We start from the raw sequence: 57,671 nt of genomic DNA, 5'->3' as shown, positions 1-57,671 counted from the left end.
CCATAAACCTATTCTGATTTTACGAATTCACTTGAGTAGGTTACATGCTGCGTTCATGATTATGTAATTTATATTACTTGTAATATATCTCCATCTGTTACTTGGTGATCTACCAATCTATCATCATCTGTTAATAATAACGATTTATTCACAACTTTAATTACGTAGTTTGATGTATCGTATTTTTCAATTTTTAATGTTTCAATTAAATTTTTAAGCAAATATTTAACAGACTGATGATTGGGGATTCGTAAATCGTATGTATTTCCATTCCATTTATGAAAATCAACAGTGACGTTAATATGTGTCTGTATAGCCATTTGTGATTCTCCTTACATCCAAATTTTCCGAATGATGATTCCAAATCCAATAAAAATGAATATAACGCCAATAATAATTAATCCAATCAATGTCGGACTAATTGACTCTTCTGTTTTGGCTTGGCTATGATCCATTTCACTAGAACTTGCTCTCACGTTATAGTTTTTTGAAAACAAACTCTTCTGTGTGTCTTTCATTTTATCTATTTTTTTCGTATTCAAAAATAAAGAGTCATTCAACTCTTTCATTTCTTTCTTTTCTTTCTTTTGTTTTTCATTAATTTGTTTTTCAACTTCTTCATTAAATAATTGAATTGCTGCTTTATCGAGCTCTGTCTCTTGCTGTCCTTTTTCATTTCTTTCTTGGTTATCTTCATGTAGCCGATCTACTTTGAAATCAAGTTTACCATTATCATTCAGGTAACTGTCTGCTGCGCTACCCATGAGGGGCGCAGCAAACAAGAAAAGAAAAAAGACAAATGATAATCTAGCCAGCTGTATGCATTGTTTCATCATCGTCAATTTTTTCCTCCCACCTTTTATGCCATACAAATAGATTGATAATAAATCCAACAATTGCTATTACAAGAAGGACTGCGAAAGTGACATGACCATCATTTTTACCACTTATAAAATTATTTAAGAAATCTTCTATATATTGAAGTGGTGAAAATTCACGTAACTTACCAAGATATGATGTCTTAGTTACCTTAACTCCAACAGCTTCTGTTAAAAATAGATACAGACTTAATGATGTTAATAAGATAAACATGCCTATCATTTTTGCTTGGCGTAATAGATATGTTGAAACGAAGACAAAAGCCATCATTGTAATTGTTATAAAAGCAATCCAAATTAACCTTTGATTTCCGCTGAATTCTAATAATTTCCCAGCGATGATACCAATTATAACTCCTTCAACAATAGCTATTCCGAATGTAATTGCCGTGATTGGTAAGTTCATATCTAAAATTGATGATTTTTCTTCAAAATCATCTTGTTGATGACGCTTTCTTTCCTGATTCGCAATAGCGTATGACGTAAATAAAGAAACAATAAAACATACTAATACAATTAAATATGGTGTAAAGGCATTGCCTGCTGTAATAACACCGTCATTTTGTTTTAAAACTGGATTCGCTAAAAACTTGTATAACTGTTCATTCTGACGTTCGCCAACACGGCTATTCGCTAATACTTTACTGAAGTTTTTCGCGAATGACTTATCATCCGATACTTTATCAGTTAAATCGTTTAATAATGTATCAGCTTTTGACACCATCGTTACACCGCTGTCTTGAATTTCTTTTGCTTGATTATTAATTTGATCAAACGTTTTATATACCTCGTCAGAAGCTAGCAAAGTACCTTTCGAACTTTCAGCTAACGATTGACTCTGTGTCACTAATGATTTCAATCCAGTGTCTAATGCTAATATAGCTGTCTGTTCTCCTTCACGACTACTTGCTATTGTTCTTTGTTCCTCCATCAGTTTTAGACTACCTTCACGCCACTTCATTGCACCGTTTAAATACTCAGCCAGATTCGTATTCATTACATTAGCTTGTTCTGATGTTTGTTTTAATGTTTCTGCCAAACGGTCTGAATTTTGGTTAACATTTTTAGCTAAGAGCTGCAAATCATTAATTTTTTGTTTTACTTGATTCATCTCAGATGTTACTTCCGCCTGAATTTCAGATGAAACAAGACCTGTAATGATATCTAACACATTTTGTTTATTTAACATGTAATAAAGAGATTTTGATGTGGCAAGATCTTTTAAAGCTTGTTTTTCTAACTTTCCTGATAAATCTTCTGTTTTCATATCAAGCCCATAATACAGTTCATATAAGCCTGATAATTCTTCATAATTTTTCACTGTGTTCACAGCGTCTTTTATTAACCCCTCAGATGATGCTGGAGATAAAACTTCCATTTTTTGATGAACAATATGATCATTAGTACGTTCTATTGTTTCAACTTTTTTATCTCCCTCACCCGGATTAGTTGTACCACCGCCTGGGTCTGTTGTGCCACCGCCTGGGTTTGTCGTACCACCGCCTGGGTTTGTTGTGCCACCGCCTGGGTTTGTTGTGCCACCACCTGGCTCTGTTGTGCCACCACCTGGGTTTTTATTTCCATCTTTATTTGGTTCTTTTGTTCCACTACCAGTCTTACTATCTGTCAATTGTTTAATTGAATGTACTGGCGTTTTTGTGCGATTTGTCAGTTGGACAACTTGATTACTTTGTTTATTATTTTCACTAGTTGTTTCTTGTCCCTCGGTCGGAGGATCAACTGGCTTCGTTTCCGTTGGTGTTTTTTCATGCGTATGAGCTAAATTCCATTTCCATGTTACTGGTGTAAAAACATCAATCTTTGCGTTTTCATCCGACAATTTGACACGCACACCAACAGATAATTCTCCTTCTTCTCGAGAAGGCAGCTTGACACTCCCATTACTTAAATAGTCTGCAGTATAGTCTTGTCCGTTAATCATTAATGCTTCCGTACTTGAATACAGTTCAAATCCCTCTGGAAGTTGTAAATTAAATGTTTGCTCTGCATCCATTTTTGCAACTTTTTCTTTATCTTCAAAAATAATTCCATCAGTAGCTAGGCCTTTCTTAATATTCTTGATTGTATTTTCTAATGGAATATCGTTAGGGCCTTCATAACGGATGTTATTCTCTTCACCATACTTTTCAGAAACTTTAACTACATTTTTTAGCTGCGTCTTTGTCTCATCAGGTAATGTAAGTCTATCAATTTCTTCAATATCCATACTTGCTAACTTATTGATTAAACTTTTAATCTGTTCGTTAATTTGATTGTCTGGCTGTTGCATTAAGGTATTTAAATATATCTCTTTTGTGTTATTACCCGAAAGTTTTGCTTTTAATTTCTCATTAATTGTTTCTTGAATATTCTTCTTGAGCTTATCTGCTAGTTCTTCATCATAGCTTTTCATTTTATTTGTGACATCTGCTAAATACTGTTGAATTGCTGTTGAGTCAGTTAAAGCATTAGATTGTTTATCTGAGTCATTGAAATGGCTTGCGATAACTTTATTCGCCGATTCCAATGCACTTAATTGCTTTAGCACATCATTTGTACTAAGGTCACTGTTAAATTGATTAAGCTGATTTGAAAAATTATTTGCTAACAAATTATTGCCTGTTTGCAAATTTTGAAGATTATCGAAACCACCTAAATAGGTAGCATTCGATTTCGCACCCTCATCGATTGTTTGACCAAATCTTTGTAATACCCCTTCAAACCCTTTAAAGCTATTAACAGAGACACCTGTATAATCTTGTACTGTTTTAAATTGCTGTGTATAGTTTGCCAAAGGACTATGTACATCTGTTTTATATACTTTCATGTGGGCTTGTTCTTTATCTACGATTGTCCCAACATTATCCTGTGCAGCTTGTAATTTCCCAATTATGCTAGCAAAATATACATCTATAATACGTCGATTAAAATCTTCTAAAATCGATGCGGCTGTCTTTTCCGCTTCTGTTTTTAATTCTTTATTTCCAGTTGCATTTACTTTATAACTTAATGTTAGTTTCTCTGGTGCTTCAGCATGAATTGAAACAGCCTTTCTAGAAAAGTCATTCGGAATTACAATCATCATATTATAGTTATTGTTTTTCAAACCATTTTCTGCAACTCCACGACTGACCACATACCATTGTTGATTATTGTCTTTATTAATATTTTTTATAAACTGATCTCCAAATGCTATTTTATTTCCTTCAAATACCGTCCCTTGATCCTCGTTTACTAAAGCAACCGTCATTTTTGGAGTGCTTTTTTCATCTTCTTTTTTTAACTTTTTATTTAAAGCTAAATAGGAAGTCCCTGTTGCAAATACAAGTGCTAAAATGATAAACAACAAGATACTCCACTTAATTTTTTTCAATACTTATCACTCCTGCGAATAAAAAAATCTAAAAATAGCCTATTATACATAAAAATTAAAATTCATCCTTTTCTTAAAAGTAAGTTAGCCATACAACAGAAGTCGCATGGCTAACTTTGAAACCTTCTTTTTATGTAGAGAATATCAACGTTTCTTATTTCAAGCCGAAATTACGTGATAACTCTTCATCATGAGAAGCAACAGCCTCTGCAGTTTTGGTAAGTTGAACATCAATCTCATGTAATAATTGTGAGAAGCTTTCTACTTTTGGTCTTAAATCGTTGAATTGTCGATCAAAACCATCAAAAGCACGGCCTTCCCATTCTCCACGTAATTCATTTTGTAATCCTTGTAATTTTCCAAGAATATCTTTAATTTCATCAGAGCTTCGTCCGTATAGTTTAGCTTTTGATTTTAGCTCCTCAGGACTCATACGAATTTGTCCAGCCATTAAATTTTCCCCCTTAATAATGAATGAATTGGTTAAATTGATAGAATTTACTAAAATTCAATTCTACTTGGATAATTATAGAATAATAATAAAAATTTGAAAAGGGATTTTTTTCACTTTCATGGAAAAATTTTATAAATTTTATTTATTCTATTTATTTATATATACAGATATAATTCAACATTTAAGCTTCAATGTCATAACTACTTGCCTCTCAACAAATCCAAATTCTTTATACATCTCTTTGGCGAAATTCCCAGCGAATACATTTAAACGTATTTCTTTATACTTTTCTTGCAATCTATCGATTCCTGCTTTCATTAGTTTTCGGGATAACCCTTTTCCTCTATACGCTGGAAAAATATATAATTCATAAATGAATCCCAGTCTTTCTCCTGAAAAATAATCTGTATTCTCTCCAATTAAAATCCATCCTGCTAGCACATTCTCTTGTTTTACAACTAAATAATACGCTCCTTTATCTAATAGAGGCTGTGTAATCTCAATCGCTTTTTCTTGGCTTAACTGACACGTTTCTTTTGTTCCTTCAAAGAGTGATTGTGCTGCAAAATTTAATATTTGCTGAACTTCCTCTTCGTTCGCCTTTTGAATCATCCTTTCATCCTCCTATTCCTTCGCCTTCTCTTTCTACAATCGGCATTCGGATATTATTTTCTAGATTCTCTGACTCAATTACAATTGTCATAAGCCCAGTTTCAGTAGTTGTTTTATGGAATTCCCCTTTATTCCAGAAAACAGCTTGACCCGGGTGCACTTTCTTTTTCTTTTTATCTGCGCCACAAACAAGTCCTTACCCTTGCACAATTAGAAGAAGCTGAGAAACAACTGCTTCATGATACCCGATTATTCCTTTTGGTTGTAAATGCATACAACCAATATGTACCTCTCCTTGATGTTTTACTATTTTTGACATAATAAAGTTAGAATGAAACACTGATATGTGATTCCCTGCCATTTCACCGAAATCGAATATCTTCATCTCTTCTCCTCCTAAACCATTTACTATACATGTAACACCATTCTTACCGTTTGCATCATGTGTCCCTCAAAGTCTTCTTCAAACTGTTCTAAATCGGCGAAACCTTTCGCTTTATAAAACGTTTTTCCTTTTTCATTTTCCGCTTCTACACAAATATAAATCTTCTTAACACCGTCTAAAACCGCGATACCTCTTTGCAATAAAGCCGTCCCAATTCCTTTTCCTTGATGCTCCGGTAATAAATAAATAGCCCCTAATTCTGCTTCATTTTGATGTTTTACAGGTGAAAAATTAGCAAATCCAACAATTTGGTCTTCTACTTCTGCTACGAGTAAGTATGAATGTTCTAAACGTCGTTTCATTATTTCATTTGAATATGCTTGCTTTAAAAATTTATCTTGAATTCCCTGTGGAATGATTCCTTTATATGTATCATGCCAAGCTATTTTTGCCACTTCTTGTACAGCTGTAATGTCCTCTACATTCATTTCTCTAACTACATACGTCATATCGATGTCTCCACTCCTTTTAAATTGTATTCTGCTACTATGCTACAAGAAGCTGAATTCCGATTTTCATAGTTCACTTTAATTAACTTTAAACTTTCTACAACTGCCGTTTGTGCACGAAAACCTTTATATACAAACTCCATTACACGAACAAATTGCTCCCACTCTAAACGATTGGCAATTGTACAATGTGGTACCCACTTCTCAGATACATAATACGACTGTGCCTGATCATGAAAATCCGTAAAATGATTATGAAACGATTGATGCAACTCTAGTAATCCCTTTGTTACTGTTGGCGCCAGAAAGATTGTTCCATTTGTAGGGAAGGTGCCAACAGAAGAAAATCCAACTCAAAAATGCTCTACACTCTCTGTAAACTTTTCAAGTTCATGTCTATATGCTTCTAAATCCAAAGCATGGTAATCAGCTAATGTAATATGAGGCTCTAAGCCCTCATTATGTACAATGTCCGTTAGTCCTTCCCGAATCTCTTTCACGTGCTTTGAAAACTTCTTATCAAATGTAGCAATAACGGCGTACATCTTTCTTTACTCCTTCGCTTCTCTTAATGCTTCCCACTCTTCACGAATCATTCCCATTCGAATAGAATCATAATATGTCCCATTATAGTAACGACATTTTCGCATTCTACCTTCTAACTTCATCCCAATTTTTTCTGCAACTTTCATCATTCGTTCATTTCCAGACCAAGTCGTTAATCCAACCCTACCAATCTCCATATTTTCGAATAATAAATCACTATATAGTTGCAAAGCTTCTGTACCATAACCTCCATTCCAATATGCTGGGTCATAAATGGCGATCCCTATTTCTAACCAGCGTGACGCCTTATATTCCCAATAGAAACCAACTGTCCCAATTATTTCGTTATCGGTTTCAATAATAAGTTGCGACAAAGGTTCCTCTTTTAGCTTAACTTGCAAACTTCCCTTATACACCGGATATTCTTGAATAGAAAATGGAAAGTATGGTGCATCCCACTTTTTCCACTCAGGGTTTTCTTCTTTGTATATTTGTGAATATAAAGAATTTATATCTTTCTCTTCTATTTTTCTTACTATCACTTTTTTACCTTGTAAATATATCTGTTCCATATTGCCTCCTATGCTATCAAGTAGAATATTAGAATTTAATGTATCACTAATAACAATAATATATATTCTTCTGAAAAATCAAACAATAAATCTCGCTTTGTTGTATAATATTGTAAAAAGATGGCGGAGGGATTTGATGTTACATAAAATATCTCAATTCACAATAAAACTTTCATCGATTGTTTTATCACTCTTACTATTATTAAATTTACCTTATTTATTTATCACTCAAGGGGGATTCACCTTTCAGCCGATTCAATTTTTCAAACAGATTTTTACTATGTTAAAAGAGGTTTTCTCTCCCGATTCTCTTATAGTTCTATCATCAGAAGCGAAGTTCGGTAATTTCAAAAAAACACCATTATTTCCAACCGTATTAGAACCTTACATATATTCATTTACTGTTTTGTTTGTAGCTTTCGTTCTTGCACTCTTTATTTCATCTAGCATGGCGTTTTTCTATTTTTTAGCAAAGGATTCTATCAAAAAGTGGATTAACAGATTTATTTTTGTATTAGAAGCTATCCCTGATATGATGATGATGATTTGCTTACAAATGTTTTTCATTTGGCTACTTCAGAAATTCGGGGAATCTCCTGTCACAATTATTTCTTTTAATGAAAATCGCGCTTATTTACTTCCTATTTTATCTTTAGCGGTTTTACCTACATTACAAATGTTTCGGATGATGATTTTATATATAAAAGAAGAACATGGAAAACAATATGTAGAAGTTGCTTACGGAAAGGGCCTTTCATCAAGATATATACTGTGCATTCATTTATTCAAAAATATATCTATTCATTTCTTCCACCATCTAAAAACAATTTTCGTTTTCTTACTTTCTAATTTGTTCATTTTAGAATTTATTTTTAATATGCAAGGTATCGTTCAATTTTTATTTAGGAAGGCGTTTATTTCACCTCCCGCTACATTTATCATACTTATCATGATTATCTTACCGTTTTATATTATTTTTCAAATCACTTCTTTTATGATGAATAGGTGGCAAAAACAAATGAGAGGAGAAGTTATATGAGGTCTATTTGGAAATCAAAACGCTTTTTAATCGGATTCATTTATCTTTTTGTACTACTTACAGCTAGCTTTATTTATAGTTGGTTCTTTAAAGATAGCATACCAGAAGCACCTCTATTGCTTTACAATGACAATAATGAATTACTTGGCAAGGCACCCTTTTCGCCATCTTTAATGCCACCTTTTGGCTCTGACCGTTTTGGAGAATCTATTTTCTTACAAATTTTAGAAGGAGCGAAATTTACAATTTTATTTGCTATCGCAATTAGTTTATTACGTATTTTATTTGGAACATGTATAGGTATTCTATTAAGTTTATACGCTACAAAATTCAAAAGATTTTTCCAGGCATGCTCAGAAGTTTTTTATTATATCCCAACTTTATTTAGCGCATTCATACTCATCACGCCAATTAATCTTGTAATCACATCAAATGCGGATCGACTAAGTCCAAATATCTCATTTGCACTTTATCAAGCTATTATACTCATTTTTATCGCTCTCCCTACAATTTCGTTATATATTTCATCAGAAATTGATGAATTTATGAAAAAAGATTATATATCGAGCTCACAATTAATGGGGGCAAGTCGTTTTCATATTATAAAAAAACATTTACGAGTCGTATTGCTCGACCGCGTATTTTTGTTATTTATGGAACATATTGTCCAAACACTCATACTCATGATCCACTTAGCATTACTTAACATTGTAATCGGCGGGATACAAATGAAAGAAATGGACGAAGGTCAGTTCAAACCTGTTTCACTCTCGAATGATTGGGCGGGCCTTATTGGACTAAATCGTAATGAAATGAATCTTTCATTGTGGATTATTTTTTATACTCTCGCTACATTCTTTATTACTATTCTTTTTATTAAGCTCATGACACTTGGGATTCAAGATGCACTTAAAGTAAGAAATTCACAAATTGTAGCAGTTCAATCTGTTCAAGATCAAAAAACATTTGTTAAAAATAAAGATTCTTTTTCATTTGCTTCTCTAGAAGAGAAAAGTAGTTCTTCGCTGCATTTATAAAAAAATTAAATTCCTTATCATGATCATCTAAACTTTACGCTCTCAAAGTCTACAAAATAAAAAAACAGGAGGGAAATTCCCTCCTGTTTTTTAGCTATATACTTTTAATTCCTTCCCATTCACTTTAAGAAGAAGACCCTTCTCTATCCAACCTTCCACACCATCTTTTTTGATTAAATCATATCCCGTACAGCTATCATCAATAAGCGAAACAATATCACCTTTCCTTACACTTATTTGTGCACAAGAAATATCGGTTTTAACAGTATAATCACCTGCCTCATTTTGCTTTATATATTCATTTTTAACATATAATCGTTTATTTGTTTCTACTTGTTTGCATATTGTAAAATCATCATTTTTTTCAACTGGTACAATATGATAATACGGATACGTGACTCCACCTTGTATCATTGGTTCTGCGTTAAAATCTGTTAAAATTTCATATTGTGGAAAATGATCTACATATGTATATGAAAACACATCTTTAGAACTTGATCTATGAATGATAAATGCATTTAATTGTCCCGCTTCTTTAATAGTATTTCCACCATCAATCGCAATTATTTTTTTGTTTTCATCGATAACTGGATTATTAGAAGGTGCCTCTTCAGAATAATTAGCAACAGGCCAATGCCCAACTACTACATACTTATTTGCGCGATGTGATTTAGTAAAAAACTCCGGCATGGCAATCGCATTTTCCCGTTCAGTCTTCTTCCAATCTTCTATATCTTCAAGTCCTGCGTGCAGAAAAAGATAGTCATCTGTTTCAATAGCAGTTGGTAATTCCATGAGCCAATTCATCTCTTTTGAAAAACAGCTCATTAATATATCTTTTACCTCACCGATATCCGTCTCTTCATTAATATGAAAATCTAATTGGTCAAGCCATTCATTAAAGATAGAATGCTTTCTCGTACATAAATAGTTTATTAACCCAGGATTTTCATTTAAAAGAGCCTCAACCAAAGCTTCACAATTCCCTTCAATAACATGTACCTGTTGATTCTGTGCTGACAGTTCCATGACATAGTTTACAACACCTATACTATTCCTTCCTTTTTCACAAAGATCACCATTAATAATTAAATAATCCTCTGCACTAAAATTAACTTCGCTTAATAGTTTCTTAAGAAGCTCTAGCTCTCCATGAATATCAGAAATAACAATAACTCTTCCTTCGTTTAGAATTGATATTTTCTGTATTTTATCCAATATAAACGCCCCTTTTTTCATTTACAGCTTGCTACATATTTAAATGTTCCTTTATCATTTCATAAACATAATTCGACAAAATACCTTATTATACCTTATTTCTATTATAACAAAAAATAGCAGATTCTATATCTTATCACATTTAGAATCTACTATTTCTCTTCTCTATTGTAACTCTTTACAAAAAGAATAACATACCTTATTATATCCTTCTCTTTCATAAAATCTATGTGCTTCAATTCTTGGAAACGCTGATGTCAAAACAACAGAACTACATCCCTTTTCTGCTCCCCACTCCTCTATATATGATAATAATGCTTTACCATATCCTTTGGAGCGATGAGCTTCTGCCGTTACAAGGTCATATACAAAAACATGTTTCTTATTATAAAAATTCGTACATACCGTTACCCCAGCAAGGCTTACCACCTCATCTGCGTCATTACACAAAGAAAATAATTGATAGCGTTCCTCTTTCATCTGACGAAATAAAAATTGTGCTTCCTCTTTTGTAAGCGCAGTTCGTAATTGTTGTAAAACGGGTAATACCGCATCTAATTGATCTTCTGATTTTATTTCCTTAACATTCATCGCGAATCTCCCCTAACTATTTATAAAATTTTCTAAATGTTATATTATTATTATAAATAGAGACTGCCCTTTCCTTAAGTGGCAGTTCATCCCTTTTTTATAAGGCCAGTTTTAAAGGAGAGCGCATGCAATGGATTTAACCATTCCTCTACAATTAGAAAGTAAAACACCCATCTATATACAAATTTATGACTACATGAAACAAGAAATCTTAAAGGGAACGCTCCCTGCCGGAACACATCTCCCTTCTCACCGAAATTTAGCATTACAACTTGGTGTTAGCCGCATTACAGTCGAATCAGCTTATCAGCAGTTATCCGCGGAAGGCTATGTGGACAGTAAACCGAAGCGTGGTATATTTGTTACGGAAGTAGATGTAGATGTTATACCAAATAAACAACACGCTCCATTTTACCAATTTGAAAAAAAACAAACAGAACCGCTCTTTTTTGATTGTAGTCAAGGAAACATCGATCAAACAGCCTTTCCACTCTCAAATTGGAAAAGAGCACTACAAGAATGTTTACTCCAATATGAAAACGAATTATTTACAAAAGAAGATCCACAAGGAGAATATATACTTCGTACTCACATTGCAAAATATTTGTATCATGCTCGCGGGGTTCATTGCACACCTAACCAAATTATTATTGGTGCTGGTACACAACCCCTTCTTTGGTTACTTATTCAATTACTTGGGCAGCAAAAATCATACGCAATCGAAAATCCTGGGTTTCACCGCGTAAAAGCTATTATCCAAAGCTGCAGTCTTCCTTTTCATCCTGTTCCATTAGATGAGCAAGGAATGAACATTTCATCTCTCAATAATTGCGATGCGAATGTTGCTTATGTTACGCCTTCTCATCAATTTCCATATGGCATGATTATGCCTTTATCAAGGCGGCTTGAGTTATTAAAATGGGCTAATGATCGCTCTGGTTATATTATTGAAGACGATTATGACGGGGAATTTCGCTACGTTGGAAAACCTATTCCCTCACTGCAAGGGCTTGATACAAATGAACGTGTTATTTACATGGGAACTTTTTCAAAATCGTTTTTACCTTCCTTAAGAATGGGCTATATCGTTCTTCCTAATCATCTTTTGGAAGTCTATAAAAACTTAGGCGGCATTTTTAAACAAACTGTTTCTAAAATACAACAGCTTGCTCTTGCTAACTTCATCCAAAAAGGAGATTGGGATCGGCACTTAAACCGCGTTCGTACATTATATAAGAAAAAACATCATAAACTAGTCAAATCACTTGTGAATCAAATGGGCACTGGTGTTAATATACTTGGGGATCAATCTGGACTTCACATTGTACTACATGTTCATAACGGCATGAATGAACAAGAACTCATTCAATCAGCTGCTGAAAAACATGTAAAGCTTTACCCTCTATCCATATACGATCCAGTAAATAATTTGCAAGAAGAAGCTCATGTATTATTAGGTTTCGGAGGGATACCGATTGATGCAATCGAAACTGTTGTAACATTATTAAAAGAAGCTTGGTTTGCAAAAAAAAGCTGTTCCCTGCAGAAATAATTGCAAGGAACAGCTTTTTCACATGCCTAATCATTTGATGTTTGCCCTGAACGTGATGAGATACCTGGGCGTTTCACACCGGTTGTTTCCGTTGAATAAGAAGCTTCAATTATGGCACTTGAATCTACAGAGAGAACGAGATCTTTCATCTTTGGATAAATAAAACGGTTTGTAATACAATAGATAATTCTTTGGTGCTCTCCTAAAAAACCACCTTCTCCATGTAGATACGTAACAGAAAGTTGTAACTCCTTCATAAGAAGTTCACCAATTTCTTTATTTTTACTCGAAATAATCATGACACTCTTGCCTTGATTAATGCCATCTAATATAAAATCAATCATCTTCGTAACAATATAGAAAATTGCGAGTGAGAACATCGCTTGCTCAATTGAAAACAAAATAGCGACAAATACAAAAACAACAGCATTTACAGCAAGTAAAAATGTACTAATCGGCACTTTAAAATGTTTGTTCATCCAGACCGCTAACATTTCTGACCCGTCAATTGCACCGCCCATTTTTACAACAATTCCAACACCGATCCCAAATAATACTCCGCCGTACAATACGATTAGTAATTCAGAGGTTGTGATCGCTGGAAATGGCTTCAAATAAATTAATCCGAGGGTTGTTACAACATTTGCATAAGACGTACGAATAAAGAATTTTTTCCCCATTACTTTTGCAGTAAATAATAGAATAGGAATATTAAGTCCTAAAAACACACCATAAAGTGGTAGCCCAGCAACTTTATTTGCCATAATAGAAATGGCCGTTACCCCACCATCTACTAGTCCATTCGGTGCCAAAATCAACTCCAATGAGCCCGCTACAATAATCGATCCAATTGTTAATAATACATATTCAAATAATCTTTTCATTAATTACCCCCAAAACAGATATATTTCCTTAGTATTATCATACCTATAATTCTCTATTCTTGCAAAGAAATGGATTTATTTACACAAACCCGACACTAATTTGGAAATTTTTATATATTCTATTTCTAGGTGATATATAATGATTTTATCGAATTTTTAGAGAAAAGGAGTTTTCTTATGTTACAAAAGCTATTTACCTCTCCTATCCTATCTATAGACACGTTACACCCAGGTTATGAAGATCATGCAAGTGACGTCTGGCTCGTAAAAATAGAAACTGCAGAAGTCATCGTTCGATCTTCTAAAATGAAAACAGAACCGAACAATGATTTTTGGTGGGGATGTAAGCATCTATTCGGAATTGACCCAAGAAATGTACATACGCTAGAAACGATACACAAACAGTTGCAACAGTATACAACGCTCCCTATTCCGAAAATATTACAGAAGCATACATTAGAGCGAGAATATGTTGTGGTTGAGAAGTTAAATGGTCAAGTACTCAAATCCTTTATAGGACAATCTGATTCTGTTTTACACAATCTCGGAAAAGGTTTAGCCCAAATCCATAAATTCAAAGCAAATTTTGTAGGAAATCCGTCTGGAACTTTTCAAATTCCACTTCATAAGTTTCATCAACATATCATCGATGTAAGCAAACAACTTGTGGAGATGTTTCACTCTAATAATTCTAAAATTAATGACTCATTCGAAGTTTTCCAGTCACAACTTCATACACTACCGGTACCTCAGGAAACGACGCTCATTTTAATCGATATGGATCCAACTCAATTTTTAACAGATGGTGTAGTAATTACTGGATTAGTAGATACAGAAGCTTATGCAGTTGCGCCAAGAGAACTTGATTTTATCGGATTAGAATATGTATTTACAGAGAAAGAGGCCAACGCTTTCAGGAAAGGTTACGAGACAATTATGCCTATCCCTAATTTAGAACAATGCAGAGCACCGTACCGATATTTATATCGATTATTATCCGTTCAAGGAAATGTGGATTTAGAGGAATGGCTACAACACCCCGCCTTTTTCTAAAATACTCTTAAGGAGATTACAATATGCAGATTCAAAAAAAGAAACGATTATCAATGACTGAAATTCAGCACATTATAGATTTAGCTCATATTTGTAAACGAAACGATGGCGTCGATTATCCATCAGATTTACATGTTAATATTCTTAAAAGCCGAAAAAAAGATCAGGTAAACGATTTTCTTTTTTATAACAATGAACAATTAATCGGTGTGTTAAACATGTATGAATTTGAAAGACCGACGAAACTTGAATTCACAGGATTTGTCCACCCTCATTTCAGAAAACAAAAAGTAGGAACTACTCTTTTACAAACGGCCATGGAAGAAATACAACAACGAGATGTTGATGAAGTCTTGCTCATCATAAACGGGGCATCAACCTCTGGAAAAGAATTTGCCGAACAAGCTAACTTACCATACTTATACAGCGAGTACGGTATGGAGTTTCAGTTAGATACACAACAAACGACTATACAAAAACATACGATTGAGCTTATCCCTGTATCGACTGCGACATTTCTTACTCTTTTGGAAATATCTAGTAAATCTTTTGGCGATTCATTGACAAACACATCCTCCTGGTTACAAAAAATAATGTCTTCTCCTACTCACAAAGTATATATTTCTCTCATCCATAAACAGCCAATTGGGACCATTACAGTAAATAAACAAAACGGATTTACTTCCTTATCCGGATTTGCTGTTCATCCTTCTTATCAAGGAAAAGGATATGGAAAAAGCATTTTGCAGTACATCGTACATCAGCTATTAACTGAGGGAAGAACGAAGATTGAATTAGAGGTTGAAACTAAAAACGATAATGCTCTAAAACTTTATAAACAGTGTGGTTTTGAGATTACAACAAGGTATGATTATTATGATTTACTAAATTGAACTACCCCCACCTTCACTTCGTTTAGAGGAGGGGGTCTTCTCGGTTAAAATGAATTAGTAAAGGACTGAATCTTAGCGATTCAGTCCTTTACTAATTCATTTGTTTCTTAATATATTCACAACAGTAGTCGTTTCATCATTTTCTTTATATACGCGTGGAATTCTTCGATCAAGCATACAAGTCACTTCATAGTTAATTGTACCTAATGTATCCGCGATTTCTTCTACAGAAATTTCTTCCTCACCTTGTCTACCGTAGAAAACAACTTCATCTCCTACTTGTACAGGCATTGCTTTTGTAACATCTAACATTAACTGGTCCATACAAACGCGCCCAAGAACTGGTACACGAATTCCATTAATTAACGCATGCCCCTTATTCGACAGCTGACGGTTATACCCATCTGCATAACCAATTGGAACAGTCGCAATCCATTCTTCTCCTGTTGTTACATACGTATTCCCATAACTTACACCACGATTTTTTTTCGCGTGCTTAATATGAGCCACTTTCGACTTCAATGATAGTGTTGGCTGTAAAGAAACAACTGTATGATCTACTTCTTTCGAAGGATACATACCATAAATCCCGATTCCAACACGAACCATATTTTGAAATGTATTGCTTAGCTCCATTGATCCAGCACTGTTTGAACTATGGATATACGGAAGATGAATATCCATTCCCTTCGCTGTATTTACAGCTTTCTCAAATAAACTCGTTTGCATATTTGTATATATTTTATTAATTTCATCAGCTGTAGAGTAATGTGTAAACATACCTTCTATTTCTATATATTTCATATTTTTTAGTTCTTCTAAAAATGGCGCAACCTCTTCTTCTTGTAAACCAATGCGACTCATTCCTGTATCTATTTTCACTTGAATATGCGCTTTCTTTTCAAGTTGCTTAGCAATTTCATTGATACCTTTTAGATCCTCTATTCTATATACCGTCATCATAATATCATACCCAATAGCATCTTTAGCAACTTCCACTGGTGTATAACCTAAAACTAAAATCGGCACAGTAACTCCTGCTTCGCGTAGTTCGATTCCTTCATCTACAAAAGCAACAGCAAGTTGATTCACTCCTGCCTCAATTGCCGCTTTTGCGACTTCAACCGCCCCGTGTCCATACCCATTTGCTTTTACCGCTGCCATCATTGCAATATTTTTATCATTCACACGTTTTTTAAATTCTCTTACATTATGTTTTACAGCATCTAAGTTAACTTCAACAATTGTATCTCTTCCATATCTCGAACTCATGGGTCTAAACTCCTAACTCAATAATTGCTTTCCATTCTATTTCTCGTTTAATTATGACCTTTTACAATATAATACTTTTCATTTTCCTAGTCAAACTACTAGAATTTTCGGAATTTTGAATATGGATTAATACTCCTAAGACACTATTATATACGGAGATGAGGAGAATTACAATGTTTGTTCAAGCTGCATGAATCGATTTTAAGCCTCATCAAAAATAGATTGATTGTTAATGAAAAGAGAAGAAATCAATCCTACGAAGAGTATTAAGCCTAGTAAAACAAAAGTCTGAGAATATCCACCAATATCCATAAGATAAATAGAGATAACAGGTCCTATACTTGTTCCTAAAAATAAAATGAAAGTATAAATTGAAACTGCTATTCCCCTTGATTTCCCACCTAACTCTCCGACAAGAGTGACCAATGCCGGGACAGATAAAGCAATTCCGACAACAAAACATACGCTCATGATTATAAGAAAAGGAAGACTAGAAATAACCCCCAATGAGATTAAACTAAGAATGGCTATTAATAATCCTCCCTGAAGAACCTGCTTAACACCAAATCTCATTGTTAGACGCCCTGCAAGTGGTGAAAGCAACATTCCAAATAATCCAGCTAAGCGAACGTAGAGAATTTGATCTGCATGTAACTGAAAGTTAGACGAACTTAAATAGTTTCCTAAAACAGTATACATATTTACAAAAGCCATTAATAAGACAAATGCAATCATATAGCTTAATACTAAGTTTTTTTGCGTGAAGACCTTACCCATTTGTTTCACTGGTCCTAATATATCCGTGTATGATTGAGACGACTCTCCTCTTGGAAGAGAATAATAGATCCATAAAGCAGTAACCATATATACGCTACTAAGAAGAAAAAACACCATATGCCATCCAAAATACTGACTAATTACAGTACTCATAACTTGACCTACAATTCCTGCTACTAAAAAACCAGTGCTAACAAATCCTATGGTTGTAACTTTCTTTTCTACCGGAAACGATTCTACAACGTAAGCTAACGCTACTGGGGAGAAAGTAGCTGCCGCTATACCTTGTAACCCACGTAGCACAACAAGCCAAGATAGACTATTGACTAAGCCTAATAAGAAGGAAATAATCGCTAATCCAATTAACCCCATCAGAATGACGTTCTTTCGACCATATTTATCAGATATCGCACCAAATAGCAAACAACCAATCGCAAAACCGAGTGAAAACATACTACCAGTAATTGCAGATTGCGTTAATGAAACATGAAAAAAATCTGCGAATATCGGAATCAATGGAATTGTAACATAAAGACTTGACATAACTGCCATACCCGACCAGCATAAAACAGCTGTCATTAACGCATAATTCTTTATAGAATTCACTTCTTTTGAAATTTGCAACTTGAATCCTCCTCTTTAGTAAAGTTGTCATTTAAATTCATACTGTTTACATTCCGCGCCTCAAAAGTGCCTAAAATAAAATCATAAAAAATTATTGCTTTTTACGTCCTCTACTTAACTTAACCCTTTTCAACTCCTTTACCGAAAATACAATATTGATTTAATTATTTCATCACCTCCTCTCATTTTGTTAGCCACACATATAGTTAGGTAACCTAACTATATAACCAAATAAATAAGTCGATTTTTATAATCAACTTATTTACCTACCTTCTCCCACTTTCAATCGCATGTTTATTTGCATCTTATTTAATAATTTCTCTAATATTTGACGTTCTTCTTGATTAAAATCTTCCACCAATGATGCACACGAAGACCAAAAAGTTGGTAAGGAAAGAAAAACAAGTTCTTTTCCTTTCGGAGTAATCTTCACCTTTAATCTTCTGCGATCTTCAGCATGGTGGTACCTTACAATTAATGCGCGTTTTTCCATCCAATCTAATAATCCAGTGACTGAAGCGCGCGTAATTCCTAAGCGGTTTGCAATAGCTGAAGGACTCATACTAGCTTCTTCCTCATTCAATTCAATTTCACGTAAAATAAATAACAATAAAAAATCTAATTTACTTTCAGAAATTCCAAGTGGCGCTAAATCCAGATCAACTGCATCCAAAACATCATCAGATGTCCATAGCATCAGTAAACCAAGTTTTGCTGCGATTGGGTCCGTGTCTGCTGATGCTGTCGTTTTTATCAACTTTGCATAAGGTTCTATCCCTAAAGGATGAGAATCGTTTTTTGAAGTCATTGCTCCCAGTTTCTCCTTTTTTCAATATCATTCTCCAAAGTAATTAGTTTGACTAACTACTTTTTCATTATACTCATTTTTTCTATTTTATTGCAAGAACATCCTTATAAAAATTCACTATAATTTAGACACCTTATCCAAGTTAGATGAAGCGTATCACGATCTAACTCTCTTACTTTCGCGCTACAAACAAAAAGTAATTCCTATTAAAAATAAGAATTACTTTTACTCAACAACACTATTTTTCTTCCACACTACCTTTTACCTTTCCTCCAACACCCCAATGCGAACCCGGAATCTCATTTACTAGTACACGCACACGTTCAACATCTACATCCAAACTTTTTGCAACTGCATCTGTAACATTTGAAATGAGATTTTGAATCTGCTCCTGTTTTCTACCCTCAATAACTTGAATTTGTACAATTGGCATATCCATCTCTCGCTTTACTCTTTATTCACAAAACATCGATACACTACCCAACCCTTCAAACTGCGCAATAATAGCGTCACCAGTTTTGAAAGCAACCGCTTCAGATAATGCCCCACTTAGCACAATATCACCTTTTTTTAACCCTTCATTTTGTAATCCAAGTTTATTTACCGCCCAAGCAATTGCCGTTGCCGGATGTCCAAGTACAGCTGCCCCTGTACCAGTTGTCGCCGTTTTACCGTTTTTCGACATAACCATTCCAACATTAGCTAAGTCTATTTCCTGAGCGTTAATCCATTTGCTTCCTAATAGAAATTTTGAGGATGAACAATTATCTGCAATTACATCAGGCAATGTAAATTTAAAATTCAAATAACGACTATCAATAATTTCCAAAGCTGGCGTAACATATTTTGTTGCCTTTAATACATCATCCGCTGTAACGCTAGTACCTTGTAAATCATCTCCCATTAAAAAGGCAATCTCTGGTTCTACTTTTGGATGAATCAACGTTTCATACTGCACAGGTTCCCATTCAAACGCTAACATATCATGTAATAAATAACCGTAAATTGCTTCCTCAATCCCCATCATTTGTTGTTTCGCTTTACTCGTTAACCCAAGCTTTACACCAACTCGTTTGGATCCTTCTTTCATCTTTTGTTCAACTAATTGTTTTTGCAATATGTAAGCATCTTCTACTGTTAAATCCGGATACTGATCTGTTACCTTTACTACTTCTTTTCGTTCCCTCTCCGCCTGAAGTAAATATTCAATAATCTCTGAATCCGCTCCTTTAACTAAAGCCATATTTTACACCCCCGTTTTTATCTTTGCTAATTCAGTTGCTACATCTAAAATCATATCTTCTTGCCCACCAACTACTTTTCTCTTGCCAAGTTCTATTAAAATATCACGAGCATCTACACCAAATCTATGAGCAGCTCTCTCAGCATGTAGTAAAAAGCTAGAATATACACCAGCGTATCCCATGACAAGACTACCTTTTTGAATTTCTTGTGGCCCTGGTAACAGCGGTGCAACAATATCCTCTGCCAAATCCATCATTTTATACAAATCTACATCTAGCGTATATCCCATCCGATCCAATACAGCTAACAATACCTCTGTTTGCGCGTTCCCAGCTCCAGCTCCAAGGCAGCGGACGCTTCCATCAATTCGGGTTGCTCCTTCTTCAATTGCAGTAATCGTATTCGCTACTGCAACAGAAAGGTTATTGTGGCCATGAAAGCCGATTTCGATATTTAGAGATTGACGTAATGCCTGGATACGTTCACGTACTTCACGAGGCAATAAAGCTCCAGCTGAATCTGTTACATAGACAGCTTGTGCCCCATAACTTTCCATAAGTTTTGCTTGTTCTACCAATTTCTGTATCGGTGCCGAATGTGCCATCATTAAAAAACCACACACTTCCATACCCAATTCTCGTGCAAAATGAATATGTTGAGCGGAAACATCCGCTTCCGTTACGTGGGTTGCTACACGAACAAGTCTTGCTCCAATGCTTTCTGCTTGTTTTAATTCATGGACAGTGCCAATACCAGGAATAAGTAACACAGCTACTTTTGACTGTCTACATTCTTCCACTGCCGCTTCAATGAGTTTCATTTCATCTACTAACGATTTTCCATATTGCAAAGTGGAACCACCTAATCCATCCCCATGACTAACTTCAACATAATGCATACCAGCCTCATCTAACGACCTAGTTACAGACCGAACTTGTTCCTCTGTAAATTGATGCCTCATTACATGACTTCCATCACGCAAACAAACCTCAGTTATTTTGATTGGCATATCACTATTTCTTTTCACTCATCACACCTCGCTTCTGCTCTCCAATTATTCGAGATGCAAATCCTTCACCAACTTTTAATGCCGCTGCTGTCATAATATCTAAATTACCAGCATACGGCGGAAAGTAATCTCCGGCTCCTTCTACCTCTAAAAATACAGTCACACGGTTCCCATCAAACATCGGTTCCTGTTTTAAAGAATATCCTGGAACGTATGACCTAACTACTTCAACCATCTTACAAATTGCTTGCCCAATAATGAATTCATCCATATGCTTAACTTCGCAATATACTGTATCTCTCATTAAAATAGGAGGATCCGCAGGATTTAATATAATAAGTGCTTTCCCACAGTCTGCTCCCCCAACCTCTTCAATCCCACGCTTTGTTGTAATCGTAAATTCATCAATATTTGCCCGTGTACCTGGACCTGCACTTAAACTAGAAATCGTAGCAACTATCTCCGCATACGCAACGTCCGCTACTTCATTGATTGCATGAACAATTGGAATTGTTGCCTGCCCACCACATGTAATCATATTGACATTTCGCATTTCTACATGAGTAGCATCTTGTATAGCTGGACAAACAAATGGGCCACATGCTGCAGGGGTCAAGTCAATCACTAGCTTCCCTAACTCTCTTAAGACTTCCGCGTGACGAATATGAGCTTTGGCTGAAGTTGCATCAAATATAATATCCGCTATGCTAGGATTCTCAATAATTGCTTGTATACCATTATCAAAAATCTCATATCCTTCTTCCTTCGCTCGCCTTAATCCATCTGATTCAGAATCTATCCCTATCATGGCAGTCATTTCAATTACTTCACTTCTTCTTAATTTATACATTAAATCCGTACCGATATTTCCGGAGCCTATAATAGCCGCCTTCACTTTCCCCACATATATCCCCTCCTTTTCACACAACTATAAAACTATACAAATTTAATAGAAACCGAACCAAGAGATCCGAAATCGGCTTGAATTACATCATTACATTGAACTGAAACAGCGCCCGATAATGCACCTGGCAAAATTAATTCCCCTGCCTTCAATGAAATATGAAATTCACTAAGTTTATTCGCTAGCCAAGCAACCGCTTGTGCAGGATGTCCTAATGCCGCTGCTCCTGCTCCAGTAGCAATTAAACTATTATTTTTATAGAGCGCCATTCCAGCCGTACGCAAATCTACTTCAGATACATTGGACATCTTTTCACCAACAACTACTTTTGCAGAAGAACCATTATCTGCTACTGTATCGACAAGCTTAATCTTCCAATCTGCAATACGACTATCAATAATTTCAAGTGTAGGTACAATATATTTCGTTGCCATTAGCACATCTACATATGTAATATTAGGTCCACTTAAATCCTCAGCTAAAACAAATCCAATTTCCGCTTCTACTTTTGGAGATACAAACGAATCTACCGAGATTACACTTCCACTTTCTACTTTCATATCATCTAGTAAATGTCCGTAATCTGGTTCATCTACCCCAAGCATTTGCTGCATTGCACTACTCGTAAGTCCAACTTTCTTCCCAATCACTGTGCGGCCTTGTCTTAACTTTCGTCCCACTACTTCGAGCTGAATGTTATACGAATCTAAAACTGATAGATTTGAATACCTTTCCGTGAAAGGCGAAATTGGTCTACACGTTTGTTCTGCCTGTATAAGTTCATCTGCTAATTCCTTTATTAACACTTGCATTTATCTCACCTCATTTTTAAAATCTATATTTAGAACACATCAGTGGAAATACCATTCCACTGATGGAAGTTTCACTTTATAATTTCATCGTAACTGTCTTTGCTTCTGTATAAAATTCAAAACTATGGCGTCCACCTTCTCGGCCAATACCACTTGCCTTAGAACCACCAAATGGAGTACGTAAATCTCGCACATACCAACAGTTAATCCATAATAATCCCGAATCAATTTGCGAAACAACTCGTTGTGCTCTTCTAAGATCATTTGTCCAAACAACTCCCGCTAAACCATAAATAGAATCATTTGCGATACGAATTGCATCTTCTTCTGTTTTAAATGGTATAACAACTAAAACTGGACCAAAAATCTCTTCTTGAGCTACACGCATACGATTATCGACATCATATAATATAGTCGGTTCATAAAAGTTCCCTTGTGCTAAACTCTCGATTCTTTTTCCGCCGTGGGCTAATTTTGCTCCTTCTGAAAGACCTATTTCCACGTACTGATCAACTGTTTCTAGATGTGATTTCGAAACAAGCGCTCCCATATCTGTATCTTCATCAAGAGGGTCTCCCACTTTTATGTTTTTCACCGCTTTTACAAATTTCTCTAGAAACTGTTCATATACGCTTTCCTGTACAAGTAATCTTGAACCAGCTAAACAAATTTCTCCTTGATTCCGATAAATTGCTTCAATCGACCCTTCTACCGCTTCATCTAAGTCAGCATCTTCAAATACAATGTTTGCTGATTTTCCGCCTAATTCTAATGAAACTGGTATTAAGTTTTCTGAAGCATTCCGCATAATTGTTTTCCCTGTATTACTTTCCCCCACAAATGAAATACGTCTTACAGACGAGTGCGTCGTCATTTTCGTTCCTATCGTACTTCCTGGCCCTGTAATAATATTCAGTACACCTGGAGGTAGCCCGGCCTCATTCGCAATTTCACCAAGCATGACTGCACTTAGCGGCGTGTAAGATGCTGGTTTCACAACTACTGTATTACCAGCGGCTAGTGCAGCTGACGCCTTCCACGTCATCTGCATAAATGGCAAATTCCAAGGAATAATTAAGCTCGTTACTCCTGCTGGTGCGTATTTTGCATATGACATAAAGTTATGCTTATCATAATGTTCATGTACTATATACTTTGCCATCTCGGCAAAGAAACGAAAATTATGTGCAGAACGCGGAATATCAAAACCACGACTTTCTTTTATTGGCTTTCCGACATCAAGTGTCTCTATATACGCTAATTCATCTACTTTTTGCATAATCAAATCTGACATTTTGCATAAAATAGCTGAGCGCTCTTCCACAGGCATTTTACTCCAGATACCACTTGTGAATGTACGCCCCGCTACGTCTATTGCTCGCTTAGTATCCTCTTCATTTGCTTGTGCAACAGAGGCAAGTTTTCTATTTGTCGATGGATTGAACGTATCGAACGTTTCGCCGGACATCGCATCGACATATTGACCATCAATAAATAACTTCGCATCTTTTACTTTCATTTTTTCAGCTAATAGTTCTTTATTCACACTCTTTACCTCCTACTCTACAATTTCTAAAACCATCTCGATTTCAATTGTTGTATTATTCGGTAGTTGAGCCATTCCAACAGCGGAACGAGCATGCTTTCCCTTTTCACCAAAAACATCTACTAATAAATCGGATGCACCGTTCATCACTTTTGGCTGATCAATAAAATCTTCTGTACTATTTACAAATCCAAGTAACTTCACAAATCGTTTCACCTTATTTAAATCACCGAGTTCATTCTTTACAACGCTTAATAAGTTCAACATAGACTGCCTAGCTGCCTTATATCCATCTTCTATTGATACATCTTTACCTAATTTCCCATGGTACTGGTCAACACCTTGTCCAGCAGTAAACAATAAGTTTCCGACCCTTACACAACTTACATAATTACCTACCGCTGGACGAATAGCTGGTAGTGTGAGTCCCATTTCATTTAATTTACTCTCTGGTGTTTGTACTCTCTGCATATACTACACCTCTTTTTTTCATATCAATATTTAAGAAACTCGCTGCATTTCCACCAAGCATAGCTTCCTTTTGCTCCTCTGATAAATCAAGTGTCTCGTCAATTACTTTACCTGGCTGAATTTCTCGTAGTAAAAACGGATAATCCGACCCCATAAAAATCTTTTCATGTCCAAATCGCTCTATCATATATTTAAGGTTGATAGGATCATAGTTTAGAGAATCGAAGTAAAATTTCTTTGCGTAATGGCTCGGAGGATATGTAGTTAATCTCAGATGTGGCCATACTTGCCACCCTTGATCTAATCGCGGCAAAATATATGGAAAAGAACCTCCACCATGAGCAAAGCAAATTTTTAACCTAGGAAACTTCTCCATTATCCCGCTCCATATAAGTGTGGCTGCGGCAAGAGCCGTTTCACTTGGCATTCCAACTGTATACATAAAATTATGATGTGGCATTCTATCACGCCCTAATGTTTCCCATGGATGAATAAAAATTGGGACTTGCCATTTTTCAGCCATCTGGAAAAACTCAATAAATGAAGGATCATCTAAATTTTTCCCATTGACATTCGTGCCAATTTCAATTCCATGTAAGTTTAATTCTGTTATGCATCGCTCCATCTCACGAACTGCCGTTTCTCCATCTTGCATCGGTACTGTCCCTAACCCAACAAAACGATCTGGATATGCCAATACTGTTTCTGCAATAAAATCGTTTTGAATACGCGCCATTGCTTCAGCTTCTTCTGGTTTTGCCCAATAGGAAAATGTAACAGGAATTGGTGATAATACTTGTATATCAACACCTTCACGGTTCATATCTTCAATTCTTTTCTCCGGACACCATACTTGATCTGTCACATCGCGAAAGTTTTTCCCACCAACCATAATCGCAGCACCACATGTACAAGTGCGATTTAATATCGGCCAACGTCCACCACCAAATTTCTCCTCAAAATCCGGAAATGTTTCAGGAATAATATGTGTATGAAAATCTATTCGCACTTCCATTCCTCCACTTCTTCTGGCATAATATGTCCGCAGTTTTTACACGCACGAATTTCTTTATTTGAATTAAAACTATGAATCGCTTCTTTCACTTGTTTTTCAATATCGGTTAATTGAACCCGTACGCGATGCATTTCATGATTACACTCATCACAGAACCAAACAAAATCTTCAAGTTCTCCTTGGTTACGTTTCCTTTCAATTACTAATCCATATGTGTCTGCAACGCGGTGCGGTGAATGTGGCACCATAGCTGGTAACATAAACACATCTCCTTCTTTCACTGTAACAACTTCACGTTTCCCTTCTTCCGTAATACATTCCACATAACATTCGCCTTTTATTTGATAAAAGAATTCATCTGAAGGATCAACATGAAAATCACGTCTTCTATTTGGCCCTCCTAAAATCATGGCAATAAACTCTGAGTCTTGCCAAATTACCTTGTTATTTACCGGTGGTTTCAATAACTCTTTATTTTCATCAATCCATTTTAGTAAATTAAAAGATTGTAATGTTTTTGACATGTTTTTTCCTCCTTATAATTCATTCGCTTATATTGTTTTAAGAGGCCATCCTAATAAGGATTGAGACCATTGTAATTCTCCTTGAAATAAGTGATTCCGTATCCTCGTTGATGAAATTCGTTCACCTTCTTCGCAGCAAACCTCTTCGACGATAGAAACATCAAAGTATTTCATCAGTAGCTCTATATCACCCTCGCGATTTTTTCCAAATCGAAAATCTTCTCCGACATAAATTTCAATTGGGCATAATCTTTGTAATTCTTGAATAAAGTAACTAGCCCTTCTCGTTACATACAACTCATCAAAACGAATAACAATTACATGTTCAACACCGAGCTCCTGAAATCGATTTAACTTCTCATTAATTGGCGTTAGCACTTGTGCTCCCTGAAAATAAGAACGTGGTGGCGGATCAAATGTATACACGACATTTGGAATCTGTAGCTCTTTCCCTTTCTCCACCGCGTTTCTAATAACGGTCTGATGTCCTTTATGCACACCATCAAAAGCACCAATAGAAACAATCGATTTTTCCAATTCAGGTACACTATAATCATGTATATAAATGATTCTCACCTCTCTTTTACAGTTATGATTAAATGTCTAAATAACCAAATTCCTTTGAAATTAAATTTGCAGTATTCATCACACTTCGAATCATGACTTGACGATTGCTTCCTTGCATATACGTTTTCGGACCAACAATATTAAGAGCCGCAATGGTTCTCCCGGTGTAAGAACGAATAGGAGCCGCAATGCCATATAATCCATGTTCATTTTCGTTATCACTTATGGAATAACCTTGCTTACGAATTGTCTGTAACTCTTCTTGAAATCTCTTCATACAAGTAATTGTATTTGGTGCTCGAGGCAGCAGCCCATTTTCTGAAGTATACTCTAAAGAAGAAGGGTTAAATGAAAGAAGAACTTTTCCTGTACTTGTGCAGTATGCAGGTTTTCTTGATCCGACATGAGTTGATATTTGAACAGAATCCTTTGATGAAATTTTCAAAATAAATACAACATCTCCACGGTCAAACATACCGATATGCACCGTCCCATTAAATTTCCTTACAAGTTCTTCAACGATTGGAATCGCCCCGCTATAAATCTCTTGTTGAAACATCACTTGATTGCCCCACTCCAACAATTTCCATCCCAGTCGATATTTTCTCTGCTCATCTCGAATTAACATTCCTTCTTCACACAATGTACGGACAAGATGGTGAACTGTACTCGGGTTCATATTTAATTTTGCAGCAATTTCAGAATTTCCTAACACCGGCTCACCACTCGTAAAACAATTTAGAATTTTACAAATTTTACTGATAGATGCTATCACAATAACTTACCTCCTCTATTCCAGTTACATATTTTCCGGTTCATATATAGCTAAAACATGTAAGAAGATTTACATCCTAACAGTAAAATTCTTGTTATCTATTTGCCACTCCTTCCTTTTTTATTTTAAAATGTAAGCGCGATCATTTTATTGTCACCTTAATGAATTTCCAGATAATTCCGTTCGCAAGGCACTGTCCACAAGTGACAGCGATTGTTGTTTTTTGTACGCATTATAAAACATGCCCATTTTTCTCACTGGATCACCCGAATAATAACGCTCATATTGTAATAGGCGTTGTCCAAACGCTTCACCGCATAAGTCCCAAGCTAATTTAAATAATCGAACGCGTTCCTCAGAAGATACTCCTTCACGCCCGATATAATATTTATACATATCCTCTTGAATCTCTGGATTCATAAAGTCGGCACCTGTTGGCGACATTAGTAGGCCACCAGCCCCAATGGTTTGAATAATTTCAATAGCACGTGGATACATTTTAGGTAATAAGCTACGTATTGTATCAAGCGGTAGTCTCGCAGGAACAGCTTCACCATATGCATTCGTTTCATACTCATATTCTGCTACTTGCAAGAGTGCACGGATTGTTTCTACATCTTGTATTAATTCTGCTAACTGATTTTGTACATTTAAAAAGCCGTCTACTCCAATTGAATCTGCTAGTTTTATAGCCACTTCTGCTGCAAAAGAAAGTTTCACTAATCCTCTTACTCCTGATTGATGTGCTGGTTGATGACCAATTCCTGTTTTTGGATACAGCTGATTTCCAGCCTCTACACTTTGATAGATAAACACTTTATCCCACGGAATAAACACATTATGAAATACAAGTAGTGCATCCATTTCTTCAAACCTTGATGCAAGTGGATGATCAAACAAGGATCGTTTTCCATCTTGCATTGGCTCGCGACAAAGGATCCTTAAACCCGGTGCATCAATAGGAACTGCAAAAGAAATTGCATGACGTTCATCACCCGGCTTAAAACTTGGATAAGAATAAATGATTACCTCATCTGTAATTGGTGCAAGTGTCGCTAACATCTTAGCTCCACTTACATACATTCCCTCTTCTGTTTCGTTCACTACACCTAAATGCATCGTTGCATCTTCTTGCTGATGTGAGGCTTTACTTCGATCATTTTGTGGATTGATAATCGCATGTGTTAAAAACAAATCTTGATCACGTATATGTTTATAATAATTTTTTATATTAGTCCCCCATGAGGAATCAAATTTTTCAAAAAACCATGCATTGCTCGCCATTGAAGTAACTGTAACATTTAAAAAATCTGGTGTTCTGCCCATTAAACCAAATGTAGCCTTTGCCCATACTTCAAACAATTCGCGGCGTGCTTTTAAGTCCTCATAATTTTTTGGCACTAAAAATGCATTCGAAACCCGCTCTCCTGTCTCTTCGCATATATGGGTAATCTTGTCCTGATACTCTGGATCGTGCTGCATATCATATAATTTAGCAATTTGTAAAATCGGTTCCCGAAAAACATCTTCATTCACAACATCGGTTATTCTTCTTCCACCAATCCAAATTTCAGGATTTCTTGCCTTTAATCCTTCAATATACTGAGCCCCTGTTCGAATCGCCATTTTTACCCCTCCAATATATACATTTTGAAGTTTACTATACAAATAAGTTTAGAAATTCTGTCACCCTTTAAAATTGACAGAATTTTAAATTATTATAAACCAATCTCAACTCAAAACTACTGCCTTATTTCACATTATGAAATTCTAGTAAAATTTTTAAGGGACATGTAAAAAAGGAACAGTTCCCTGTTCCTTTCACATCATTCATTCACCTTCTCCGCATCCCAATAATATTTACTAAACGCTTCAGTTAACACATCAATTGTGTTATATAGCTCTTCTAAAGTATTATCAATGCCACCAACTTCGATAAGCATGGCATTTTTCGATAAATCTTGATTATAGACTCCATTTCCATCCTTTTTATACTTTGGAAAAATCCCTCTACTTAACCCATAATAGTTTTCATCTAAATACGAATTTATCGCTCTTGCAATCTTTTCATTATCAGAACGCCCTGCATTTTCCATCCCTATTATAAAATATAACCTCGCATAGGATTTGCCATTAATCACTTTTGTCGTAACATTCTTCCGCTGATCGTCCCTGTGAATATCAATTGGAAACATAATCTTATCATTTTGTGCCAAGGCTTCTTTCACATATCCATGAGATGCGGTATATGCTTGATACCATTTCCATTTCTTATTCGCCAATAAATCACCCATGTTTGTTTTGTCATGAAGAACCGGTATTCCCTGCCCTTCCAACTGTTCTTTTAGACGCTCTCCCAAAAGCGAGACATTTACATCCGGACTTGATGGACTCTTCGCCCCAGGTAACAATGGATAAAAGGACTCCCAACTATGCGTGTGATAAATATATACAGCTTTTTCACCTTTTGCATCGTTTTTATTTTTTTGTACAGGATTCTTTTTGTCTGCTTCTGTGACTTTATCTTTCGCTACTTCCCGTTCTTTCGTTACCTCTTCAATCGGTACACTAGATTCATTCGGAATATTCGTATAGTCCGTTCCTTCTCCAGCTACGATAATATTAGAATAGTACTTTGACATCCCCGGTACTTCTTTGCCAACGAACGTTCGTAAATCATGTATTTTCAGATCTGTTGTGATAGAAAACAATAAATTCCCAACAGACTCTCGTTTATTTGTTTTAAAATAATCCGATGCAAAATAACGATTTTCACTCTCAAACATTCGAATAAATCCTTGCATTGATACTTTTCCAAACCACTGACTCGCATAATAAGATTTCATAGTATGTAAAAGCGAGGTCACAATAGACGCCGCCACTATCACTACAAATACATATGATAAGATTAAAAATAGAAATTTCTTTCCATGTATACGAGTTGCATACTTTTTCAATGTATCACCTTCTTTATCATTTTAGGTGAGAAGCCCCCACCTCAAGGAACGTGAAGGGCACAGACCAATGAGTAAGTGGTGGTAGTTCAAACATGGATATGTACAAGCTTTATGTAATATATATTTACTAGACTTTTAAATTAGACCTTACATACTAGAATTCCATTTTCAATTTGTGTTGCACCCAAGTTTAAGTGTAAGTTAAAAATAATGTCTTTTCTTACCTAGCCTCACTTAGAACAAATATAAATGATATACAAATCTTCAAAATATCTACAGCCCGTTTTGTACAATCCTCCCTAATTGAACTATCCCCACCTTCACTTCGTTTAGAGAAGGGGATCTTCTCGGTTAAAATGATAAAAAAAGAGAAATGGCAGCTCATTTCTCTCTCATTAGTTATTGTTCTTTCGATGTATCCGACGAAGGTGATTTCTTCGCTTGTTTTTCTTTAAAAATTTCACCGATTGCACCAAGTGTGCCAAGTGTTTCAATTGCATTAGATGGGATGAAGATCTTATTTGCTGGTCCTTTTGCTACTTCAGCTAACGATTCAAATGATTTATAAGCAAGAACGCGTTCATCTAAGTCCGCTGCACGTATTAATTCGATTCGGTTTTGTTCTGCTTTCGCAATCGTTTCAATTGCTCTTGCTTCCCCTTGTGCTTCTAATTCTTTCGCTTCTCGTATACCTTCTGCTTCGCGAATACGCGCTTCTTTATCCCCTTCAGCCATCAAGATTTTACTTTGTTTTTCCCCTTCAGCACGAAGAACTTTATCTTGTTTAGCCGCTTCTGCTTCTAGAATAATCGCACGCTTATTACGCTCTGCTTTCATTTGTTTTTCCATGGATACCTGCACATCTTTTGGTGGATTAATATCAACAACTTCCACACGTTCAATACGAACGCCCCACTTCTCTGTTGCTTCGTCAAGAGCTAGACGAATTTCTGTTGAAATCTTTTCACGCCCTGATAATGTTTCATCCAGCTCCATCTTACCAATGATTTGACGCATTGTTGCAGATGTAATATTACGAACACCATATTCATAGTTAGAAATACCATATGTCGCAAGTTCCGGTTCAACGATTTGATAGAAAATTATTGTATCAATTTCTACCTGTACGTTATCTTTCGTAATTACCTTTTGTGGTGGCACATTTGTTTGTTGAATACGTAAATCATGGTATACACGTATACGATCTACAATTGGGATTATTAGATTTAACCCTGGCTGCATGATGCGTTGGAATTTACCAAATCTTTCAACCACACCTACCTTTTGTTGGGGCATGATTTTAATTGTTAACGCGATAAATACAATGACAATTAATGCAAAAATAATCGTTAATGTTAATGCTACCATTTTTATTCACTCTCCCTTTTCACATATAAAACAGTGCTGCTCCTCTTTATAACAATGACTCTTTCCCCAGTAGAAATGGGAACATCTGAAATAGCAGTCCAAGTATCGCCATCCACTTTCACGATCCCATTCCCTTCACTTGTAATCGCTTGCAGGATAATTCCTTTTTTACCAGCTAATTTATCGACAGTATCGATAAATCCTTTTGCCTCTCGAAAATTTTTAGAGATTCGTTTCGTAAAGAAAGTCAATGTTAAACTTACAATTGCTCCTACAACAACTTGTAAAAATAGTGCATCTGGAGCAAACAATGCAATAAGACCTCCGACAACCGCTCCAATTCCAAGCCATAACATGTAAAAGGTAATCGATAACATTTCTGCTATAAATAAAATACCGGCTATAATAAACCAAACTACCCATCCAGCCATATGTAACCCTCACTTTCTTTTTTATTTTCTATATGTATATGAAAAAAAGAATTGTTTATCACGTCCTCCTAATTAAGGCGAGACGTTTCATCGGAAGCTACGATACATATTCACTGTTATAATGAGTATTATTAAAATAGTATATTAATATATTCTTTATTATACATGAAAATCCCTGTATAAAAGTTACAAAAAATAAAATTCTTTCAAAAATTTATTCCACGAATTATGATTACTATAAAGAAATATGTATTATTCTTTGAGTGGAGGTACCAATATTGCACCAACAATCGCTATCCTTTTATTGGTTTTCTAAAATGTGCATCACTCTTGCTGAAGTTGTTTACATAATGATTCTTACTACTCATATTTATATAACAACCAAATCAGCTACTATCACAGCTCTTTTTCCATTATTACGAGTTATTACAAGTTTTATTGCGAGTACATCCGCACCACTTTTAATGAACCGTTTTCCATCTTATTCATTGCTCTTTACATTGCAAGGCGTTAAGACTTTCTTTTTTATTCTTTTAACTGCATTATTTCCCTTACTATCATCTAACATCATTGCCCTTCTTGCTTTTATTATTCTCATTTCATTATGCGAAGGTTGGAGTTCTCCTTTATTATACGCTGTTATTCCACGTCTAACATCACAAGAAAAGTTAGTAAAAGTAAATAGTGTCTTTTCCTTTTCAACACAAATTGTTCAAGCAGCTGCTTATTCATTCACAAGTGTAGTGGTCTTATTGATTGGTGCCACTTCTACACTTATGATAAACAACGTATTAATGATTTTGGGGTGTATTGCATTATATGTTTCATTGCGCGCTATACAAACTGAACAAACAATAGAGAAATCCTCTTCCAAATCAGCTGTATTAATAGAAGGATGGAAACTTTTATTTCAGCATCCCTCCCTCCGTATAGTTACATATATGGACTTAATTGAAACTTTTGCTGGAACGATATGGATTGGTGGTATTACTATGGCTTACGTAACGACTGTTCTTCATAGAGGAGCAGAATGGTGGGGTTATATCAACACAAGCTATTATTTCGGAACATTAATTGGTGGGCTATTAGCATGGCGAATGAGTACATATATTCAAAATAACTTAATACGCTCAATGGCCTTAGGATCACTTCTATTTAGCGTGCTTACTTTCTTATATGGCATAACAAGCAACGGATTTATTGCACTGTTTCTTTGTGTTCTAATGGGACCTTCCTATCAAATTCGAGATATTTCCCAAACAACCGTTTTACAATCAAGCGTACCACCATCTCTATTATCAAGAATGTATACAGCTCACGGTACACTTACTTCGGCTGTTTCAGGACTTTCTATGCTATGCGTTGGTATTATTACCGATATGTTCGGTGTCCGTACTATATATATCATTGCTGCTTTTCTAATTTTTTGTTCTGCTTGTTTATCTTTTATTTTGTTAAAACATACAAAACAGCAAGAAAAAGACGTTTCTCTTTAAGTTCACAGAATGCAAAAAGGATAGGTTACCCTATCCTTTTTGCATTCTATTTACGATAAATTTGGAATTCGTCTATGTTTTGTAGCTTGTTCAAATGCATATGTAAGCTTAATTAAAGTCCCTTCACTAAAAGCAGTACTTGCAAAAGTGATTCCAAACGGTCTTCCGCTTTTCATATATCCAGCCGGTACTGCTATGGAGGGATAACCAGCTTTGGCACATATTGTTGATCCTATATATGAAGGGAAGAGAATTGCATCAAGATCATATTTCTTTAACGCAAAATCAATTCCTTGTTCCTGGGAAAAATATAAATCTTCTAATTTTGCATTTAAGTATTCAGGGTTTCTTAACGTATTAGAAAAATCCTTTCCAAACTCCAACCTACTTTGTCCATATTTTAATGCTTTCTCTTCTATATTTTTATTAAATGCAATTAATTCAGAGATAGAATGGACTGGAATATTGGAAGGTAACTTGGAAAGATAATTATCTAGACTATGTTTTAATTCATACGACGAGACTCTCCAACTCCACTCCCTATGAAAAGATGGAATTTCGATATCTTCTAATACTGTTGCTCCTTCATTACGCAGTACTTGTATAGCATTCTGAAATAGTTCCTCATCATACTCTCCAGATTCGTAATAGCTTTCAGAGGCTTTGTTAAATACTCCAATTTTAGCACTCCTTAAACCATTAGAATCTAAATAAACCATATAATCTTGTTGAGCTCTTCCTTCACTTTTATAAGTTGCAGGATCAAGCTGGTCTATTCCTGTTAGACTCCCCAATAAAATTGCCGCGTCAGTTACTGTTCTAGCAAAAGATCCCGCTGTATCTTGCGAATATGTAAAAGGTATAATCCCCTTGCGACTTACTAAGCCAACAGTAGGCTTAATACCAACTACAGAGTTCTGAACTGCTGGACTTAAAATAGAGGCATCTGTTTCTGTTCCAACAGATAAAACGGTTAAGTTGGCAGCAACCGCTACGGCCGACCCTGTACTTGAACCACCAACAAAAAGGTCATCATCACCTGATCCATATGGATTAATGACTTGTCCACCTCTCGAACTATATCCAGCCCACATTTCAAAAGACATTCCATTCGCTAATTCTGTCATATTCGTCTTACCTAATATGACTGCACCTGCTTCACGAAGCTTTTCAACAAGAAATGCATTATGATTACTCCTATAGTTTTCAAGCGCAATTGTTCCTGCACTTGTATGCATTGAATCATTTGTTTCAATATTATCTTTTAAGAGAATAGGAATACCGTGCAAAGGACCTCTGACACCCTTTATTTTTCTTTCATGATCTAATCCTTCTGCGATAAAAATTGCATCTGGATTTATTTCTAAAATAGAATTTATTTTCGGACCGTCTTGGTCATACTTCGCTATTCTATGAAGGTAATACATAACTAACTCTTTCGAAGTAAGTTCCTCATTTTCCATCGCTGTTTGTATACCATGAATTGTTAATTCTTTTCTTAGTAGTTTATTGAATTGAATCTCCATCTGATTTCTCCCCTTACAAGTTGTTTCCTAGTTTCAGATCTTATCTTATTACTTATTAACTTTAATCATTGCCTTGTCTCCTCATTTCGACAAATTCACATCTGTTTAAACATTTCGTCTACCATACATAAAAACCTTCAAACAAAATAAAAAACGCCTTAGACGAATAAAACTATCTAAAACGTTGTTAACAATCACATATATTCTCTTCCTATTTTCAAACTCTCTTTTATTTCACATACACGTCCTCTAATAAATGTACAAATTCACCTTGATTCCCTGCTAATACAGGACACTTTGCTATATCAACCCATTCATAACAAAATGTTAGGCCCTCATCTTCCTCTCCTGCACTTACTATATGTTCCCACATATCTTTTACATCTGTTAATAATGAAATGTGAAAGAAGTGACGCTTTTGATACTCCTGTTTTTCTTTCATATAGATGATATAATCATCAATGAAACGTTCTATACATAAATGACGAAGTCCAGACTCTTCTATTACTTCACGCAGTACTGCTGCTTCTAATTTTTCTCCTTCGTCAACTGTGCCACCTGGGACCTGTATACCTGCTTCTGGTATATCACGATGAGTAAAAACAAGCAACTGCATAACTCCTGCTTTCTCCCTTGTAATGTATGCATATACTTTTTTCTTATATAACATCGTCATCTAATCCGTCTCCCCTCAATTCATTACTTCATCGCTTCCTCTAAGGTGAGTTGATTTTCATATAGATATGTCGCTTGTGGATTCCCTACATAACGTACGTGCCACGGTTCATACCGATAGCCCGTAATGGACTCCTTCTCTTTTGTATACCGAATGACAAAACCAAATCGATGCGCATTTTGAGATAGCCATTTCCCTTCTTTTGTATCTCCAAAAACAGACTCTAATTGGAATTTAGCTGATTGTGATGTAATATCCATTGCGAGTCCCGTTTGATGTTCACTCGTTCCTGGAACAGCACTAGACATTGCTGTTTTTGCTTCTCCATCTTGAATCTTATACATTGTATTTAATGCTTTTTGCCGATCAAAAGACCGGTATCCAGAAACTGCAAAAAGAAAAATCCGCTCCTGATCTCCTTGCTCGAACATTTTTTCAAGTGCCTGCGCTGCTTCTTTCCTCATCTTCTTTTTCTCTTGATCACCTTCACTCGAATAACGCACTTTTGGAATAACTAAATCTTGTGGCTTATAACGATCTGGTAGCCGTCTGCTTTTATTTACAAGTACAAGTACGGAATCAGGATTATTGACAACCGCAAGATCTCCTTCCATTTTGGCAATAGTTTCTTGTGCTTTTGGAAATACAACGCTACTATTCACCTCTTGTGCCTGTTTATCTTTATACATTTTATAATTAATGCTTGCCACTCCAATAATAATTACAACTACTACGACACCCAGTAGTGTCCATCTTTTTTTCATACAACGACCTCTTATTTTAATAATTTGGCCATATAATACTCATCGACACGCTCACCCTCGACAATAAGAGAAGCTTTTTTGACACCTTCTTGTTCAAATCCTGCTTTTTTATATAGTGCCTGCGCTCTTGTATTGTGGGCCATTACTGTTAATTCCAAACGCCATATATCATGTAATCTTGCCCACTTTTCTACTTCTTTAAACAATGTCGTCCCAATTCCTTTTCCGCCATATTCTTGTAAGATTCCAATTACAATTGCTGCTGCATGCTTGTTTCTTTGCACATTACCACCATTAGCTAAAATAAATCCAACTAATTGCTCCCCTTCTACTGCTACAAATATAGTAGAATTATAATCTTCTACAAAACGTTGAATCATTTGTGTTTGCTGCTCTACTGTTGTATTCCGTTCACCTGGTTCTAATAGCATAAAAGTAGTTTCTTCATCCAATTGTTTTCCTAATTGCAAAAATGCTGCTGCATCCTCTACTCGAATTTCTCGAATCATTTCTATCACCCTACCAAGTTTATAATATAAAAATTTTCTTTATAAAGAGATTTTCGCTATTTTTTTATGAAATTCCTTTCTATTTTCCCCAGAAGAAATAGACAATTTTCGATATCAATATAATGAAGAAAAAATTGTGACAATAAAGTGAAACTTTAATCAGTGGGAGTTTTCTTCTTACCTCACTTAAATTTTTTACATTTGCTACATTTTAAAGTTGGGGCTTACTACCCGCGGATAGCGAGATAAAAGCTTAGCTTCCATCTTTTTATTTTTTGAACACACAAAAAAACGTAAGTATCTCACTTACGTTCATCCATTTACCTTTTCTGCTTGCCAAAAATATTCACTAAATGCTTTCGCCAATACATCAATGGAACGATTTAATTCTTCAGATGTATTATCTACACCTCCCACTTCAATTAAAATCGCTTGTCCTGATAAGTCCTGATTATAAACACCGTTCCCTGTTTGAAATCCCTTTTGAATAACACCGCGGCTTACTCCAGGATATTTTTTATTAATCGCTTCATGTAGCGCAGTTGCTAATTGTAAGTTTTTTGCATAATTTTTATTTCCTTTTCCAATGACAAAAGCAAGCTTCGCATATGATTTATCTCCAATCGCTTTTGTTGTGACATTTTTACGAGCGCTATCTCGGTGCAAATCAAAGAAGTATTGCAATTCTCTGTTAATAGCCATTGCTTCCTGTACAACTTCACGAGACATTTTATAAGAACTTGTATCATTTAAACCCTTACTAATCAACCTCTCCCCAACATCTGTTTTATCATTAACTGCCCCTATCCCTTCATTTTCTAATTGCTCACGGAATCTGTCTCCCAAAATAGAAATATTCGTCACAGAGCTTGTCGCTTTATTTGGATTTGGATTATTTGTCAAATTTAATAACGGTAAATAAGACTCCCAGCTATGCGTATGATAAATAAAGGCCACTTGTCTTTTCCCAGTTGTTTGAGATGGTTGTTTCTTGTCTTTATTTGTATCCGTTTTCGGAACTTGTCCTGCTTCTCCAGTCCGCTCTTTCACTACTTCCTCAAGTGGAACACTCGATTCTATTGGTAAGTTAGAATAATCTGTTCCTTCACCAGCAATGACGATTTCCGTATCGTATTTCCCAAAACCCGGAAGCTCCTTTCCAACAAAGCTACGTACATCATCAAATCGAATATTCGTTACAGTTGAAAAAAGAAAAGATGAAATCGAAAAATCTTGATTTAAATTCCGATATTCTTGTGTAAAATAGTGATTTTCCTTTCCAATCACATACATATAACCATTTATTGACAACTCATTCAACCAATTATATAAATATGCTGACTTTGTTTCTTTTAATGAAGTCACCATCATACTAATAAGAAAAAAAGTTGCTAACATCATAATGACAACAAATAAAATGAGCTTTCGTACACTCTTTAATTTTACATAAAAAAAGCCTCGATTCATAACATCACCCTCTCTGTTCCAACTTATGTACAAGCTATAGAGAATAGACCGCCTAAATTTCGGCTATATTGTCATAGAGGTGAAGTGAATTGAAGCTAATTATAGGTATAATTCCTATTGTTTTATCATGTGTTTTTTTATTATTTGCAGCACACCCTAAAATCCGTGCTTTCTTAGATATTTGCGCGTACCTTTCATTATATATACTGGGTATACTAATTGCTTTTAACATATATGATGTTGTACTGCACGGCTTAGTATTTATGACAACCATTCACAGTATTTTATTGAATCCATTATTTCTCCTTACCGGGGCTTATGTAGGAGTATATTCTTTATATCTCCTTATTTATAAACTAGTAACAAATGTAAGAAAAACTTAATACTTACCTTTAAATGGAGTGTAAAGATGAAACCACCTTTTATATGTCATAAATGCCAGAAGAAAATTATCAGAAAACAAGATCTTATCACCACAATATTTTACATACGTATCTACTTATTTCACAATACTTGTTTTAGCCAACAATTTTTCTTTTCTAGTTTCATTCCTATTAACACGTTATTTGGAGCATATTTCATTTGGTATACTCTCGCTATAGGGAGTGTTTTAACCATAACTGAACCCTCAATTATTTGGATCTTTTTTTACTACCAGCTCTATATCGCTTCATTTCTTATTATTATATCGAACGTCACTTTTGAAGATAGCGATTAGACTGTCCTTTAGGAATACTTAAACACTCCCAATCTTTTTCTTTCAGCAATTTCCCAACATAAATAATTTGTCCAATATGTGATGCATAATGAGCAATCTGCCTTTCAATTGCTTGCATAACACTATGCGCTTCACCACGAATATGAATTATCTTTAAAAGATCTTGCGGAGTTAATGATTGCAGCGCTTGAAAAACATACCCCCATCCTTCCCCCCATGCTGCTAGCACTTCTTCTTTTGAAGCATAACCGCCTTCAAATTCACCATCACGATTCCGATCTAGCTTTTCACCGTCTGTCGTTAAGAAATCTGTCCATCTTGAGCGCATATTCCCATGCAAATGTTTAATGATAATCTCAACACTGTTTGCTTCTTCATGAGGTGTCCAGCATAGTTGTTCATATGATAACTGTGAAAGCGATTGTTCTCCTTGCTTTTGAATCGCCTTAAAGTTTGAAAAAACACATTCTAAATAAGCTTTTCTAACTTCCATTTCCAATCCTCTCCCATATTAACTAATTGGCGTTCCATTTGGAATTTCTATATCAGGTTGCAATAAGATTACATCACCATGTTCTGGGACTCCTCCTAACACAAGCACCTCTGATTTAAAGCCTGCAACACGTTTTGGTGGAAAATTCACTACGGCAACAACTTGTTTTCCAATTAACACTTCTGGTGTATACCGCTTTGTAATTTGAGCACTGGATTGCTTCATACCAAGTTCACCAAAGTCAATTTCCAGCTTAATTGCAGGTACACGCGCTTCTTTAAACTCTTCTGCTTTTTTTATCGTTCCAATACGTAAATCTAACTGTAAAAAGTCTTCAAAATTAGCCATTTTATTCTCCCTCCCAAATTATCATTTAGACAAAACATGCAAATTCCCTCTAAAAAAAGAAAGATGCCTAAGCACCTTTCTTTTGTAACTCCCTTGATTCATTTGGTCTATATAGGAAGTAACCGATAACTCCACCAACACATGATGGCAATAACCATCCAATTCCTTCCTTATATAAAGGAAGCATTTGCAACACATTTGTTATAGCATCAAACTTAATATTTGCACTTTCTAAACCGTTAAATAGACTAATAACTAGTGCCCCTAAAATCGCACCGATATATATTGTATTTCGCTGCCCAATCCATTTATGGAAATAAGACAGAACAATTAGTACAATCGCAACAGGATAAATAATCAGTAACACAGGCAATGTTACAGCAATAAGCTGTGTTAACCCTAAGTTTGATACAAATAAACTAAACGCACATACCAATGTGACAATCATTTTATGTGATAATCTTGGGAATAAGTTTGTAAAGAATCCCGCACACGCCGATGTAAGTCCAACTGAAGTTGTTAAACATGCAAGTGTAATAACAAGGCCTAACAATACTTTTCCACTTGTTCCATATAGCTCATTTACAACTTTCGTTAAAATAAGACCTCCATTATCAGAAACGCCAAGTGATGTACTTGTCGAACCAAGATAAGCAAGTGATAAATAAATTAATGTTAAGCCTACCACAGCAATAATTCCTGATATAATTGTTATTTTTGCAATTTGTCCACTCTCTTTTATCCCTTTTGAACGAATAACTTGTACAACAACGATCCCAAATACAAGTGCACTAATAGCATCCATCGTTAAATATCCTTGAATAAATCCGCCAAAAAATGCATTTTCTTTGTATGCATCTAATGGTGCAGCAGGCGCCCCAATTGGATCAATAATCGCTTTTCCAACAATTACAGCAACAATTAATACTAATAATGGGGTAAGGAACTTTCCAAACCAATCAATTAGTTTTGATGGATTTAATGATAAATACCAAGTAACCCCAAAGAAAACTACTGTGTATAGAAACAGCATATACCACTCTGACACAAACGCTTCTGATAGAAACGGCTTCATTCCCATTTCAAATGAAACTGCCCCTGTACGCGGGATTGCAAAGAATGGTCCAATCGCTAAATAACTAATCAGTGGGAAAATAAACGCAAATATAGGATGTACTCTAGAGGATAACGCTTTTAAGTCTCCCTCTACAAAAGCTACAGCGGTTACAGCTAATAGAGGAAGTCCGACTCCTGTCACAAGGAATCCAATTGTGGCAATCCAAACATTTTCTCCTGCTTGTTGACCTAATACTGGTGGGAAAATTAAATTTCCTGCTCCTAAAAATAATGCAAACAACATCAAACCAATTGCTATCGTATCTCCTGGCCTTAATCGTCCCTTCATCTTTTTCTTGCATAGCATGTTCCCTATTGTTTTTATCTTTTTTCACAATATGCTATGCATCCTCCTCTCTGCTCATGTTGATTAATATATCGCCCCTTAAAAGGCAATGCCTTTCTCCATAATTTCTCCACTTCCCCTTTTTATTACTCTAATTTATAAATTTTGATTTTTTTGAATATTCAAATCATTAGAGTGTTAAACCATGGAGTAAACTTGTCAGACTTCTTTGCTTTTGTCACACATATAGTAACATATTTAGTTGAAAAATAAAAACATATTTTTTATATAGAATTTTTCGAAAAACAAAATAATAAGTTCTCCTTCCTCGTCTATTATTCTTTTAGGAAAATATTTTAGAAACAAATATGCAACGATTCATTTTGTTATCTCGAAATAACATTACTATTTCCTTTTTTATGTATAACGAAAAGCCATCTAAATTATACAGATGGCTTTGTATCTTCTATTCTATTGTCTCCACTTCACGTGGATTATTCATTTCTTCTACATATACAACGCGAAATCCATGGTCTTCTAAATCCTTAAGCAATGAATCTAATTCTTCTGGTTTAAATTCTTCGCCTAGTGTAAACATAATTCTGCGTACTAATAACGCATCATTATCAAATGTCATTAAACTTTGGATGCCACTATATTTTTTCAAAACTGTAGATAGTTTTTGAATCGCTCCATTATAATCTTGGGTTCCCACCATAACAGAATACCTGCTAGAATGAACACCCCATGCATCCTCTAATAACTCAAATACCTTTTTATGAGTTAAGATTCCAAGAAATGTCCCTTTCTCATCGATAACGGACAAATATGGTAGCTTCTTAATTGTAAAGAACACTTTAAAGAAAGAAGAGTCTTCTCTCACATAGCCCTCTTTATCATTTAATAATTCTGATAAATCATCTTCTAATGAACCTTTATATTCTAAAATATCTACTTTATATACATTCCCTAAAAATTTCTCTTTCTTTTCATCTAAAACTGGCACACAACGATAACCTGTTTTATTTAAATGATCCAATGCTTCACCTATTGTAAATGAAATGGAGCAATATAAAACTTCTCTTTTTGGCACATAATTTCCTTTAATCCTCATAAAAAGCCTCCTTATGTTAAAATACTTTCTGTGCCATAACTATATTATATTTTCAGAAAAAAATAAATAATTTATTTTATTTTTCTGAAATCTTTTCATATTATTGTCATTATTTGTTCATGAATGATTCATTTTTGAGAAATTTAGTAGATTATCATTCTGTACAACAAATAATATAAGCAACTTATCATACTTAAGCTAGTTACTGACTATAGCTGAAAATAAAGAGAATTACTTATAATCCTAGCTTATACCCATATGTAAAGAAAAAGATATTGTAACTTTAGCAAAAAAGCGCTAAAATAAGAATAATAATTTTCTGAATTTTCAAAGAGTAGGTGAACCTTTATGTCTTCATTATTTCGTTCTTACACATATCGCTTTTTTGTAGGATTCCTTATTATTCTTATCATAAGCCCCATTCCCGCCTTATTATTAACTCATGAGTCTTCTTATTTGAAAGGTTTACTTGGGATTTTTCATAATCTCGCTCATTTTCCATCCATTTTCATCCCGATGATTGATTGGATGCATGAATCCATTCTTTTTTCATCACAACCTATTATAAATTCAACCACAACTTTACATGCTCCAGGACAATCTACACTTCTATTCCCTTATATGTGGGAAGTATACTTTTTATCAATCGTGCGTTTTACATTCACACTCGCAATTGGTTTTTCAATTAGCTTAACAATGGGACGTTTATTCTTAAAGGCACCAAAACAACTAAAAAAATACACTTCAATATTGCGCTGGATTCCATACTCATTCAGTACTGCTTTATTACAATGTTCTATTGTTTTAATTTCTTTATACATCGCAAAGTACATAACAATTCCATTCCTTTCCTCTCTCATCATCATAAGTAGTACATCAATGATTATTGTTATACAGGCAATTAAAAAATGGATTCCGTTTTTAAATAAAACTGCAGAACATGATTTACGTGATTCAACTTTTCTCATTAATACGTTATTTATGGCAATTGTTTCAAATCATAAATCTATTTTAAGCTCCATTATTCTGTCATTTTTTTATATGGAATGTATTTTTCATACGAAAGGATTACTACAATTTATTATTCAATTTGGAGGAAGTTCCCCGACCGTTGTCACAATTGGACTGCTACTCATTTATATTCCATACATCATTCTTTCCTTTCTTCAATCCGTGTGGACAACAAACCAGTCTAAACATCAAACTTACACTATCACAAAAACACTGATAAAGTAATTAAGCTTCATGCTATCTCCCTCCTTTTAAAAATGGAGGGTTATTCCCCTTTCATTCAGGGTAAAATACCAACAAATTCATGTATGGTTAGAAAAACATTCCAATATTTACTCATTTCCTTTGACTATTATTTTCATTTCGATTTATTATAAAAGTATAACATACTTGCAGGAGGTGACATCTTTATTCCAACTTCGGAGTAGAGAACACACTTGGACATATTAAATATTTTTCTCATTTTTGTACTTATTCTCATTTCTGGCTTTTTCGTCGCATCTGAATTTGCGGTTGTAAAAGTACGAAAAAGTCGAATTGATCAGCTTGCAAATGAAGGAAATAAGCAAGCATTAGCTGCCAGAAGCGTTGTTTCTAACTTAGATGTATACTTATCAGCCTGTCAGCTTGGTATTACTATCACGTCTTTAGGCCTTGGTTGGCTTGGTGAACCAACTGTTGAACACTTACTACGACCACTATTTGAAAAAATAAATATTACTGGAGCAATGGCTAATACGCTATCGTTTATCATTGCATTTAGTGTCATCACTTTTTTCCATGTTGTATTGGGGGAACTTGTTCCAAAATCTTTTGCAATTCAAAAAGCGGAGGCTATTACATTAAAATTTGCCAAACCACTCATTTGGTTTGATAAAATCATGTATCCTTTCATTTGGTCACTTAATAGTACAGCCGTATTCTTTACAAAACTATTCGGCTTAGAACCAGCAAAAGAAAATGAACTTGCTCACTCAGAAGAAGAATTACGACTTATTTTAGGTGAAAGCTTTAAAAGTGGTGAAATTAATCAAACTGAATACAAATATGTAAACAATATTTTCGAATTTGATGATCGTGTTGCCAAAGAAATTATGGTACCTCGCACAGAAATGGTTTGTTTATCTACCGAAAATACATTAGAAGAAAATATGGATATCGTGGCATCTGAAAAATATACACGTTATCCGATTATTGAAAAAGATAAAGATGATATTATCGGGATGCTAAATACAAAAGAAATTTTTCACGACCAAACGAAGGGGATTCAAAAACCTTTAGAAGCGTATATACATCCGGTCTTAACTGTATTTGAAACAGTACCAATCCGTAAAACATTAATTCATCTTCAAAAGAATCGTGTGCAAATGGCAATTGTAATGGATGAATACGGCGGGACAGCTGGCCTATTAACAATGGAAGATATTATTGAAGAAATTATTGGTGAAATTCAAGATGAATTTGATGCAGATGAATCGCCAATGATTGAAAAACGCACACCAAAACTCACTGTACTGGATGGAAAAGTACTCATTTCAGAAGTAAATGATATATTTGGTCTACATATCGATGATAGTGATTTAGATACAATTGGGGGCTGGCTTCTATCTCAGGCAATTGATTTAAATATTGAAGTTGGCTATTCAATTGAATATGCTGGTTTCCAATTCAAAGCATTAGAACTTGATGGGCATCAAATTAAGAAAGTTGCTGTACATAAACTAGATAGTAAAAAGGAGATATAAAGTGACCGTTTTATTAACACTTTGTATAATTGCTTGTTTTATCGTATCGTTTATTGCGTTTATCTATCCGATTATCCCTGGCATACTTGCACTGTGGGCTGGATATCTCATTTATCATTTTGGCATAAATGGTGGGGAGCTAACAATAAGTTTTTGGATCCTTCAAATCATTTTTACCATCATTATTTTCGTTGCTGATTTTATCGCAAATGGATACTTCTTAAAGAAATATGGAAGTACCAAATGGGGTGAACGTGTGGGAATGGTTTCTATTATTATCGGCTCCTTTTTCTTCCCACCATTTGGTCTCATTATCATTCCATTTCTGTCTGTTTTCGTGACAGAAATAATGCATAAAAAGACACCACAAGAAGCGTTTATGGTCGGAATTGCTACAGTCGTCGGCTTCTTAAGCAGTACAGTAGCAAAAGCAATTTTACAAATTATTATGATTATCATTTTTGTATGTTACATTCTTTTTTAACCATCCCTTTTCAGGGATGGTTTTTTTAATAAGCAATGCCTACACGGCTATTTTCATATACTTTTTCATTTATTAGAGACCACGTAAAACGAGCTGTATCTCCTACCGTAATTTTTGATCCATCCAGTGGTAACATATCCGTCTCCGTCCGGTATATACCCGTTTCTTCACCATCAATTAAATGTGTAGGACAAACAACTGTCCAGCATAGCCCACTATTTTTTAAAGCTACATAAGCAGCTAAATGATCTTCTGCAGCCGTTGTGGTTTTTCTTTTTGATTCTTCCGATTGAAATCGATATATCTTCTGATTTGTTCGCGCCTGTAAAATGCCTGCTGTTCCTATCGTAATAATCCTTTTTACTCCCTCTTTCCCCATATGTTTTATAATGCTAGGTATACTATTCGATAATGTTCTATTTCCATCTGTTCCAAGAGCGCTTAAAACGAGCTCAGCGTCCTTTAAAGCTTTCTTCACATCATTTCCCTGTAATACATCCCCTTCTACGATATGTAGCTTATCATGTCTCATCATAAGCTTATTTTGATCACGAACTAATACTGTGATATCATGTGAATCTTGTAATGCTAGTTTCATTAACTGTGACCCAACTCTTCCAGTTGCACCAAATATACATATTTTCATCTTCGTACTCCTTACTTACTATTTTTCTCTATTCTTTCTCAAAAACGATAAATATGCAACTAAAAAAGCTTCCCCAACACGTGAGAAAGCCCTACCATTCAAAATATTATTTTTTTTCCTTTGAATCTGAAGAATTACTATCCTTGCTCGTTTCTTGATCTTTCTTTTCATCTTGCTGTGATGTTTTGTCCTCATCCTTCTTTTTGTCCTCACCTTTACTACAACCTACCATAAATAAAGAGCTCGCAAGTGCCATAGCAGTTATAGATTTAACCCATTTATTCATTTGCTTATCCCCCTTTTGATAGAATATGTACAATCTCATATTACTTCTCTTTTTTGAAGATAATATGAGAAAAGAGTAAAGATACGGTAAATTTCTGTAAATTTTCTGATAAGAGAGGCGTTTGTTTTTTATTTTGGATCTTTTTCACTTATAATAAAAATAATATAACAAAGAAAGGTTGATATATATGGAACTTGGATTAGCTGGAAAAACTGCACTAGTTGTTGCTTCTAGTCAAGGTTTAGGAAAAGCAATCGCTACGGAACTTGTAAAAGAAGGAACAAATGTTATGCTACTTAGTCGTAATGAAGAAAAGCTAGCATCTTTACAAAAAGAATTGATCGCTCTTAATAAAGGCACTGCCATGTATACAGTTTGTGATGTTACAAACAAAGAAAACATGAAACAAGCGGTAGAATATACTGTACAAACCCTTGGCACAATTGATATTTTAGTAAACAATGCCGGCGGCCCTAAGCCTGGTACATTTGAAGAATTAACAGACGAAGATTGGTACAATTCATTTGAGCTCAATTTATTAAGTTACGTTCGTATGATTCGTGAAGTACTTCCATATATGAAAGAGCAAGGCGGCAAAATTATTAACATTGCTTCGTCTTCTATTAAAGAGCCCATTCCCGGATTACTATTATCGAATACATTCCGCGTCGGCATTACAGGCTTAGCAAAAACGTTAGCATCTGAGCTTGCTCCATATAACATTTTAATTAATACGATTGCTCCTGGACGTATTGCTACGGACCGCATCGCTTCTCTCGATGAAACAGCTGCCGAAAAGCGCGGAATTGCAGTAGAAGACGTTCAAAAACAATATGAAGCAATTATCCCACTTGGAAGATATGGTCGTCCTAGTGAATTCGCTAAATTTGCTACATTCCTTGCATCCGATGCAAATACTTATATGACTGGGCAATCATTCCTTGTTGATGGTGGAATGGTAAAAAGCTTATAATTCTTTTCAAAAAAACAAGACAGCTCATATGCCGTCTTGTTTTTTTATTCTATGCAAATCTTTCGTCTTTATATATATTCTCTATTGTGTATTCTTTTTTCACAACATATTGCCATACACTATATGCATAACGATTCATTTTAACAAAGCAGTTTTCCAAAAATGATCGAAATTCCGGATTTGCAACTTCTACAGCAACTTGGGCGAATCTGAGTGCTAATCTTTTTAAATTCGAAATATAGGAAATAGCAAGTTCAATGTCACCCTGACTTGTATTCTTCATCGGTATATCATTTTGTATAAGGGGAGACTTCAGTTGTTCACAAATCATATGCTGTATATTTTCACCTTCTTGAAAGTTCACTTGTTCATTGTAAGCTTGCAAAATATAGGGCAAATGTTGTTTTAATATATCCTTTAACTCTTCACCTTCCACCCTATTCATATACTCACCAATCATATGAATCATTTCATAACTACACTTCATTAACTCTTCCATACATCTCATATCATAGCTCCCCCTTCCCTCTAAATATATGCCTATAAATAGGATGCCAGAACATTTGCTACCTTTGCTAGAAACCAATCCCAGCTATTTATTTTGTCAAAATCTTTATCAGTTAAGCGTTTAGAATCATGAAAATCCTCTTGTAGTCGTTTCCATACCTCAGCTACAACTGCTTTATCATATATAAAACAGTCCGACTCTGTATTTATGTAAAAACTACGATTATCAAAATTAGCTGTTCCTACATCAACACTTATATCATCAATTATTGTCACCTTTCCATGAAAAAAACCATTCCGGTATTGATAGACTTCCGCACCGGCATCCAGCATCTTTTTTAAATGCGGATAAGCAGCTTGTTTTAGTAACAGAGCGTCACTTTTAAAAGGAACAAGAATCTTTACCGTCACGCCACGCCGCAATGCTTCTTGTAAACCATCCATCATTTCCTTACTTGGTACAAAATACGGCGTTGCAATGATTAATGATTTTTTAGCCCCTTTTAATAATGCACCGTATTCCTGCCATAACCCTTTCCCATCTGAAAATACATATTGATACTTTGCATTTCCTTGCTGAGATGGTCCTTTGTACAAAGAAAGTTTTTCACCAGTATCCGCATACCAATCTTCTGCAAATTTCTGTTCCATATCAGTCGCTCCATCTCCTTCAATACGCAACTGATAATCACGCCATTTCCCAAATTTAGGATCCTTACCGAGATACTCCTTTCCAATGTTAAAACCACCAATGTAAGATATCTTTCCATCTATCACCGCAATACGCCGGTGGTTACGTTGATGCAATGAATAAAACAAATTCTTTAATTTAGGCTTTTTACTAAAAGTAAACTTAACACCCTTTTCTTTTAACTGCTGAATCACTTGTTTCTTCATTTTATAGCCACCTATACGGTCTACTGATAATTTCACATCCACACCGCTCGATGCTTTCTTCTCTAATAATTGTAAAAAATTACGACTCACTTCATCTTTACCAACAATATAAAAATGAATATAGACATACTTTTCTGAACGATTTATATCATCAAACAAATTTTGATACAAATCCGTTCCGTTTGTATATAATTGGAAATTCCCGTATCGAATTTGTGATATTTCAAGCCCACTAGTCATTTTCTTCCCCATCTCTAAATCGATGTTCATCCATATGAATATCCCTATGATCCATAACAAAATGGATACACATTTTTTCATGGATAAAACCCTTTCTTCAAAAACTGTTATTCCTATATCTTTCCTTTTTTTCACGTTAACATACAAGAAAAATCTATATTTTCGTGATATATGTCCCTGTCAAACAAGAGTGAATTTGCATATTGTATGTTGTATCTTAAAATAAAAGGAGGAAATAACAATGGGCTTCGCACATGGAAATGGATTCGCGTTACTTGTCGTACTATTTATCCTCTTAATTATCGTCGGTGCTGCTTGCTTTTGCTAGTTAGCCACCCGAAAGAGCGATATGCAGATGAAAAAACTATAAAGGCGGACACCTAAATTTAGGTGTCCGCTTTTCATTTCAAATTACTTATAAAGTTAATAACGTTGCAATTTTCTTACTTTCTGCTTTTCGAATATGACGTTGTTGCGCACGTAAAACAGCAATTTCATGTAGTTTTTTTTCTCCCTCTGTTTCGGGAATTACATGCGGAACAGGAACTGGATTATTTTCTTTCCCAAGTGCTACAAATGTAACAAAAGATGTTGCTGCAATTCGTTTTTCACCAGAAATTAAATCTTCCGCTACTACCTTTACAAACACTTCCATCGACGTTCTCCCTGTCCAAATGACAAACGATTCATAGCTCACACAATCAGTTGAACGAACTGGATGTAAAAAATCTACCCAGTCCATTGATGCCGTTACACATTCCATTCGTGAATGTCTCGTTGCTGAGATAGATGCAATCATATCCATTTCAGCTAATATTTTACCTCCAAATAATGTGTTATGATCATTTAAATCTGTTGGAAAGACACGACTTGTTTTAAAAACTCTTGATTCATTAACTGTTTTCCCATTTGTTTCTTCCATTTCCTTCACCTCTTTAATTCATTCATAAACCTTTCATAACATGAAAACGAAATAAATACTCCCTAAATTCTCCTAGTCCCATGCATCCTATATATTAATTAATATGAGAACATTGAAACTACCCTATGCTTTTTTGTTCATCTTGTATATAAAAATTACACTAGGTGAACTACATATTATATATTAGCAATTTTCATAAATTTATGTCTATAAAAAAGAACCGATTATAATCAATCGGCTCCTCTAAATACATATTGTTCTTTCGGCTGTTCAACTTTATTCCATTTTGTTACTTCCAAAACAGGAATATTTGCATGGAATGGTTGATAAAACTCAGTTGAAATTTCACCTTCCACTTCAATCCAATCATCATTCTTCCACTCTACTCCATCTGGCTTTTTCACTAACATCCCGTATACACCTGAATCGGCTACACAATGAATAATACCAAAGCGGAATAAGAAATATTGTTCTTTCTTTGAAGAATCATCGCGGAAAACAAATCCTTTAAACGAAAGTGTCTTACCTGTAAATTCACCAGGATAATTATAAATTGTTTCCATACCTTTTAAGAAGTCTTCATCCTTCAAGGCAATATTATCTTTTGTGACGTATTCTTTTTTTCCTTTTTCCATCACACCACGATACCCTTCTTTTCCATAGTAAATACTCGTATCGGGTCTTAAAAACTGCCTTGTAATAAATGGATCTGTACTCTCTGCTTGCGCAACAGGGAAATGAAATCCTTTCGCTTTAACAATATCTGAATCTAACGTCGCAATTGGAAAGAATAGTCCTGAAATAATAGGGAAACAAAATAATGTATACGCAAAAGTTCGTTTCCACCATGTGTTTTCATCTTTTGAATGATCATGTCCACAATGACTATGATCACAACCACAACTGTGCTGATCTTTTTCCTTTTTGTGTTCCTTTTGGAAAACAACAATGATTTGAATAAGTGTTAAAAACCCTAAAATAATTGCAGCTGTTTTTGATAAATATGCGTACTTCATATTTATATACTTTGTTATATTACCTGAAATATGAAGCTGCGCAATTAAGATTGTAAACCCGAGTAAAATATATGCTCGAAACATAACCTACCACCCCATCGCATAAATGAGTAGTGAGCTTGCATAAACCACAAGTGTAACTGTAGCTATCACAACAATTACAAATTTTGTTTTAAATGTCGCAAGCATCATAAACATATTTTTAATATCCACCATCGGTCCATAAACGAGGAACGCGACAAGTGATGCTGTTGAAAATGTACTTTGGAACGAAGATGCAATAAAAGCATCCGCTTCTGAACATAGTGATAAAATATACGCAAGTCCCATCATAACAGCTGATGAAGAGAACGGTCCTTGCCCTATAGAAAGTAGTGTTGAAGTTTGTACAAATGTTTGAACTGCAGCAGCAATTAATGCTCCCATTACTAAGTATTTCCCCATTGAGAAAAACTCTTCAACCGCATGTGTACATACGTCCCACATCTTTTTACGCAAAGGACGCTTATGATCCACCTCTGGGAAATGTTCATCACGTAGTTGATGATCTTTAAACATAAACGATAATATAAGTCCAACGATAATAGCTACAATAATGGCTACAATGGAACGATACCACACCATATGCATACTACTTCCAAACGCAACATATGTTGCAAATAATACAACCGGATTAATAATTGGCCCCGTTAACATAAATGCAATTCCAGCATACGGCGGAACACCTTTCCCAATTAAACGTCTTACAATTGGAACGATTCCACATTCGCACCCTGGAAACATCATGCCAAGAAAAGTAGCTAATAATACAGACAGAAATCGATTTTTGGGCATCCATTTTGCCACCATATCTTCTGTCACAAACATTTGAATGAATCCTGAAATAAATACACCAATTAGCACAAATGGTAGTGCTTCAATTAAAATTGAGATAAAAATCGTATTCATTTGCAGGAATGCTTTCGGTAACTGAAACAATTCCATGATGTATTTCCTCCATCTTTTCATTAACAATATGTAATTTTAACCTCAATTTATTATTTGAACAAGCCCTTTTCAAATCTACAAATCATGGAAATAAGTTTTTCATCAATACACATATTGTATATAAGAAACGTTTTATTACGACAAAAAAGCTGCTCTAGCGCAGTTTGATAACTATGCTAGAACAGCTTTCATATGATTTAAAAATAACGTTTCTTCCAAAAAATAAAGGCCATTACGCAAGATAATATTGCGGATATAATCATAGCCATTAAAAAACCATGCGGATTTTCACTTAAAGGAACTGGAACATTCATTCCAAAAAAACTGGAAACCATTGTTGGCACTGATAATATGATTGTCATAGAAGTTAAAAACTTCATAACACTGTTTAAATTATTAGAAATAACCGAACTAAACGTATTCATCATACCACTTAAAATATTACTATATATTTCAGCCATTTCAATGGCCTGTTTATTTTCAATTAATACATCTTCTAGTAAATCTTGATCATCTTCATACATTTTAATAAACGTATTATTGCGCATTAACTTTTGAATAACAATTTTGTTTGCTTTTAAAGATGTTGTAAAATACACTAAACTCTTTTCAAGACCTAATAATGTAAAGATTTCTTTATTTTTCATCGACTTATTTAACTCGTGCTCTAGGTCGATTGTTTTTCGGTTAATTTGTTTTAAGTATCGTAAATAATAAGTAGAAATCGTATATAAGAGCTGCAATGCAAAACGAGTCTTTTTAAAAGTATAAAATTCTTTAATACGCTGATTAATAAATCGCTCGAAAATCGGATTTTCTTCTAAACAGATTGTAACGAAACATTCCGGCATTACAATCATACCAATTGGAATCGTGTCGTATATTGAATTTCCTTCTTCATCATGCCTTACTGTTGGAATATCAACGATAATTAATGCATTGTCATCTTCTTTTTCAATCCGAGATCGTTCTTCATCATCCAAAGGGTCTTTAATAAAATCCAATTCTACATTCAATGTTTGCACTAGAAATTGAATTTCTTCCTCTGTTGGATGGAGTACATTAATCCAACAACCTTTTTGAATTTCCTCTATTTCTTGTAGTTTTCCGTTTCGGTCTGTTAAATAAATATTTAACATACTATCACCCCGATTCTTTTTACATGTGGGAATCTACCTCACTTAAACAACAGTTTTTGAACCGCTACTTTCAGCATATGAAACAAACGTTTAAATTTCAATAGAAAATTATTTTGAAAACGCTTTTCTTCATAATTTCTTTCAAAATAGAAAAAGACAGAGATTGCTCTGTCTTTTCAAAAGCTCATGTTGCCTTTATAACATATTTAGACAGCATCCACAAGTTAAATGAAACTGAAACTGTGTAGCCTGCATATGTTGAGATAATAAAACTGGTGTAGTCAAAGTACGGCAATAATATAATATTTAGTACAATCTTTATTATAATTCCTAAGGTTAAACCTAGAACTGTTTTTTTTTGCTGATCAATCCCTTGTAACATCGCAGCAGTAACTGTAAACAATGAAAATAATATACACGCTGGTGCATAGTACCGTAAAATAACACTTCCTAAACTTGGATCATTTCCTACTCCAAATAAAAGAGTGTATATAGGTTGGGCTAATATAATCATTCCAATTGCTGCGGGAATTGTAATCCCTACAACAAGTAAATTCGTTTTCGTGAAATGCTTATATAATAATTGTTCATTTCCAGCTGTATAAGCTTTCGTCATTTCAGGAACAAGAGACATACTAAAAGCTGTTGCAACGGATACAGGAATAAGTACAACCATTTGGACAAGCCCAATTATTGCATTTATTTTTTCTGCTTCACCTTGTACGTAACCTATCTCTATTAAAAGTTTATTGATTGTAAATGTATCAATTGTTTGATACAACGGAATCGCTAACCCAACAGCAACAAATGGAATTGAATACGTAAATAGCTCTTTGTATAAAGCAAAAAAGGACTTCGTTGTCTGTGGGATACTGGCAATCTCTTTCCGTTTTAAATATTTTCGCCTTCTCATATAAAACCCTATCAAAACAGTCAATCCTGCCGCTGCCCCCATAAATGCACCAAAAGTTGAAACTCCAACCGCTAACGAAACAGACGCTTTCAAAATATGCAAAACAACAAAGCTTCCTATTAAGATTGTTAAGACACGAAAAAACTGTTCCACAACTACACTAGATGCTGACGGTCCCATAGATTGAAATCCTTGAAAAAAACCACGCAATAAACTCATTACTGGTACAATCAATAATGCAAAACTAACAATTCGAATATTATACGTCACAGCAGTCATACTATTACCAGTTTGATCACTTCCGTCGATCACTAGCTTTGCAAGATATGGAGCTAACATATAAAGAACTAGAAATGAAACAATTCCCATAAAAACCATAAAAAACAGTCCACTTTTTAGCACCCGTTTTACTGTATGATAATCATTTAACTCATCGTATTTTGAAACCATTTTAGAAACAGCAAGTGGCAATCCCATCGTTGCAATGCTCAGCATAATTGTATATGGCCGATATGCATATGTATATAATATGTATCCACTAGTACCAACCATCGCTGTAAATGGGATAACATATATAAATCCAAGCATTTTAGATATCATCGTTGCCATCGTTAAAAATAATGTTCCACGTAAAAACGGTGATCCTTTCATTTCATTCCCCCGCTACGCTTTATTACTACACATTATGGACAACTTCTTTATTTTAGAACTGAAACGTATAAAAAAAAGCCAATGAAATCATTGGCTTTAACGAACTGTTTTTCTTTTTTTCAATACCTTTAAACCGAAATAAAGAGCAATAAAGAGCACTGCCCCAATAATTATGTAATGCGTATAATCAGCTGCATATTCTTTAATATGCCGCCAATTCCCACCTAGTTTTTCTCCTAAATAAATAAAGAGAATTGACCACGGAATAATCGCAACTACTGTATATAGTGTAAAAAGTTTTAAAGGCATTTTCGCTAATCCTGCTGGTATTGAAATCGCATGGCGTACAATCGGGATGAAACGAGCAGAGAAGATTACCCCCGCACCATAACGTTTAAACCAACTTTCGGCTACATCTAAATGATGCTTGTTAATCAATAAATATTTACCATATTTTTCAACTACCGGACGCCCTCCGTAATATCCTAACCAGTATAAAAAGATTTGTGCTAATGTACCGCCAATTGTACCGGCGATTACTGCGCCAATAAAACTTATTTTATCTTGCGCAACTAAAAAACCAGCATAAGAAAGGACAATCTCACTCGGAATAATTTCAATCATTAGCCCTAAAGCAACTCCAAAGTATCCTAAACTTGCGAAAAATTGCAATAACTGCTCTATTAAATTTGCTAACATTTGCTTTTCTATCTCCTTTTCTGCTTACATACCTTCTTATTATCCCACAAAGATTTATACATGCCAATATATTCCTCATTCCTTACCCAAAATATGTACAATTCATTATAAATATACCAGGCACGAATAGAAAGAAAAAGAGATTTATACGCTTTGAATGATCCCTGGACTATGGCCTGCATGTGCTTGAGGAAGGGGACTTCTGTTGGAGTACTGTTAAACTATCTTTATTCTTATCTTTACATATTTTCTTAATCAAGTAAGGAGCTTTTATTCCTATCTTTCATACAGGCAAACATCTCTCTAATTTGCCACTCTGTATTTCTAGCAGTCGATAACTCTGGGATTTCCTTTTCACCAAAAAAGGTCACTTCTTCTGTTTCAATACTTGTTTGCTTTTCGCCCCCAACAATTTCACAACCAATAAATATTTTATATACATGCATTGCTGATGGTGATGGATAATGTTTTTCTTTATCAAATACTGCTAATAATCGAAAATGATCAACTTTATAACCCGTTTCCTCCCACACTTCTTTTGCTGCCACTTCTGTTGGCGTATAGCCAACATCTGCCCAGCCACCTGGAAGAGCCCATTTCCCGTCACTTTTTTCTTTCACAAATAATAATTTTCCATCCTGATACACGACAGCCCGAATATCTACTTTCGGTGTTTGATAACCCATTTCATTGGCAAATAATCTCTCTACCACTTCCCAATCTGTCTTCGTATAATGAGACATCATCGTAACTGAAAGATCACGTAATTGTTGAAAACGTTCCATATCATACACATCTTTTGAATACGTTAAACCAGCCTGAGCAATGGCTTGTATTTGTTTTACCCAATCGATCCATTTCACTTCCATATTCTCACCATCCTAGGAAAGATATTCTCTACTCACATTGAACAATACGTAATTTCACTGCAAACGAAAAAATAGACTACTTGTTCACTTAAAACTAAACTATACTTAGCAAAAATAACAGAATATACACCATTCCTTCAAAATCTTACTATAATCTCTGTTAATTTCTATTGTTGATTAAGAAATAAAAAATATAAAAAGTTCATCTCCATTTGTATAAACGAATTAAATATTTGTAAATTTTTTGGATAGCCATTGCAAAAGATTCCTTCTCTTCAACAAAAGGAAAATGATTCCTATTTTCAAAAATTACTAATTTTGAATCTGAAATCAAGCTATGTATTTCCTTTGAATAAAAAACTGGGCATTGAACATCATGTTGACCACACAAAATGAGAGTAGGGAAATGAATATATCTTAATTTCTCTCGAATATCATACGTTTTAAGATCTTTATTATAGGCACGCATTCT

Annotated in this window: 60 protein-coding genes and 3 pseudogenes; 13 read left to right on the top strand and 50 right to left on the bottom strand. The window is 34.9% G+C overall.

Going from position 1 to position 57,671, the window contains the following annotated elements; all coding sequences use genetic code 11:
- Positions 1-68: 68 nt before the first annotated feature.
- The 9 genes and pseudogenes from JDS96_RS04585 to JDS96_RS04540 all read right to left on the bottom strand — a co-directional run bounded on the left by JDS96_RS04585 (position 69) and on the right by JDS96_RS04540 (position 7,329).
- Positions 69-320 (bottom strand): EsaB/YukD family protein, encoded by a 252-nt coding sequence (locus JDS96_RS04585; RefSeq protein WP_018765510.1) that lies wholly within the window; start codon positions 318-320, stop codon positions 69-71.
- Between the two features lie 12 nt (positions 321-332).
- Complete coding sequence (essA, locus tag JDS96_RS04580) at positions 333-836, bottom strand: type VII secretion protein EssA (RefSeq protein ID WP_018765509.1); 504 nt, start codon at positions 834-836, stop codon at positions 333-335.
- A complete protein-coding gene (gene esaA / locus JDS96_RS04575; RefSeq protein ID WP_242479847.1) occupies positions 808-4,251 on the bottom strand; it encodes a type VII secretion protein EsaA in 3,444 nt (1,147 codons plus the stop codon). The genes essA and esaA overlap by 29 nt, the downstream gene beginning before the upstream one ends.
- Before the next feature lie 154 nt (positions 4,252-4,405).
- Complete coding sequence (locus JDS96_RS04570) at positions 4,406-4,702, bottom strand: WXG100 family type VII secretion target (RefSeq protein ID WP_003197226.1); 297 nt, start codon at positions 4,700-4,702, stop codon at positions 4,406-4,408.
- 177 nt (positions 4,703-4,879) lie between these two features.
- Positions 4,880-5,317 carry a GNAT family N-acetyltransferase gene (locus JDS96_RS04565; protein WP_006094651.1) on the bottom strand — a complete coding sequence of 146 codons (438 nt, stop codon included), beginning with the start codon at positions 5,315-5,317 and terminating at the stop codon, positions 4,880-4,882.
- Positions 5,318-5,321: 4 nt separating this feature from the next.
- A pseudogene (locus tag JDS96_RS31880) lies at positions 5,322-5,702 on the bottom strand (cupin).
- A gap of 23 nt (positions 5,703-5,725) precedes the next feature.
- Positions 5,726-6,211: a GNAT family N-acetyltransferase gene (locus JDS96_RS04550; RefSeq protein WP_199666229.1), complete on the bottom strand. Its 486-nt coding sequence runs from the start codon at positions 6,209-6,211 to the stop codon at positions 5,726-5,728.
- Positions 6,208-6,756: pseudogene (locus tag JDS96_RS04545) on the bottom strand (2'-5' RNA ligase family protein). Before JDS96_RS04545 ends, JDS96_RS04550 begins: the two are co-directional and overlap by 4 nt.
- Positions 6,757-6,762: 6 nt before the next feature.
- Complete coding sequence (locus tag JDS96_RS04540; protein WP_199666228.1) at positions 6,763-7,329, bottom strand: GNAT family N-acetyltransferase; 567 nt, start codon at positions 7,327-7,329, stop codon at positions 6,763-6,765.
- 136 nt (positions 7,330-7,465) lie between these two features.
- Here JDS96_RS04540 and JDS96_RS04535 point away from each other — a divergent pair, with 136 nt between their 5' ends.
- Positions 7,466-8,368 carry an ABC transporter permease subunit gene (locus JDS96_RS04535; RefSeq protein WP_199666227.1) on the top strand — a complete coding sequence of 301 codons (903 nt, stop codon included), beginning with the start codon at positions 7,466-7,468 and terminating at the stop codon, positions 8,366-8,368.
- Positions 8,365-9,405: an ABC transporter permease gene (locus JDS96_RS04530; RefSeq protein WP_199666226.1), complete on the top strand. Its 1,041-nt coding sequence runs from the start codon at positions 8,365-8,367 to the stop codon at positions 9,403-9,405. The genes JDS96_RS04535 and JDS96_RS04530 overlap by 4 nt, the downstream gene beginning before the upstream one ends.
- 90 nt (positions 9,406-9,495) lie before the next feature.
- Here the strand turns inward: JDS96_RS04530 and JDS96_RS04525 are convergent, their stop codons facing one another.
- Positions 9,496-10,623 carry a metallophosphoesterase gene (locus tag JDS96_RS04525; RefSeq protein WP_199666225.1) on the bottom strand — a complete coding sequence of 376 codons (1,128 nt, stop codon included), beginning with the start codon at positions 10,621-10,623 and terminating at the stop codon, positions 9,496-9,498.
- A 165-nt stretch (positions 10,624-10,788) separates the two neighbouring features.
- Positions 10,789-11,214: a GNAT family N-acetyltransferase gene (locus tag JDS96_RS04520; protein ID WP_199666224.1), complete on the bottom strand. Its 426-nt coding sequence runs from the start codon at positions 11,212-11,214 to the stop codon at positions 10,789-10,791.
- 130 nt (positions 11,215-11,344) lie between these two features.
- Here JDS96_RS04520 and pdxR point away from each other — a divergent pair, with 130 nt between their 5' ends.
- Positions 11,345-12,766 (top strand): MocR-like pyridoxine biosynthesis transcription factor PdxR, encoded by a 1,422-nt coding sequence (pdxR, locus tag JDS96_RS04515; RefSeq protein WP_199666223.1) that lies wholly within the window; start codon positions 11,345-11,347, stop codon positions 12,764-12,766.
- Positions 12,767-12,792: 26 nt separating this feature from the next.
- Here the strand turns inward: pdxR and JDS96_RS04510 are convergent, their stop codons facing one another.
- The gene (locus JDS96_RS04510; RefSeq protein WP_199666222.1) at positions 12,793-13,650 is read right to left on the bottom strand and encodes a YitT family protein; all 858 of its coding nucleotides are present in this window, start codon (positions 13,648-13,650) and stop codon (positions 12,793-12,795) included.
- Positions 13,651-13,827: 177 nt separating this feature from the next.
- Between JDS96_RS04510 and JDS96_RS04505 the strand changes: the two genes are divergently transcribed.
- Together JDS96_RS04505 and JDS96_RS04500 are read left to right on the top strand one after the other, a co-directional pair.
- Positions 13,828-14,703 (top strand): nitrate reductase, encoded by an 876-nt coding sequence (locus JDS96_RS04505; RefSeq protein ID WP_199666221.1) that lies wholly within the window; start codon positions 13,828-13,830, stop codon positions 14,701-14,703.
- A gap of 23 nt (positions 14,704-14,726) precedes the next feature.
- Positions 14,727-15,596 carry a GNAT family N-acetyltransferase gene (locus tag JDS96_RS04500; RefSeq protein WP_199666219.1) on the top strand — a complete coding sequence of 290 codons (870 nt, stop codon included), beginning with the start codon at positions 14,727-14,729 and terminating at the stop codon, positions 15,594-15,596.
- 96 nt (positions 15,597-15,692) lie between these two features.
- Here the strand turns inward: JDS96_RS04500 and alr are convergent, their stop codons facing one another.
- The 18 genes from alr to JDS96_RS04410 form a co-directional block, all read right to left on the bottom strand.
- On the bottom strand, positions 15,693-16,868 hold the full coding sequence (gene alr / locus JDS96_RS04495; protein WP_199666217.1) for an alanine racemase: 1,176 nt from the start codon (positions 16,866-16,868) through the stop codon (positions 15,693-15,695).
- A 201-nt stretch (positions 16,869-17,069) separates the two neighbouring features.
- Entirely contained in the window at positions 17,070-18,269 is a 1,200-nt protein-coding gene (locus tag JDS96_RS04490; RefSeq protein ID WP_199666215.1) for an MFS transporter, read from the bottom strand.
- A 262-nt stretch (positions 18,270-18,531) separates the two neighbouring features.
- A complete protein-coding gene (locus JDS96_RS04485; protein ID WP_003197200.1) occupies positions 18,532-19,077 on the bottom strand; it encodes a MarR family winged helix-turn-helix transcriptional regulator in 546 nt (181 codons plus the stop codon).
- 238 nt (positions 19,078-19,315) lie between these two features.
- The gene (locus JDS96_RS04480; RefSeq protein ID WP_003197197.1) at positions 19,316-19,516 is read right to left on the bottom strand and encodes a 4-oxalocrotonate tautomerase; all 201 of its coding nucleotides are present in this window, start codon (positions 19,514-19,516) and stop codon (positions 19,316-19,318) included.
- A 15-nt stretch (positions 19,517-19,531) separates the two neighbouring features.
- Complete coding sequence (locus tag JDS96_RS04475; protein WP_003197195.1) at positions 19,532-20,320, bottom strand: 2-keto-4-pentenoate hydratase; 789 nt, start codon at positions 20,318-20,320, stop codon at positions 19,532-19,534.
- Positions 20,321-20,323: 3 nt separating this feature from the next.
- On the bottom strand, positions 20,324-21,349 hold the full coding sequence (gene dmpG / locus JDS96_RS04470; protein WP_199666213.1) for a 4-hydroxy-2-oxovalerate aldolase: 1,026 nt from the start codon (positions 21,347-21,349) through the stop codon (positions 20,324-20,326).
- Positions 21,336-22,235 carry an acetaldehyde dehydrogenase (acetylating) gene (locus JDS96_RS04465; protein WP_018781313.1) on the bottom strand — a complete coding sequence of 300 codons (900 nt, stop codon included), beginning with the start codon at positions 22,233-22,235 and terminating at the stop codon, positions 21,336-21,338. The genes dmpG and JDS96_RS04465 overlap by 14 nt, the downstream gene beginning before the upstream one ends.
- 32 nt (positions 22,236-22,267) lie before the next feature.
- A complete protein-coding gene (locus JDS96_RS04460; protein ID WP_003197188.1) occupies positions 22,268-23,047 on the bottom strand; it encodes a 2-keto-4-pentenoate hydratase in 780 nt (259 codons plus the stop codon).
- A 76-nt stretch (positions 23,048-23,123) separates the two neighbouring features.
- Positions 23,124-24,593: an aldehyde dehydrogenase gene (locus JDS96_RS04455; protein ID WP_199666211.1), complete on the bottom strand. Its 1,470-nt coding sequence runs from the start codon at positions 24,591-24,593 to the stop codon at positions 23,124-23,126.
- Between the two features lie 12 nt (positions 24,594-24,605).
- On the bottom strand, positions 24,606-25,064 hold the full coding sequence (locus JDS96_RS04450) for a RidA family protein (RefSeq protein WP_199666209.1): 459 nt from the start codon (positions 25,062-25,064) through the stop codon (positions 24,606-24,608).
- On the bottom strand, positions 25,036-26,079 hold the full coding sequence (locus JDS96_RS04445; protein WP_033794804.1) for an amidohydrolase family protein: 1,044 nt from the start codon (positions 26,077-26,079) through the stop codon (positions 25,036-25,038). Before JDS96_RS04445 ends, JDS96_RS04450 begins: the two co-directional genes overlap by 29 nt.
- Positions 26,064-26,603: a 3-hydroxyanthranilate 3,4-dioxygenase gene (gene nbaC / locus JDS96_RS04440; RefSeq protein ID WP_003197181.1), complete on the bottom strand. Its 540-nt coding sequence runs from the start codon at positions 26,601-26,603 to the stop codon at positions 26,064-26,066. Before nbaC ends, JDS96_RS04445 begins: the two co-directional genes overlap by 16 nt.
- A 27-nt stretch (positions 26,604-26,630) precedes the next feature.
- Positions 26,631-27,179, bottom strand: coding sequence for an FAD synthetase family protein (locus tag JDS96_RS04435; RefSeq protein WP_199666207.1), 549 nt, complete (start codon positions 27,177-27,179; stop codon positions 26,631-26,633).
- A gap of 19 nt (positions 27,180-27,198) precedes the next feature.
- A complete protein-coding gene (locus JDS96_RS04430) occupies positions 27,199-27,945 on the bottom strand; it encodes an IclR family transcriptional regulator (RefSeq protein ID WP_016114611.1) in 747 nt (248 codons plus the stop codon).
- Between the two features lie 153 nt (positions 27,946-28,098).
- Positions 28,099-29,571: a 4-hydroxyphenylacetate 3-hydroxylase family protein gene (locus JDS96_RS04425; RefSeq protein ID WP_018765489.1), complete on the bottom strand. Its 1,473-nt coding sequence runs from the start codon at positions 29,569-29,571 to the stop codon at positions 28,099-28,101.
- Positions 29,572-29,771: 200 nt separating this feature from the next.
- Positions 29,772-30,902, bottom strand: coding sequence for a stage II sporulation protein P (gene spoIIP / locus JDS96_RS04420; protein WP_199666206.1), 1,131 nt, complete (start codon positions 30,900-30,902; stop codon positions 29,772-29,774).
- 399 nt (positions 30,903-31,301) lie between these two features.
- The gene (locus JDS96_RS04415; RefSeq protein ID WP_006094625.1) at positions 31,302-32,270 is read right to left on the bottom strand and encodes an SPFH domain-containing protein; all 969 of its coding nucleotides are present in this window, start codon (positions 32,268-32,270) and stop codon (positions 31,302-31,304) included.
- 2 nt (positions 32,271-32,272) lie between these two features.
- Entirely contained in the window at positions 32,273-32,701 is a 429-nt protein-coding gene (locus JDS96_RS04410; protein ID WP_003197168.1) for an NfeD family protein, read from the bottom strand.
- 317 nt (positions 32,702-33,018) lie between these two features.
- On the opposite strand from JDS96_RS04410, the gene JDS96_RS04405 reads away from it, so the two are divergent.
- Complete coding sequence (locus JDS96_RS04405) at positions 33,019-34,197, top strand: MFS transporter (RefSeq protein WP_374220980.1); 1,179 nt, start codon at positions 33,019-33,021, stop codon at positions 34,195-34,197.
- A gap of 50 nt (positions 34,198-34,247) precedes the next feature.
- On the opposite strand, the gene JDS96_RS04400 is transcribed toward JDS96_RS04405, so the two are convergent.
- From JDS96_RS04400 to spoIIP (JDS96_RS04380), 5 genes are all read right to left on the bottom strand, one after another.
- Positions 34,248-35,723 carry an amidase family protein gene (locus tag JDS96_RS04400; RefSeq protein ID WP_199666202.1) on the bottom strand — a complete coding sequence of 492 codons (1,476 nt, stop codon included), beginning with the start codon at positions 35,721-35,723 and terminating at the stop codon, positions 34,248-34,250.
- Positions 35,724-35,952: 229 nt separating this feature from the next.
- Positions 35,953-36,399 carry an NUDIX hydrolase gene (locus tag JDS96_RS04395; protein WP_003197163.1) on the bottom strand — a complete coding sequence of 149 codons (447 nt, stop codon included), beginning with the start codon at positions 36,397-36,399 and terminating at the stop codon, positions 35,953-35,955.
- Positions 36,400-36,422: 23 nt separating this feature from the next.
- Positions 36,423-37,163: a M15 family metallopeptidase gene (locus JDS96_RS04390; RefSeq protein WP_006094622.1), complete on the bottom strand. Its 741-nt coding sequence runs from the start codon at positions 37,161-37,163 to the stop codon at positions 36,423-36,425.
- Positions 37,164-37,174: 11 nt separating this feature from the next.
- Positions 37,175-37,672 carry a GNAT family N-acetyltransferase gene (locus JDS96_RS04385; protein ID WP_033796087.1) on the bottom strand — a complete coding sequence of 166 codons (498 nt, stop codon included), beginning with the start codon at positions 37,670-37,672 and terminating at the stop codon, positions 37,175-37,177.
- Positions 37,673-37,984: 312 nt separating this feature from the next.
- On the bottom strand, positions 37,985-39,139 hold the full coding sequence (spoIIP, locus tag JDS96_RS04380) for a stage II sporulation protein P (protein ID WP_199666200.1): 1,155 nt from the start codon (positions 39,137-39,139) through the stop codon (positions 37,985-37,987).
- Positions 39,140-39,228: 89 nt separating this feature from the next.
- On the opposite strand from spoIIP (JDS96_RS04380), the gene JDS96_RS31875 reads away from it, so the two are divergent.
- Complete coding sequence (locus JDS96_RS31875; RefSeq protein WP_016114606.1) at positions 39,229-39,522, top strand: hypothetical protein; 294 nt, start codon at positions 39,229-39,231, stop codon at positions 39,520-39,522.
- Positions 39,523-39,548: 26 nt separating this feature from the next.
- Positions 39,549-39,844: pseudogene (locus JDS96_RS31870) on the top strand (permease).
- On the opposite strand, the gene JDS96_RS04375 reads toward JDS96_RS31870, so the two are convergent.
- The 4 genes from JDS96_RS04375 to cbpA all read right to left on the bottom strand — a co-directional run bounded on the left by JDS96_RS04375 (position 39,835) and on the right by cbpA (position 43,214).
- Positions 39,835-40,350 (bottom strand): DUF1572 family protein, encoded by a 516-nt coding sequence (locus JDS96_RS04375; protein WP_199666198.1) that lies wholly within the window; start codon positions 40,348-40,350, stop codon positions 39,835-39,837. The pseudogene JDS96_RS31870 and the gene JDS96_RS04375 sit on opposite strands and share 10 nt — an antisense overlap.
- 18 nt (positions 40,351-40,368) lie before the next feature.
- Entirely contained in the window at positions 40,369-40,698 is a 330-nt protein-coding gene (gene csaA, locus JDS96_RS04370) for a chaperone CsaA (protein ID WP_098929509.1), read from the bottom strand.
- 67 nt (positions 40,699-40,765) lie between these two features.
- Positions 40,766-42,103 carry a branched-chain amino acid transport system II carrier protein BrnQ4 gene (gene brnQ4, locus JDS96_RS04365; RefSeq protein WP_029427084.1) on the bottom strand — a complete coding sequence of 446 codons (1,338 nt, stop codon included), beginning with the start codon at positions 42,101-42,103 and terminating at the stop codon, positions 40,766-40,768.
- A 463-nt stretch (positions 42,104-42,566) separates the two neighbouring features.
- Entirely contained in the window at positions 42,567-43,214 is a 648-nt protein-coding gene (cbpA, locus tag JDS96_RS04360) for a cyclic di-AMP binding protein CbpA (protein ID WP_003197146.1), read from the bottom strand.
- Between the two features lie 348 nt (positions 43,215-43,562).
- Here cbpA and JDS96_RS04355 point away from each other — a divergent pair, with 348 nt between their 5' ends.
- The 3 genes from JDS96_RS04355 (at position 43,563) to JDS96_RS04345 (ending at position 46,454) form a co-directional block, all read left to right on the top strand.
- Positions 43,563-44,450 carry a hypothetical protein gene (locus tag JDS96_RS04355; RefSeq protein WP_003206939.1) on the top strand — a complete coding sequence of 296 codons (888 nt, stop codon included), beginning with the start codon at positions 43,563-43,565 and terminating at the stop codon, positions 44,448-44,450.
- A 212-nt stretch (positions 44,451-44,662) separates the two neighbouring features.
- Positions 44,663-45,970: a hemolysin family protein gene (locus tag JDS96_RS04350; protein ID WP_003197142.1), complete on the top strand. Its 1,308-nt coding sequence runs from the start codon at positions 44,663-44,665 to the stop codon at positions 45,968-45,970.
- A gap of 1 nt (position 45,971) precedes the next feature.
- Positions 45,972-46,454, top strand: a complete 483-nt coding sequence (locus tag JDS96_RS04345; protein WP_003197140.1) for a DUF456 domain-containing protein — start codon at positions 45,972-45,974, stop codon at positions 46,452-46,454.
- 25 nt (positions 46,455-46,479) lie between these two features.
- Here the strand turns inward: JDS96_RS04345 and JDS96_RS04340 are convergent, their stop codons facing one another.
- Together JDS96_RS04340 and JDS96_RS04335 are read right to left on the bottom strand one after the other, a co-directional pair.
- The gene (locus tag JDS96_RS04340) at positions 46,480-47,100 is read right to left on the bottom strand and encodes an NAD(P)-dependent oxidoreductase (RefSeq protein ID WP_199666196.1); all 621 of its coding nucleotides are present in this window, start codon (positions 47,098-47,100) and stop codon (positions 46,480-46,482) included.
- Between the two features lie 106 nt (positions 47,101-47,206).
- Positions 47,207-47,386: a hypothetical protein gene (locus JDS96_RS04335; protein WP_199666195.1), complete on the bottom strand. Its 180-nt coding sequence runs from the start codon at positions 47,384-47,386 to the stop codon at positions 47,207-47,209.
- A 187-nt stretch (positions 47,387-47,573) separates the two neighbouring features.
- On the opposite strand from JDS96_RS04335, the gene JDS96_RS04330 reads away from it, so the two are divergent.
- Entirely contained in the window at positions 47,574-48,359 is a 786-nt protein-coding gene (locus JDS96_RS04330; protein WP_199666193.1) for an SDR family oxidoreductase, read from the top strand.
- A gap of 49 nt (positions 48,360-48,408) precedes the next feature.
- Here the strand turns inward: JDS96_RS04330 and JDS96_RS04325 are convergent, their stop codons facing one another.
- Both JDS96_RS04325 and cls read right to left on the bottom strand, forming a co-directional pair.
- Positions 48,409-48,867 carry a spore coat protein gene (locus JDS96_RS04325; protein ID WP_199666191.1) on the bottom strand — a complete coding sequence of 153 codons (459 nt, stop codon included), beginning with the start codon at positions 48,865-48,867 and terminating at the stop codon, positions 48,409-48,411.
- Between the two features lie 32 nt (positions 48,868-48,899).
- Complete coding sequence (gene cls / locus JDS96_RS04320) at positions 48,900-50,084, bottom strand: cardiolipin synthase (RefSeq protein WP_018781324.1); 1,185 nt, start codon at positions 50,082-50,084, stop codon at positions 48,900-48,902.
- 160 nt (positions 50,085-50,244) lie between these two features.
- Between cls and JDS96_RS04315 the strand changes: the two genes are divergently transcribed.
- Positions 50,245-50,331 carry a YjcZ family sporulation protein gene (locus tag JDS96_RS04315; RefSeq protein WP_000505094.1) on the top strand — a complete coding sequence of 29 codons (87 nt, stop codon included), beginning with the start codon at positions 50,245-50,247 and terminating at the stop codon, positions 50,329-50,331.
- Positions 50,332-50,418: 87 nt separating this feature from the next.
- On the opposite strand, the gene JDS96_RS04310 is transcribed toward JDS96_RS04315, so the two are convergent.
- The 7 genes from JDS96_RS04310 to JDS96_RS04280 form a co-directional block, all read right to left on the bottom strand.
- Complete coding sequence (locus tag JDS96_RS04310; protein WP_018781325.1) at positions 50,419-50,925, bottom strand: acyl-CoA thioesterase; 507 nt, start codon at positions 50,923-50,925, stop codon at positions 50,419-50,421.
- A gap of 230 nt (positions 50,926-51,155) precedes the next feature.
- Positions 51,156-52,025, bottom strand: coding sequence for a TIGR03943 family putative permease subunit (locus tag JDS96_RS04305; protein ID WP_003206931.1), 870 nt, complete (start codon positions 52,023-52,025; stop codon positions 51,156-51,158).
- A 3-nt stretch (positions 52,026-52,028) separates the two neighbouring features.
- The gene (locus tag JDS96_RS04300; protein ID WP_003197125.1) at positions 52,029-52,925 is read right to left on the bottom strand and encodes a permease; all 897 of its coding nucleotides are present in this window, start codon (positions 52,923-52,925) and stop codon (positions 52,029-52,031) included.
- 200 nt (positions 52,926-53,125) lie between these two features.
- A complete protein-coding gene (locus JDS96_RS04295) occupies positions 53,126-54,067 on the bottom strand; it encodes a magnesium transporter CorA family protein (protein WP_003197123.1) in 942 nt (313 codons plus the stop codon).
- A 184-nt stretch (positions 54,068-54,251) separates the two neighbouring features.
- Positions 54,252-55,631, bottom strand: a complete 1,380-nt coding sequence (locus JDS96_RS04290) for a putative polysaccharide biosynthesis protein (RefSeq protein ID WP_199666189.1) — start codon at positions 55,629-55,631, stop codon at positions 54,252-54,254.
- A 96-nt stretch (positions 55,632-55,727) separates the two neighbouring features.
- Positions 55,728-56,330: an undecaprenyl phosphate transporter UptA gene (gene uptA, locus JDS96_RS04285; RefSeq protein ID WP_003197119.1), complete on the bottom strand. Its 603-nt coding sequence runs from the start codon at positions 56,328-56,330 to the stop codon at positions 55,728-55,730.
- Between the two features lie 251 nt (positions 56,331-56,581).
- Positions 56,582-57,199, bottom strand: a complete 618-nt coding sequence (locus tag JDS96_RS04280) for an NUDIX hydrolase (protein ID WP_003197116.1) — start codon at positions 57,197-57,199, stop codon at positions 56,582-56,584.
- Positions 57,200-57,671 lie beyond the last annotated feature (472 nt).

This window comes from Bacillus cereus group sp. N21 (assembly GCF_016483395.1).
GTDB classification, from domain to species: Bacteria; Bacillota; Bacilli; order Bacillales; family Bacillaceae_G; genus Bacillus_A; species Bacillus_A pseudomycoides.
The sequence above is the reverse complement of the archived record's forward strand: the minus strand, read 5'-3'. Positions and strand labels throughout refer to the sequence as shown.

Excerpts from the sequence above, each read along its gene's own strand:
- csaA (WP_098929509.1), bottom strand. The coding sequence starts at position 40,698 with ATGGCTAATTTTGAAGACTTTTTACAGTTAGATTTACGTATTGGAACG.
- JDS96_RS04505 (WP_199666221.1), top strand. The coding sequence starts at position 13,828 with ATGTTACAAAAGCTATTTACCTCTCCTATCCTATCTATAGACACGTTA.
- JDS96_RS04540 (WP_199666228.1), bottom strand. The coding sequence starts at position 7,329 with ATGGAACAGATATATTTACAAGGTAAAAAAGTGATAGTAAGAAAAATA.
- JDS96_RS04330 (WP_199666193.1), top strand. The coding sequence starts at position 47,574 with ATGGAACTTGGATTAGCTGGAAAAACTGCACTAGTTGTTGCTTCTAGT.
- JDS96_RS04355 (WP_003206939.1), top strand. The coding sequence starts at position 43,563 with ATGTCTTCATTATTTCGTTCTTACACATATCGCTTTTTTGTAGGATTC.
- JDS96_RS04585 (WP_018765510.1), bottom strand. The coding sequence starts at position 320 with ATGGCTATACAGACACATATTAACGTCACTGTTGATTTTCATAAATGG.
- JDS96_RS04565 (WP_006094651.1), bottom strand. The coding sequence starts at position 5,317 with ATGATTCAAAAGGCGAACGAAGAGGAAGTTCAGCAAATATTAAATTTT.
- JDS96_RS04480 (WP_003197197.1), bottom strand. The coding sequence starts at position 19,516 with ATGGATATGCCAATTGTACAAATTCAAGTTATTGAGGGTAGAAAACAG.
- JDS96_RS04305 (WP_003206931.1), bottom strand. The coding sequence starts at position 52,025 with ATGTTTCGAGCATATATTTTACTCGGGTTTACAATCTTAATTGCGCAG.
- JDS96_RS04460 (WP_003197188.1), bottom strand. The coding sequence starts at position 23,047 with ATGCAAGTGTTAATAAAGGAATTAGCAGATGAACTTATACAGGCAGAA.
- JDS96_RS04325 (WP_199666191.1), bottom strand. The coding sequence starts at position 48,867 with ATGAGATGTATGGAAGAGTTAATGAAGTGTAGTTATGAAATGATTCAT.
- JDS96_RS04485 (WP_003197200.1), bottom strand. The coding sequence starts at position 19,077 with ATGACTTCAAAAAACGATTCTCATCCTTTAGGGATAGAACCTTATGCA.
- uptA (WP_003197119.1), bottom strand. The coding sequence starts at position 56,330 with ATGTTAGCAAATTTAATAGAGCAGTTATTGCAATTTTTCGCAAGTTTA.
- JDS96_RS04520 (WP_199666224.1), bottom strand. The coding sequence starts at position 11,214 with ATGAATGTTAAGGAAATAAAATCAGAAGATCAATTAGATGCGGTATTA.
- JDS96_RS04510 (WP_199666222.1), bottom strand. The coding sequence starts at position 13,650 with ATGAAAAGATTATTTGAATATGTATTATTAACAATTGGATCGATTATT.
- JDS96_RS04395 (WP_003197163.1), bottom strand. The coding sequence starts at position 36,399 with ATGACGATGTTATATAAGAAAAAAGTATATGCATACATTACAAGGGAG.
- JDS96_RS04300 (WP_003197125.1), bottom strand. The coding sequence starts at position 52,925 with ATGGAATTGTTTCAGTTACCGAAAGCATTCCTGCAAATGAATACGATT.
- JDS96_RS04500 (WP_199666219.1), top strand. The coding sequence starts at position 14,727 with ATGCAGATTCAAAAAAAGAAACGATTATCAATGACTGAAATTCAGCAC.
- JDS96_RS04390 (WP_006094622.1), bottom strand. The coding sequence starts at position 37,163 with ATGAAAAAAAGATGGACACTACTGGGTGTCGTAGTAGTTGTAATTATT.
- JDS96_RS04405 (WP_374220980.1), top strand. The coding sequence starts at position 33,019 with ATGTGCATCACTCTTGCTGAAGTTGTTTACATAATGATTCTTACTACT.
- cls (WP_018781324.1), bottom strand. The coding sequence starts at position 50,084 with ATGAAAAAATGTGTATCCATTTTGTTATGGATCATAGGGATATTCATA.
- JDS96_RS04570 (WP_003197226.1), bottom strand. The coding sequence starts at position 4,702 with ATGGCTGGACAAATTCGTATGAGTCCTGAGGAGCTAAAATCAAAAGCT.
- JDS96_RS04295 (WP_003197123.1), bottom strand. The coding sequence starts at position 54,067 with ATGTTAAATATTTATTTAACAGACCGAAACGGAAAACTACAAGAAATA.
- JDS96_RS04530 (WP_199666226.1), top strand. The coding sequence starts at position 8,365 with ATGAGGTCTATTTGGAAATCAAAACGCTTTTTAATCGGATTCATTTAT.
- JDS96_RS04290 (WP_199666189.1), bottom strand. The coding sequence starts at position 55,631 with ATGAAAGGATCACCGTTTTTACGTGGAACATTATTTTTAACGATGGCA.
- JDS96_RS04550 (WP_199666229.1), bottom strand. The coding sequence starts at position 6,211 with ATGACGTATGTAGTTAGAGAAATGAATGTAGAGGACATTACAGCTGTA.
- JDS96_RS04385 (WP_033796087.1), bottom strand. The coding sequence starts at position 37,672 with ATGATTCGAGAAATTCGAGTAGAGGATGCAGCAGCATTTTTGCAATTA.
- JDS96_RS04450 (WP_199666209.1), bottom strand. The coding sequence starts at position 25,064 with ATGCAGAGAGTACAAACACCAGAGAGTAAATTAAATGAAATGGGACTC.
- JDS96_RS04340 (WP_199666196.1), bottom strand. The coding sequence starts at position 47,100 with ATGAAAATATGTATATTTGGTGCAACTGGAAGAGTTGGGTCACAGTTA.
- JDS96_RS04335 (WP_199666195.1), bottom strand. The coding sequence starts at position 47,386 with ATGAATAAATGGGTTAAATCTATAACTGCTATGGCACTTGCGAGCTCT.
- JDS96_RS04315 (WP_000505094.1), top strand. The coding sequence starts at position 50,245 with ATGGGCTTCGCACATGGAAATGGATTCGCGTTACTTGTCGTACTATTT.
- JDS96_RS04535 (WP_199666227.1), top strand. The coding sequence starts at position 7,466 with ATGTTACATAAAATATCTCAATTCACAATAAAACTTTCATCGATTGTT.
- essA (WP_018765509.1), bottom strand. The coding sequence starts at position 836 with ATGATGAAACAATGCATACAGCTGGCTAGATTATCATTTGTCTTTTTT.
- JDS96_RS04280 (WP_003197116.1), bottom strand. The coding sequence starts at position 57,199 with ATGGAAGTGAAATGGATCGATTGGGTAAAACAAATACAAGCCATTGCT.
- JDS96_RS04375 (WP_199666198.1), bottom strand. The coding sequence starts at position 40,350 with ATGGAAGTTAGAAAAGCTTATTTAGAATGTGTTTTTTCAAACTTTAAG.
- brnQ4 (WP_029427084.1), bottom strand. The coding sequence starts at position 42,103 with ATGAAGGGACGATTAAGGCCAGGAGATACGATAGCAATTGGTTTGATG.
- spoIIP (WP_199666200.1), bottom strand. The coding sequence starts at position 39,139 with ATGAATCGAGGCTTTTTTTATGTAAAATTAAAGAGTGTACGAAAGCTC.
- cbpA (WP_003197146.1), bottom strand. The coding sequence starts at position 43,214 with ATGAGGATTAAAGGAAATTATGTGCCAAAAAGAGAAGTTTTATATTGC.
- JDS96_RS04410 (WP_003197168.1), bottom strand. The coding sequence starts at position 32,701 with ATGGCTGGATGGGTAGTTTGGTTTATTATAGCCGGTATTTTATTTATA.
- JDS96_RS04425 (WP_018765489.1), bottom strand. The coding sequence starts at position 29,571 with ATGGCGATTCGAACAGGGGCTCAGTATATTGAAGGATTAAAGGCAAGA.
- JDS96_RS04445 (WP_033794804.1), bottom strand. The coding sequence starts at position 26,079 with ATGGAAGTGCGAATAGATTTTCATACACATATTATTCCTGAAACATTT.
- nbaC (WP_003197181.1), bottom strand. The coding sequence starts at position 26,603 with ATGTCAAAAACATTACAATCTTTTAATTTACTAAAATGGATTGATGAA.
- alr (WP_199666217.1), bottom strand. The coding sequence starts at position 16,868 with ATGAGTTCGAGATATGGAAGAGATACAATTGTTGAAGTTAACTTAGAT.
- JDS96_RS04400 (WP_199666202.1), bottom strand. The coding sequence starts at position 35,723 with ATGGAGATTCAATTCAATAAACTACTAAGAAAAGAATTAACAATTCAT.
- JDS96_RS04475 (WP_003197195.1), bottom strand. The coding sequence starts at position 20,320 with ATGGCTTTAGTTAAAGGAGCGGATTCAGAGATTATTGAATATTTACTT.
- pdxR (WP_199666223.1), top strand. The coding sequence starts at position 11,345 with ATGGATTTAACCATTCCTCTACAATTAGAAAGTAAAACACCCATCTAT.
- JDS96_RS04415 (WP_006094625.1), bottom strand. The coding sequence starts at position 32,270 with ATGGTAGCATTAACATTAACGATTATTTTTGCATTAATTGTCATTGTA.
- JDS96_RS04310 (WP_018781325.1), bottom strand. The coding sequence starts at position 50,925 with ATGGAAGAAACAAATGGGAAAACAGTTAATGAATCAAGAGTTTTTAAA.